Source organism: Solibacillus sp. FSL W8-0372 (genome assembly GCF_037969735.1).
Lineage (GTDB): Bacteria > Bacillota > Bacilli > Bacillales_A > Planococcaceae > Solibacillus > Solibacillus faecavium.
The window spans coordinates 962,228-1,019,898 of sequence record NZ_CP150204.1 but is presented as its reverse complement, the minus strand read 5'-3'; the positions used below and the strand labels follow the sequence as shown (position 1 = coordinate 1,019,898).

The window sequence follows — 57,671 nt, the reverse complement described above, 5'->3', positions numbered from 1 at the left end:
ACTGTTTCCTTCCTTAAGTTCTATACCTTTGTAACCATATGCAAGCGCCTCAGCTTTTTGATGGTCGGATCTTACTGCGATAATGACTTTCGCATTTAAACGAGTCAAAAACAATGCAAGCATTTTTGCTACGCGTCCAAATCCAGTGATAATGAATGTTTTATACTGCACATTCACTTTCCCTTGATATAAATGAGCTAAAAAGCTTTCTGCAGTAAGCGCTGCATTTTTCCAAATAAATGTTTCATCTGTTAAATAATAATGAATCCGCTTCTCCTGAAGAAGTTGCTTCCACTCGTCATTAAGTTTTCCTGCAAAGAACTGCGCTTGACGTATCCCTAATAGTTCATCTACCTGAATCGTTAAAGGATGAATAGGCAGCACAATTTCTGTCGGGTGTAACTCTAACGCTACTTTGTTTAACGCTTCATCCCATACAGCCGTGTTTTTGTAATAAACGGTACGATCATTTGTAGATAATTGCTTTGCTAAAAACCGCATTCGTTCATCGGTTCCAATTATGAGCCAACGTTCATTCATCATTTGCATGCTTTAAAGATGATGTTGTTTTTTGAAATAATACTCGATCTTCGCCAATCAAAATAATTTCTTCCCAAGGAATATACTTCACCATACCTGGCTTTTTCTTTTGAAATGGCATTTTCACCATTTGTGGCGGCATTTCAAAGCCTGTAATTTTCCCTGTCTTCGCATCGAAAATACATTCGGTCTCTGCTAAAAAGCCATATCGAACCCCGTTTTCCATTTCGATCAATTCTTTCTCAGCGAGCTCTGATAAAAGCATTGTATCCCTCCTCTTGTAAGAGCCTACCATTACTATATGCATCAAGTCAGTTAGAAGTGAAATGGTTCATCATATTAAGTTGAAATGCAGTAACGAAAGATTTTCTAGGTATTGCTTAGTAAAAATAAAGGTAAGAATTTCCCTTATTCGATAAATCTCATTAAAAACAACTGAAATAGCGGTAGAAATTTCCGTTATTGAGTGAATATCAATGAAAAAAATTAATTTTTCGAAGGATAACGGAAATTTGTTCCCTTATTTCCCCTAAAACACCCGTCATTTTGAAAATAAGCGAAAAATCTTCCCTTATTTCATCACATCCAAAATTTTCAAAACTTTAAGTAGACATTTACAGGACAACTGTATATACTGTACATATACAGTTTTATGTTAGGTGGTGATCACAGTGATAATCAAATTAAGTAATAATAGCGACAAACCTATTTATGAACAAATTACCGATCAATTAAAGCAAGCTATTTTAACAGGTGCGCTTGTTACAGGAGATGCTCTTCCATCAATAAGGGCCCTTGCGAAAGAGCTAAAAATTAGTGTCATGACGACAAAGCGGGCGTATGCGGATTTGGAGCGGGACGGCTTTATTGAAACAATTGCCGGCAAAGGAAGCTATGTATCCGAGCGAAATCAGGACTTTCTGCGGGAAGAGCTGATCCGTCACATTGAAATTCATTTTACAAAAGCAGTATCTATTGCAAGAACGGCAAATGTGCAAAAACAGGAGCTGCATGACTTACTCGATTTACTATTGGAGGAATGATGATGAATGCAATTGAAATAAAAAATGTATCGAAGCAATTCAAGAATTTCCGGTTAAATAATATTTCATTTACTGTTGAAAGCGGGACAATTGCAGGCTTTATCGGGCAAAATGGCGCGGGAAAATCAACGACAATAAAAATCATATTAAATTTACTGAAAAAAATCGAAGGCGATATTCTCTTGTTCGGAAAGGATCATGTTGCGCATGAAGTGGAGTTGAAGTCTCAAATCGGTGTTGTGTTTGATGAACTACATGTGCCCGAAAACTTTACCACAAAAGATCTCGATGTGCTTTACGGCCATGTATACCCTACTTGGGACCGTTCTTATTTTTATGATTTACTAGAGCAACTCGATGTACCAAAGTACGACAAAACTAAAACGATGTCTAAAGGAACGAAAATGAAGCTCGCCCTTGCGTTGGCATTGGCACATCGCCCGAAACTTTTGCTGTTGGATGAACCTACGAGCGGACTTGATCCGATTGTACGTGATGAAGTGCTGAGTATGCTGCAAAGTTTTATGGAACAGGAAGATCATGCGATACTGTTTTCTTCGCATATTACAACCGATTTAGAGAAAATTGCGGATACGATTACGTTTATTCATGAAGGCGAAATACTGTTTAGTGAAAACAAAGACGACTTGCTGTACGGCTACGGGATTTGGAAAGGATCACTTGAAGAAGCGAAAGTAATCCCAAATCATTCGATTGTCGGTAAACGGGATTATGTATTTGGAGTCGAGTATTTAGTCATGCGTGAATTTGTAAACCCTGTTATTGAACTGCAAAAACCGACGATTGATGACCTCATGCTGTTTTTCGTAAAGGGGCGAAAAAGATGAGACAAATGCTTTTTCGTTATTATCAACAGGAGCTGTCCGCTTGGATTTTGTTTACACCACTTGTGGCATCATTTTTTGCTCTTCCTTTACTTTTTGAACGTGCTGAGCTAGCTTCCTTATTTATACTATCCATCACTATATCCGTACTTTGTTCACTTTATTTGGATCTGCGTGAAAGACAGCTCATCATGACAAGTCTTTTTCCTATTTCCAAAAAGACATTTTTCTTTGTGGATATTTCTTTTATCGGCCGGTACACCTTGTACTATATCCTTTATACAATGGTAGTAACTACGATTTTTCAAACTTTACTAGAGCAGCAGCTTATACTTCCATCTGCCAAGCAAATTTTATTAAGTATTGTTATCAGTCTTTTAATAATTAGTATTTTCCTGCTGTTACGCCGTATCAAATATGGTTATTACGTTAACCTTTCCATGTTTTTTATCCCGATAGCTTTTACACAGTTAATTTCCTTGATTGTTAGGCTTTCTACATTTCACAGCATACTATTATTCTTTAGTTCACTCGTACTTATTATCATTGCAGCTAGGATTACTTATGTTCGCGAACAGAGGAGGGATATTACATGATTTCATTGCTGAAGATGCACTTTTATTTATCAAGAAAGCTATTCATTACTGCTTTGATATTCATTTTAGGACTTTTAGCCACTCAGTGGATAATTTTAAAAGAAATTAATTTAGGGTTTCTAACTTTATATTTTTTAACTTTGACACCGGTATTCGGTATTAGCTATTTACTCGAAAACCATTTTATAAAACAGATGAGGGTAATGCCAATCGCACCGAAAGACTTTGTGAAAAGTTTATTTATATTCAGTTTAATTCAGATACTTGTCATTTTAATCCCTATTGGAATTTATCAAACTGTTTTGTATATGGACAATGAAATAGGAGCCTTTGAATTATCATTTCTCGTCATCTTCTTTACTGCAGGGATTGCTTCTATTGGCTCACTGCTGAAAAACTATTTAAGCAATCCGTCAAAGGGTACGAGAAGTATTTCATTGTGGTCCATCTTCGGTTATTTTTTGCTATTTACCTTTATTCATCTCCTTATAATGCTCATACTTAGTATTATGGACATCAAACTATTAGGGGCAACTATCTTGCCGATTGTTGGATTAATTGTTTACTATAAGCACTATAAAACAGCCGTAACAAAATTTATGACAGCAGAATTTTAAAAGGACAGCGCTTGCTAAATGTTAGCCGCGCTGTCCTTTTGTTATTCGTTTTCCGGTCCAATAATAGCAATGGCAGGCTCGGTTAATAAAATTTGTGTAATGAGCTCATCAATTGTTTCCATTGAAATCGCATCAATTTTTGCCAACACTTCATCAACAGTACGATGGTTTTGATGAATAAGCTCATTAACCCCATTACGGTTCATAAAGTCTTCTGTTCCTTCAAGACCTAATACAAAACCGCCTTTTAGTTGCTCCTTTGCATTATCCAGTTCCACTTCCGTTATCCCGCCTGTTACGAGATCAAATAAAGTTTGGTCGATTTGCTGCTTGAGCGCATCCAAATTTTGTTTGGAAGCTGAAGCGTAAATTGTAAATGTTCCAACATCCTCATAACTCGACTGATAGCTGAATACGGAATATGCTAGTCCGCGTTCTTCCCGTACTTCCTGGAACAGGCGTGAACTCATATTGCCACCGATAATATTATTCAGTGCAATAAAGCTGTACATTTTCGGGTCTTTTACAGAAATCGCTGGGAATGAAATGGCGATATGTGCTTGTTCTGTATCTCTAAACTTTTCAATTTCACCTGGTATAAATGTTGGATAAGAAGGCTTAGAAACAATCGATTCCGCGCTAGCTTCATAGTTTCCAAACAAAGCTTCCACCTTTTCCAATAAATCTTTTTCGATATTACCAGCTATTGAAATGACAACATTTTGAGGACCGTAATGTTTCGCCATATAGTCACGAATCATCTTTTCATTAAAAGTCGCCAATGTTTCAGGTGTCCCTAAAATTGGTCTCCCTAAAGCATCCCCTGGGAACATGACACCCCATAATTTCTCATGTACATCATCAGCCGGATCATCTTCGCTCATATATATTTCTTCAAGCACTACTTGTCGTTCCCGCTCGATATCTTCCTGCGTAAATAATGAATTAAAAAACATATCCGCTAAAATATCAACCGCCAGCTCACCATGATGGTCCAGCACTTTTGCATAATAGCACGTATGCTCCTTTGACGTGAAGGCATTAATCTCCCCGCCAATCCGGTCAAATTCTTCTGCGATTTGACGAGCTGTTCGGTTTTTTGTTCCTTTAAATAGCATATGCTCAATAAAATGGGTAATCCCGTTTTCTTCTTTCGTTTCATAGCGTGAGCCTGCGTTGACCCAAATTCCGACAGATAATGAACGGACATGCGGCATTTGCTCTGTTACAATGCGCACGCCGTTTTTTGCTTTAATTACTTGTACCATAAATTTCTCCTTTAATTCGGCTCTTATTTCTTATTTAAAAAAGAGGCTGTACATAGTGTACAACCTCCCTTTTTATATTGTTGAAAATTACGCTTTTTCTGCGCGCTCTTTTTCTTCTTTGATAACGACTTTGCGTGATAAGTTTACGCGACCTTGCTTGTCGATTTCGATACACTTCACAAGTAATTCATCGCCAAGTTTTAATACGTCTTCTACATCTTTCGTACGTTCTTCTTGAATTTCCGAAATGTGCAGTAAGCCGTCTTTACCTGGGAAGATTTCACAGAATGCACCGAATTTTTCAATACGTTTTACTGTTGATAAGTAGTACTCGCCTACTTTAGCTTCACGTACGATTGATTCGATCATTTCTTTTGCACGGTTAATCATTGCTTCATCTGCTGAAGCGATGTAAATTGTACCATCTTGTTCTGTATCAATTTTAACGCCTGTTTCATCAATAATTTTATTGATTACTTTACCACCCGGTCCGATTACATCGCGGATTTTGTCAGGGTTAATTTTGATTGAAACAATTTTTGGTGCGTATTGTGATAATGAAGTACGAGAATCAGAAATCGTTGACATCATATGATCTAAAATGTGTAAACGACCAATTTTCGCTTGAGTTAATGCTTCTTCTAAAATATCACGAGACAGACCATCAATTTTAATGTCCATTTGAAGTGCTGTTACACCTTTAGCTGTACCTGCCACTTTAAAGTCCATATCGCCAAGGTGGTCTTCCATACCTTGGATATCTGATAATACTGTATAGTGCTCGCCTTTTTTAACAAGACCCATTGCAATACCTGCAACTGGTGCTTTAATTGGAACACCTGCAGCCATAAGTGCCATTGTAGAAGCACAAATTGATGCTTGAGAAGTAGAACCATTTGATTCTAATACTTCCGATACACAACGGATTGCATATGGGAATTCCTCTTCCGATGGCATTACTGCTAAAATCGCACGCTCACCTAATGCACCGTGACCGATTTCACGACGACCTGGGCTACCGTAACGACCAGTTTCCCCAACTGAGAATTGTGGGAAGTTGTAATGGTGCATCCAGCGTTTTGACTCTTCAATACCTAAACCATCAATAATTTGCACATCGCCTAAAGCACCTAATGTACAAATTGATAATGCCTGAGTTTGTCCACGAGTGAATAATGCAGAACCGTGTGCACGTGGCAATAAATCTACTTCAGAAGATAGTGGACGGATCTCATCTTGTTTACGACCATCCGGACGAACTTTGTCTTCTGTAATTAAACGACGCACTTCATCTTTTACCATTTTATCTAAAATAGCTTTCACTTGCTTCATCGTCTCATCATCAGCTTCTTGAGCTTCATATGATTCAATAATACGTGTTTTTACAGCTGTAATATTTTCTTCACGTAATTGCTTGTCTACTGTTTGGATTGCTGTATTCATATCAGCTTCACATTCAGCTTTGATCGCTGCTGTTAAGTCTGCATCTAATTCATATAATGTAACTTCTAATTTTTCTTTACCAACTTCAGCAATAATTTGCTCTTGGAAAGCGATTAATTTTTTGATTTCATCGTGACCGAACATAATTGCTTCAAGCATGATGTCTTCAGATACTTCTAAAGCACCTGCTTCTACCATGTTAATCGCATCTTTGTTACCTGCTACTGTTAAGTGAACAGTCGATTTTGCTGCTTGTTCTACTGTTGGATTCACAACGAATTCACCGTCGATATAGCCTACATGAACACCAGCGATCGGTCCATCGAAAGGAATATCCGAAATAGCTAATGATAATGAAGAACCGAACATTGCCGCTACATCTGCCGGGCAATCTGAATCATTTGACATAACCATTAAAATTGATTGTACTTCATTACGGAAACCATCTGGAAACATTGGACGGATTGGACGGTCGATTAAGCGAGAAGTTAATACTGCCGCTTCTGATGGACGTCCTTCACGTTTAATGAAACCACCTGGAATTTTTCCTGCTGCGTATAGACGTTCTTCAAAGTTAACTGTTAACGGGAAGAAATCTAATGGCTTTGGGTGTTTAGACATTGTTGCTGTAGCTAACACTGCTGTTTCGCCGTAGCGTACCATTGCCGCCCCATTTGCTTGTTTTGCTAACTGACCTACTTCTACTACGAGTGGACGACCTGCCCATTCATACGAAAAGACTTTTTTTTCGTTCATTAATTGAACCCCTTTCTTATTGAAACACTCTACGTATCATTTTATGTACCATAGTAAGTGTATCAAAAAAGCGTTTTCTATGCTAAATTTTTTGATTAAATTTATATAAATTTAATCATTATTTTAAACCTTCCAGCAATGGTTTAACTTCTTTCAACAGGCGTTTTTACACCTGCTCAAAGAAGTTAAACATCGCACCATTATTCTGGAAAGCTGACTGATTTCAAAACATAATAAAAAGCGGGAAAAATCCCGCTTTTTATATTGTCAGATTAGCGACGTAATCCAAGTTTAGTAATTAATTCACGGTAACGAGCTACATCGTTTTCACGTAAATATTTTAATAAATGACGACGTTTACCTACCATTTTAAGAAGACCACGTTGAGAGTGGAAATCTTTCTTGTGAGTAGCTAAGTGAGCGTTTAAAGCGTTGATTTCTGCAGTTAATACAGCTACTTGTACTTCTGGAGAACCAGTATCTGTTTCGTGCACGCGGTACTCAGCGATAATTTCGTTTTTACGTTGTTGTGTAATTGCCATTTTAAAATGACCTCCTAATAAATTAAATATCCCCAATAGCACAGCAATCGCTGGAGTTGCGTGAAAGCCGAGCTAAGGTTCATACGAGAGTTTCGTACTTATGAATAGTACCATAGTTCTTTATATGTGTGCAACTATTTAGCGCAGTTCTTCAAAATAGGCGATTGCTTGTTGTTTATCCATTTCGATTTGCTCAATTAAAGCTTCAATTCCGTTGAATTTACGCTCACTGCGAATTCGTTTATACCAGCCGACAATTACCTCTTCACCGTATATATTTTTATCAAAATCCAAAATATGCACTTCGATGGATAGTCGCTTTTCGTCCGGATTGTGGAAAGTCGGTTTATAGCCAACGTTGCATACACCATTATACCACTCGTTTTGCACTAAAATTTTTACTGCGTAAACACCTGTAGCTGGTATGTAACATCCTTCCATTGCCTGTACGTTTGCTGTCGGGAATCCCATCGTACGTCCTCGCTTGTCCCCATGAACAACAATACCAGGCACTTCAAATGCACGACCTAATAGATTACGAACTTGCTCCATCTCACCATCCTGTAAAGCTTTTCGGATACGTGTTGAACTGATTTTTTCTTCAATATCTGAAAGCTTATCAATCACTGTTACACCGTAATGGCCGTTAGACAATTGTGCCATTAGCTCCATATTCCCTTTGCCAAACGCACCAAATGAAAAATCAAAGCCTGCTGTCACATGCTGGACGTTCAAATCAATAATAAAATACTCGATAAATTGTTCAGGAGTTAACTTCGCAAAGTCTGATGTAAAATTCACAACAAATACAGTATCGACATTCAGTTTTTCCAGCGTATCTAATTTTTGTGAAAGTGGTGTAATATAAAACACTTTTTCATTGCGTCCACCTAATACGATTGATGGATGCGGATCAAATGTCATAACAGCACTTTTAATATTTAGTTCTTCTGCTTTTTGTATTGCAGATTCAATCACCGCTTTATGACCTTTATGTACCCCGTCAAAAAAACCAATTGCCAATGAATATGGCTGATCTTTAACTTTTTGTGCTAATTGATGGGGGTATTTTAAATGAATAACGTTCATCATATGCCTCCTAATTAATTTCGGGGAACATTTTATCCGGCTTCATTTGCCCTTGTTTAGTCGGGTGGGCGATGTAAACCGCAAATGCTCTTCCCTCTACACCATACACAATTTTATCATGTTCTTTTAATAATGCATGCATTGGAAGTACTTGTCCATTGAAAATTTGCTTCTCAATATCAGCCGTAACTTCAATATAAGGATAATCTGACAAGGCATATTCTACAGGCAGTAAAAATTTCTCCTGTTCCCCTGCTTCCATCATTTCTGCAATTTGTGCTAAGGTGAAGCAATTGTCTTTCGTAAATGTGCCGGAAGCTGTTCGGACAAGCTCATGCATATGTGCAGGATAGCCTAGCGCTTCCCCAATTTGTACAGCTAATGTACGGATATACGTGCCTTTTGAACACTTAATACGGATTGAAAATGTTACTTCTTCTCCCTCGAACTTTTGTGCATCATCTAATAATTCCAACTCATAAATCGTAATTTTACGTGTTGGGCGCTCTACCGTTTGACCTGCCCGAGCATATTCATAAAGTTTTTTCCCATTTACTTTTACAGCTGAGAACATTGGGGGTGTTTGTTCGATTACGCCTGTTAAAGATGTGAGTGCCTGTAAAATATCAGCACGTGAGAAGGATTTAATATCGCTGTTTTGTTCGACAGTTTCCCCTTCTGCATCTTCTGTTGTAGTCGTACGTCCGATTGAAACGACCGCTTCATATGTTTTGCCTGCATCAGTTAAATATTCTGCAATTCTTGTTGCCTGGCCTATGCAAATTGGTAAAACACCTTCAACACCTGGATCCAGTGTCCCGGTATGTCCTACCTTTTTTGTCTTCAATATTTTTCTTAGCTTGAACACACAGTCATGACTTGTCATACCGCGCTCTTTCCATAATGGCAAAATACCGTTCATTGTTTTGCTCCTTTGTTGGCAATCCACCTTGTACGTGCTTCATGCGGGTAATATTAATTGGTTCATTATTATAAATAAGTTTTGACGTATTTAATCAGTTTTAAAATAAGCGGAGAGTTTCCGTTTAATTTACTGACTACCCTTCATTTTAGGAAAAATAAAGGTATGTTTTCCGCTTATTCATTGAAAAATCATGTTTTTAGTTATTATTTTAATTAATAACCGGAATTTCTACCGCTATTTTGACCTTTTTTCACTCGATTTTCCAAATAAGCGAAATTTCTCCGTCTATTTCATCCAATATACTTTCGTATTACGAAAAAAGTCTGCCTGCATAGTTATGCAGTGCAGACTTCTTTGTATTATTTATCTTCGTGTAAGCCACGTAGTAATGCATCAATTTTATTGCCGTATTCGATTGCTGTATCGAATTCGAATGCTAGTTCAGGCGTACGGCGTAAACGAATACGTGAACCAACTTCCGAACGGATAAAACCAGATGCTTTTTCTAAAGCTTGCAATGTTTCCGCACGTTCGCGGTCATTACCTAACGATGTAATATAAACAGTTGCTTGCTGTAAGTCACCTGTTACGGCTACATCTGTAACTGTAACGAAACCTACGCGTGGGTCTTTGATTTTGCGTGCAATGATTTCAGTAATTTCCTTTTTCATTTGCTCGCCAACTCGATTAGAACGTAGAGACATAAATGTCACCTCATTTAACTTGCGTAATTGATGTTTTAGTTTCCACTAGATGTGGATTTTATAAATATTCACGATAAAAATCCAGCTGTTCCCATTGTGGATTTGACTGTAAAAAGTGTACTGCACGCATTAGCTCGCGTTCAGCCGCTTCTTTTGAAGAAGCCACTGAAACAAGTGCTAACCTCGTACGCTGCCATACATCTTGATGGTCAATTTCAGCAACGGAAACATTGAACTTTTGTTTCGTCCGCATTACCATTCGTTGTAGAACAGCACGCTTTTCTTTTAATGAGTGGGCAGTCTGAATGATGAATTCAATCTCTGCATACACAATCATTATTTACGAACAATCTCTTCCATTACGAAGGCTTCAATAATGTCGCCTTCTTTAATGTCGTTGTAGTTTTTAATTGTGATACCACACTCATAGCCTTTTGCTACTTCTTTTGCATCATCTTTAAAGCGTTTTAATGAATCTAATTCGCCTTCAAAAACAACAACGTTTTCACGGATTACACGTACACCCGCATCGCGTACCATTTTACCTTCAATAACGTATGAACCGGCAATTGTACCGACTTTAGAAACTTTAATAGTTTGACGAACTTCCGCTTGACCAACGATTTTTTCTTCGAATTCAGGATCAAGCATCCCTTTCATCGCATGTTCGATTTCTTCGATTACTTTATAGATGATACGGTGTTGACGAATATCTACACCTTCTTCATCCGCAGCACGCTTAGCATTCGTATCTGGACGTACGTTGAATCCGATAACGATAGCGTTTGATGCAGCAGCAAGTGAAATATCTGATTCTGTAATAGCACCCGCACCTGTGTGGATGATTTTTACGTTAACACCTTCAACATCAATTTTCATTAATGAAGAAGCCATTGCTTCCACTGTACCTTGTACGTCTGCTTTTACGATTAAGTTTAACTCTTTCATTTCGCCTTGGCTCATTTGTTCAAATAAGTTATCAAGTGTTACACGTTGCTTTTCAGAACGTTGTGCTTGAATCGCTGTCATTGAACGTGATTCCCCAACTTGACGAGCAGTTTTTTCGTCTTGGAATACTACGAAACGGTCACCTGCTTGTGGTACTTCATTTAGACCTGTAATTTCTACTGGTGTAGATGGACCAGCAGTTTTAATGCGACGGCCTAAATCGTTTACCATTGCACGTACACGACCATATGCATGACCAACTACGATTGGGTCACCAACACGTAATGTACCATCTTGAACTAATAAAGTTGCAACAGCACCGCGCCCTTTATCTAATTGTGCTTCGATTACTGAACCGATAGCAGCACGAGTTGGGTTTGCTTTTAATTCGCCAACCTCTGCAGTTAAAAGAATCATTTCTAATAATTCATCGATTCCTTCACCTTTAAGAGCTGAAAGTGGAACGAACACTGTGTCTCCACCCCATGCTTCAGGAACTAAACCGTGCTCAGTTAATTCTTGCTGAACGCGATCAGGATTTGCCGATGGTTTATCCATTTTGTTTACAGCTACGATAATTGGTACTTCAGCTGCTTTCGCATGGTTAATTGCTTCAACTGTTTGAGGCATTACACCGTCATCAGCTGCTACAACAATAATAGCGATATCTGTGATAGATGCTCCACGCGCACGCATAGTTGTGAAGGCTGCGTGTCCTGGTGTATCTAAGAACGTGATTTTTTTGCCGTTTTCAGTAACTTGGTAAGCACCGATATGTTGTGTGATACCACCTGCTTCGCCAGCAGTTACTTTTGTGTTACGAATTGAGTCAAGTAACGTTGTTTTACCGTGGTCAACGTGACCCATGATTGTTACAACTGGTGGACGCTCTTCTAGAGCATTTTCATCCACTTCTACGATTGTATCATCGAAGTACGTATCTAAATCTGTTTTGTCGATACGGATTTCTTCTTCTACTTCTACACCGTAGTCAGCACAAATAAGCTCAATCGCATCTTTGTCTAACTCTTGGTTAATTGTCGCCATTACACCAAGCATGAATAATTTTTTGATAATTTCCGATGGCTCACGGTGTAATTTTTTTGCAAGTTCTGCAACTGACAAGCTTTCGTAGAACGTAATTTTTTCCGGTAATTCTTTTTGTACCATTGGCTGCGGTGCTGGGCGATGCGTACGACGTTTACCACCATTAATTCCTGGCTTTCTACGTTGTTGGTAGCCACCCTTATTCTGCGTGTTACCGCCTTTATTATTACTATTATTTTGGTTTGTGCCGCCTTTGCGGTTGTTATTATTATTTTGAGTCATATTTCGATTTTGGTTACCTTTTTCATTTCTTTGTTTTTCGCCTTGTTGCGATGATGTTTGCCCTTGGGCATTTGTAGGTCTGTTTGATTGTTGCGGTCTTGATTGCCCTTGGGTATTTGTTGATTTGTTCGGTTGTTGCGATCTCGTTTGCCCTTGGGCGTTTCTTTGCTTGTTCGGTTGTTGGTTAGTTGAAGCAGATTGTGGACGATCCTGCTTTAGATTCTGTTGTGATTTTCTCTGTCCTTGCTCACCAGGTTTTGGCGATGCATTTACAGCTTTGACAGATGGTCTTGCAGGAGAATCTTTCGTTGGTTCTGCTGCTTGCTTAAAGACAGAATTTAGTTTTGATACCGCCTGGTCATCAATTACCGCCATGTGATTTTTCACCGGCAGATTGAAACTTGCAAGCTTCTCAATAACTTCCTTACTTGTTTTATTTACCTTTTTCGCATATTCATGAACTCTTACTTTGCTCATCTGCTCACCCCCGATTAATTTTCGTTGAGTAGACTAGACATTTTTTTAGCAAATCCGCTATCTGTAATAGCAATCGCTACACGGGCTTCCTTCCCGGTAGCATGTCCAAGATCATATCGATCTCCGAAAACATAATACTCAACGTTATAAAACGTACATTTATCTTGAATTTTTTTACTTGTATTCGCTGAAGCATCTGATGCTAAAAATACTAGTTTAGCTTTGCCATTACGAATTTCCCTTATGACAAGCTCTTCTCCAGAGATTGTTTTTCGAGCACGTGCCGCTAAGCCTAATAGCTGCAGCAATGCAGGGTTTGTCATAAAATCGACTCCCTGCGGATTAGTGTCAGCAATTCCTCATACACTTCAGCCGGCACTTTTGCATCAAGCTGGCGATCTAAAATATTCTTTTTACGTGCGATTTCCACCGCTTGCTCCGTTTTAGAAACATATGCTCCACGACCGGATTTTTTTCCTGTAATGTCAACTGTTACTTCGCCTTCTTTGGAACGAACGACACGAATCATTGACTTTTTTGGAAGCATCTCACCTGTTGCGACACATTTACGTAAAGGAATTTTTTTATTAACGACCATTTTGCTCACCCTCCTTGCAAAATCATTCCAACAGATGGTTACTCTTCATCGTCACCATATAAATCAAATTGTACATCTTCTTTATCTTCATGTGGTATAAATGTGCTCGTTTCAGAAGGATAGATTCCTAATTCACGGGCATCAGTTTCACTCTTAATGTCGATTTTCCAACCAGTTAACTTTGCAGCTAAACGTGCATTTTGACCGCGTTTACCGATTGCTAAAGATAGTTGATAATCCGGTACAACAACTGTTGTTGACTTTTCTTCTTCATTTACTTGAACGTCTAAAACTTTTGAAGGACTTAATGCATTTGCAACGAATACGACTGGATCTTCAGACCATTCAACGATATCAATTTTCTCACCGTTTAGTTCGTTTACAATTGTTTGCACACGTGCACCTTTTGCTCCAACACATGAGCCTACAGGATCTACTTCTTCATTATGTGCATATACAGAGATTTTTGAACGGTCTCCCGCTTCACGTGCAATTGATTTAATTTCAACTGTGCCATCATAAATTTCAGGAACTTCCATTTCAAATAGACGACGCAGTAATCCAGGATGAGTACGAGATACGATTACTTGTGGACCACGTGTAGTGCGCTCAACTTTTGTAATGTAAACACGGATGCGCGAAGTTGGCTTATACACTTCACCTTGAATTTGTTCGTTTACTGGTAATGCCGCTTCTACTTTACCGATGGATACGTAAATATTACGTGCATCTTGACGCTCAATTACGCCAGTTACGATATCATCTTCACGGTCTACATACTCTTCATAAATTAAACCGCGCTCTGCTTCACGTACACGTTGTGTTACAACTTGTTTTGCAGTCTGTGCTGCGATGCGCCCGAAGTTACGTGGTGTTACTTCTTCTTCTACGATGTCACCAATTTCATAAGCTGCATTAATAAACTTCGCATCTTCCAATGCGATTTCTAAGCGATCGTCTTCTACTTCTTCCACTACGTCTTTACGCGAATAAACGACCATTGAACCTGTTGCAAGGTTAAGGTCGACACGTACGTTTTGTGCTTGGTTGAAATTACGTTTATACGCAGTTACTAAAGCTGCCTCAATCGCTTCAATCAATACATCTCTTGAAATACCTTTCTGCTCTTCAAGGGCAGTTAGGGCATCTAGTAATTCACTACTCATTTTGTTTTCACTCCTAAATTTGCTTATCTGAAAAATCGATGGCAAGACGTGCCTGCGCAATTTTTTCTTTTTCAATTTGTACTGTAACTTTACGTGTTTTAATACGGAATTCAAGTTCTAAATATTCATCTGTATATGCGCGTAAATAACCATAGAATTCTTTTAAATCCTTAACTGGCTCATAAGTTTTTACATAAATGTATTTGCCGATTGCTTTTTCAAAGTCCTGTTGTTTTTTTAATGGACGTTCGGCTCCTGGTGAAGAAACTTCTAAATAATAGTTTTGCTCGATTGGATCGTTTTCATCCAGTTTCTCGCTTAAACGTTCACTCACTTGTGCGCATTGTAAAATATCAATGCCGCCCTCAGGTGTATCAACGTAAATACGAAGGAACCAGTCGCGTCCTTCTTTTAGGAACTCGATATCAACTAATTCTAATTCAAGCTCTTCCACGATCGGTGTCACTAGCTCTTCAATGATCGACGTAACTTTGCTCATCGTATCCTCCCTAGCGTCTTTGTCTCTTAAAAATCATGATGTTATTTGTTAAACAAAAGACGAGTATTCATTGAATTTTATCAATTGAAACCTGTGATATTCGCCAGTGGTTTATCTTCATTCAGCAAGTGTTTAAAACACTTGCTGAATGAAGATAAAATAGTTGTGTAAACAACAGAAAAGAGCGGGAAAACCCACTCTTTTGCTGGCGAACTATCAACAAATTATTGATTTTAGCATAGCATAAAGGCTTATTGAATGCAAATATTGCCTATTGCTGTAGGCTACAATAAAGTTTCTTCTTAAAATAGTGAAAGCTGATTTGCATCTGGCATACCTTCAAGGCAGCCTAATTCATCCATGTATTCAATTAAAGTTTTCGATACACGGCCTCGTTGCTGTAAATCCTCTTTTGATAGGAATTCACCGTTTTTACGTGCTTCTACGATTTGTTTTGCTACGTTTGTACCTAGTCCAGGTATAGCATCAAATGGTGGGATCAGTGAATTTCCTTCAATTATAAACTCACTCGCATGTGAACGGTATAAATCTACTTTCTTGAAGCTCATCCCGCGTTCACACATTTCAAGTGCAATCTCCATAACCGTTAATAAACTTTTTTCTTTCGGAGCTGCATCGAGACCCTTCATATTAATCTCATCAATTTTTTTGCGAATCATAACAGAACCTTGTGTCATCGCAATTAGATCGAAATCAGATGCACGCACTGTAAAGTAGGCTGCGTAGTAAAGGATTGGATGGTGAACTTTAAACCATGCGATACGTACCGCCATTAAAACGTAGGCTGCGGCATGGGCTTTCGGGAACATGTATTTTATCTTTTTACATGAATCGATATACCATTCCGGTACTTTTTTCGCGCGCATTTCAGCTTCCATTTCTTCTGTTAAGCCTTTTCCTTTACGTACAGATTCCATAATTTTAAAGGCAAATGATGGCTCTAAATCCTGATAGATTAAATACACCATAATATCGTCACGACAACCAATTACTTCTTTTAATACACAAGTACCGTCTTTTATAAGCTCGGCTGCATTTCCTAACCAAACGTCCGTACCGTGAGAAAGTCCGGAAATTTGAACAAGTTCACTAAATGTCGTTGGTTTTGTTTCTTCGAGCATTTGACGAACAAATTTTGTACCAAACTCAGGAATGCCTAGTGTACCTGTTTTGGCACCTATTTGTTTATCCGTCACACCAAGCGTCTCTGTCGAACTGAAAATTTTCATAACAATTGGATCGTCGGTTGGAATTGTTTTTGGATCAATTCCTGATAAGTCCTGCAGCATACGAATGACAGTCGGATCATCGTGACCGAGTATATCGAGTTTTAAAATATTATCATGAATTGAATGGAAGTCAAAGTGCGTCGTTTTCCATTCAGAATCCTGCGCATCTGCAGGGAACTGTACTGGAGAGAAATCATATATATCCATATAATCCGGTACTACAATGATTCCACCTGGATGTTGTCCTGTTGTTCGTTTTACACCCGTACATCCTTGAACTAATCGGTCCACCTCGGCGTTGCGGTACGTGATACCATTATCGCTTCCATAGCCTTTTACATAGCCATAAGCTGTCTTTTCCGCAACTGTTCCTATTGTTCCAGCACGGAATACATAATCTTCACCGAAAAGCACTTTCGTGTAGTTATGGGCTTGCGGCTGATATTCTCCGGAGAAGTTCAAATCGATATCGGGTACTTTGTCTCCCTTAAATCCTAAGAACGTTTCGAACGGAATATCCTGACCGTCTTTTTTATACTGTGCCCCACACTCCGGACATTCTTTGTTCGGTAAGTCATAACCGGATGCAACTGAACCATCTGCGATAAACTCCGAATGTTTACACTTAGGGCAAACATAATGCGGTGGCAACGGATTTACTTCGGTAATTTCCATAAATGTAGCGACGAGTGACGATCCAACCGAACCACGTGAACCTACTAAGTATCCGTCTGCCAACGATTTTTTTACAAGCTTTGCCGATATTAAATAAATAACGCCGAATCCATGTCCTAAAATGGATTTTAACTCCTTATCAATTCGGGCTTGTACAATTTCCGGTAAATTTTCACCATAAATCAAATGGGCCATTTCATATGTCAAGTTCGTTACTTCGTCATCGGATCCTTCAATTTTCGGTGTATACAAGTCATCTTTAATCGGCTTTACATCACCAATCATATTGGCAACAAGCTGTGTATTCTTTACAACAACCTCTTTCGCTAAATCCGGTCCTAAAAAGTCGAATTCCTTCAACATTTCATCCGTCGTACGGAAATGGACTTTTGGCAAAGGGTTACGATTTAGTGGGTTTGCTCCTCCCATTGAACCGACTAGAATTTGGCGGAACTTTGCATCTGTTTCATGCAAGTAATGAACGTTTCCTGTTGCAACAACAGGCAGGTTCAGCTTTTTGCCAAGTTTTACGATACGGCGAATAATATCTTCTAGCGCCCATTCATCATGTACCGTTCCCCCATCAACCAATGGAGAGTATACAGGTTTAGGCATGACTTCCAAGTAATCATAAAATTTCGCAATACGTTCGGCTTCTTCCTGTGTTTTATTCATCATTGTTTCAAACAGCTCACCATTCGAACAGCCCGAACCGACGATTAAACCTTGGCGTAACCGCTGCAAATCCGAACGGCGAATACGTGGTACTCGGTAAAATGTTTGCGTGTGCGATATCGAAATTAATTTAAATAGATTTTTCAAGCCTGCATCATCTACTGCAAGTATAGTGCAGTGACTTGGGCGAGCCTGCTTATATCCATCTTCTCCACCGACATGGTCATTCATTTCAATCAGGTTTTTAATACCTAAATCGGCAGACTGTTTGAGTAAATGAAGGAATAGTTCACCGGTTGCTTCAGTATCATAGATTGCCCTGTGATGCTGTGTTAATTCAATATTATATTTTTTCGTTAATGTTTTTAAGCTATGCGATTTTTGCCCCGGGTTTACTAGTCGGGAAAGCTCCACCGTATCGATACCTGGGTGCCTTACTTCAATACCAGCATTTTTATAGGCAACATATAGGAAACCTAAGTCAAACGCTGCATTGTGGGCAACGACAACCCCATCACCAATAAAGTCATGGAATTCGCGTATGACATCATTAAGCTCTGGTGCATTAACGAGCATATCATCGGTAATATGGGTAAGTTCAATGATTTTTGCTGTCAGTTTGCGGTGAGGATTTGAAAACCGTTCAAATGTATCTATCACTTGGCCGTTTTTTATTTTAACAGCTGCCAGCTCGATAATCGTATCGTATACGTTTGAAAAACCTGTAGTCTCTACGTCAAATACGACGTACGTAGCTTCTTCCAAATCAATATCAATCGGATCATACACAATTGGTTTCCCGTCATCCACTAAGTTTGCTTCCACACCGTAAATCACTTTTATGCCATTTTTCTTGCCTGCTGCATATGCGTCCGGGAATGCCTGCACGACTGCATGGTCGGTTACCGCAACAGCGGGATGCCCCCATTTTGCTGCTTGGGCTACTAATTTATCAACGGATGTCATGGCATCCATCTGGCTCATCGGTGTATGCAAATGAAGCTCTACTCGTTTTTCACCTTCTGGGGCATGATCTTTACGAGGTTCATGCTTGATTTCATTAATATCCTTCACCATCATTACTAGGTCACGGGCAAATGTATCAAGTTGAATAGATCCGCGTACACGAACCCACATACCTTTACTAATTTGCTTCATTTTAACTACATCTTCGTCACCGTTTGAGAACATTTTTACGAGTAGCGAATCGGTGTAGTCGGAAATTTTGAGTTCCAATAATGAACGGCCACTTCGCAGTTCCTTCACTTCACAGGCAAATATAAACCCTTCCAATACAATGGAGCGTTCCTCTTCCAATACTGTACGGATTTCAACTGGATCTGGATTTTTTATAAGTGCACCGATTTGGAATGGCGTATCTCCTTGCATCGCAGCACCTGGATTATTTGCCTTCTCTTTTTCACGTGCCGCAAAATCTGCCATTGCCTGTTTGGACAGACGCTCTTCCTCTTCTTTACGTTGCTCGTAGAATGCTTCCTGCTGTGCGATGAACTCATCCGATTCCTCAATAAGTTGGAATTCTAACGGAATATGTGGAAAACCAAATGTTTTATAGGATTCTGCAATTTTATCCGTATACTTTGATTTTAATGATAAGTATTCCACTTCCAGCATCGATGTCACAACAAGCTTATGACCTGTCCACCGAGGTGTTTGCTTCATAAGGTTTTCGCGTAATAAAGGCGACATTTCACCCATTTGTTCAATCGCCACTTGCCAGTAATCAAGTATATGCTGCTCATTCACTACAGGGTTGTGGGATTCTACTGTTAACAGGACATTGGCTATATGTGAAAACTTCTCTGCTAAACGCATGCGAAGTAACTGATACACTTGAAATGGTAATATATTTTCTATTTTAATTTTAAAATGCCAAATTCGTTTCTTTTTATGGACGGTTACTCGTTCGAGTGTACCATTTTCAAAAAAGGACATATAGACATCATCAGTCAACTCAAGTTGTTGGATTAATAGTAGGAATTTTTGTCTTCCTTCCTGTTTTGACAATTGTTTCAACCCTTTCTTTTTAATGCTTTTTTCAATATGAGATGGATTGGATGTACGTTTCGTTTAAAATAAGCGGAGTTTTAACCGTTATTTGCAAAATAAGTATCATATAGAGGTAAATAAGGGTAGTTTTTCCGGTTATCCATTGAAAAATCAGCGTCTTTCATGTTCTTCAGCTTAAATAAGGGGAATTTTTACCTCTATTTTGGCTAAATTTCAATTAATTTATCAAATAAGCGGAATTTTTACCCTTATTCAGTGATAACTTCATTCCCCCATAAACTACAGACCCTTCACATGAAAAAGAAAAGAAAGTACATGTAATTTGTACTTTCCCATTCTCTCTATCTTAACAAATTATTAGTTTTGACGGAAAAATTCGTTTAAACGGTCTACTACTTCTTCTTTAGCCCATTCTGCCGATTCACCAGTCGCACGGAACTTCACTTCTACTAAACCTTCAGAAGCTTTTTTACCTACTGTAATACGGACAGGCAAGCCAATTAAGTCTGCATCGGCAAATTTAACGCCTGCACGCTCTGCACGGTCATCATATAGCACGTCATAACGATACGATTTTAATACACCGTAAAGTTCGTCTGCTAATTGTACTTGCGCTTCGTCTTTTGTATTAATCGGTACTAATTGTAAATCATATGGAGCTAATTGTGCCGGCCATACAAATCCATTTTCATCTTGGAAATGTTCTGCAACAGCAGCTAATAAGCGTGAAACCCCAATACCGTAGCATCCCATAATGAACGGTTGTGCTTTCCCCTGCTCATCAAGGAACGTAGCATTTAATTTCGCTGAATAAGTTGTACCTAATTTAAAGATATGACCAACTTCAATTCCTTCAGCAAATTTAATAACTCCCTCACCATCTGGAGAAGGGTCTCCTACTTGGATAAAGCGAATATCTTCATAAGAACCAATCGCAAAGTCACGCTCAGGATTTACGTTTAATAAGTGGAAGCCATCTTCATTTGCCCCCGCTACACCGTTACGAATTGATTTAATTGCATTATCGGCAATAACTTTTACATTGACCGGTAATTTAACTGGACCAATTGAACCTGGTGCACAGCCAAGCAATTCTTTTATTGCAGCATCATCGGCTAACTCTACAGATGTAGCTCCTAATGCATTTTTAAGCTTAATATCGTTAATTTCATGGTCGCCACGAGCTAAAACAACAACCAGTTCCTCATCAATATTAAATACTAATGATTTAATAACATTCGATGCTTCTACATTTAAGAATGCCGAAACTTCTTCGATTGTTTTTTGATCAGGTGTTGCGATCTTTTCCATTTCTTTCATTGGCGTTGTTGGTGCTGTATATTCTACAACAACTTCCGCCATTTCAATATTGGCAGCATAATCAGAAGAATCCGAGTAAGCAATTGTATCTTCACCAATTTCAGATAGAACCATAAATTCATGAGTACCTTTACCGCCGATTGTACCAGCGTCGGCAATTACCGCACGGAAGTTTAAGCCAAGGCGTGAGAAAATATTCGAATAGGCACGGTACATATCATCGTAAGTCGCATCTAAAGATTCACGTGAAGAATGGAAAGAATAAGCATCTTTCATAATAAATTCACGACCGCGTAAAAGACCGAAACGAGGACGTTTTTCATCACGGAATTTACTTTGGATTTGATAAAGTGTTAACGGTAACTTTTTATATGATTTTATTTCATCACGTACTAAAGTTGTAATTACTTCTTCATGTGTTGCACCTAATGCGAAATCACGGTCATGACGGTCTTTTAAGCGCATAAGTTCTGGACCATATGCTTCCCAACGACCTGATTCCTGCCATAATTCAGCTGGTTGAAGTGCTGGCATTAATAACTCAATGGAATTGACTGCTTCCATTTCTTCACGGATGATTTGCTCGATTTTCGCTAATACTTTGCGAGCTAATGGTAAGTATGAATATACTCCTGATGCGTTTTGGCGGATAAAGCCTGCACGCATTAGCATGCGGTGTGATTTCACATCGGCATCAGCTGGATTCTCCCTTAAAGTAGGGATAAACGTTTTTGTTTGTTTCATAAGTAGTGCCACCTTTTTTTAATTTAAGAATGATCTATATTTCATTATTATCTGCGCTTTAGCCAATGATTGCTCTATATCCATTAACTAATATTAAATGCTACTTCTATAATACTAATCAAATTTAGCTTTGAACGCTAGTATTATTCATACAAACGCTCAAAGCCGTCATTTTTAAACCTATTTTGTTAAATTAAGATTACTCAACTGACATAGAGGTGCTTTCCATTACTGGAAGGCGCTTTTCATGAGGCACAGCTCGAGCCTGTAGTCCCTCCCTCGTGCTTATCCCCCAAGGAGTCGCCTCCCCTTCATTCCAATCACCTTGCTTGCCATTAAGTTAAATCATCTCAAATTGACTTTAGAAGAAGAATCGCTGGATATCGTTCCATGTTACGACGACCATTAAGATCATCAGGAGGAGGATACCGACGAAGTGAACCATACCTTCTTTTTGGCGATCGATTGGTTTGCCTCTTACCGCTTCTACTGCGAAGAATAATAAACGGCCACCATCAAGTGCTGGTAGTGGTAACAAGTTCATGATTCCTAAGTTTACGCTTAGCATTGCCGCAAAGTATAAAACGTTGTAAAGACCGAACGTTACGACGGTTTCAGTTGTTTTATATATCCCTACCGGACCTGATAAAGCATCAATTGAGAATTGACCTGTAACCAGTTTCCCAACAAGAGTACCAATTAACACAATCATATTGTAAGTTTCCTCCACACCATAAACAACTGCTTGGAGTGGATTTTTTTCCATCGTACGCATAACACCAATTTGTCCATAAGTTGTACCATCTTCCTGCACAACTTGCTTTGGTGTCAGTTCAATTATTTCATTCCCTGTTTCACGTTCTACTTCAAATGTTATTGCTTTATTTGGGTTGTCGTATATTTGTTCTGATAATTGCTCCCAGGTAGAAATGGCTTGACCATTCACTCTCACGACTTTATCGCCTTCCATTATACCTGCATTGCTCGCCACGTTATTATCAATTACTTCTGCAATAATCGGTTCCTCAGAAGGAATCCCTTGAATAAGCCCGATAATCAGGAAGATGAAGAACGCTAAAATAAAATTGAATAATGGACCAGCGAAAATCGCCATTGCACGAGCACCGACAGATTTTGAATTAAATTGGCGGTCAAGAGGCGCAATCATTTGCTCCATCCCATTCTCAACAACCAACGCTGTACGCGATACATTGTAGCGAACGAATTGGTCATCCTCATCATAGCCTTCTATCCAAAGTTCACGTTCTAAATCTGCACGTTCTACTTCCAAAAATATAACATTTTGATAATGTGTTTTTTGATTTAGAATAATTTTTTCTACAATATTGTCTTCGTTGGTTATTAAAGCTACCCGATAACCCGGTTGTAATTCTACGGTATCAGTATCCTCACCAGCCATTCTCACGTAGCCGCCAATTGGCAAAAGACGCAGCGTATAAATGGTTTCACCTTTCGTCATACCGAAAATTTTCGGTCCCATACCTATTGCAAATTCACGAACCATAATGCCCGCGCGCTTTGCAAGTAAGAAGTGACCTAGCTCATGGAAAAAAACGAGTGAGCCAAAAATTAAAATAAAGGCTATAACTGTTTGCATAATCTCCCACCTTCATTGGAACTGAGTCATAAAGTTAGTTCTCTTTTTTTCTAGTGTTAACTAATAAAAAAATATGCTTTTAAATGCATATGAATGTCCACTTATAGTTGACTGACACTCTTTTTTCTCGCACTTCACTATTTTACCATGCTTGCTACTGTTTTTCTTGTTTCACTATCTACATGTAAAATTGTTTCTAAATCTGGTAATGCGATATTGTTATGACTATTCATAATACGTTCAATACATTCATCAATTTCTAAAAATGTTATTTTTTCTTGTAAAAATAATTCGACAGCCGCTTCATTTGCCGCATTCATTGCCGTTAAAATTGTACCGCCCATTCGACCGGCGTCATAGGCAAGTTTTAGGGCGCGGAATCGATCAAAATCAACTTCCTTAAAGTGAAGTTGTCCAATTTGGGCTAAGTTTAAACGTTGACCATTTGAAAGGGGCAAGCGATCCGGATAGCTAAGCGCATACTGTATCGGCACACGCATGTCCGGTGTTCCAAGCTGCGCTATAACGCTAGTATCTTCATATTCCACCATAGAGTGAATAATACTTTCACGGTGCAGTAATACATCGATATTGTCATACGGCATATTGAATAATACATGTGCCTCAATAACTTCAAGTCCTTTATTCATCATCGTTGCGGAGTCGATTGTAATTTTAGCCCCCATTGACCAGTTCGGGTGATTCAGAGCATCTTTTACCGTTACACCGACTAATTCATCACGTGTTTTATCGCGGAATGAACCACCTGAAGCTGTTAAAATGATTCGTTCAATACGTTTTTTATTTTCACCGTTCATCGATTGGAAAACAGCAGAATGCTCACTATCTACAGGCAATATTGGTGCATTGTACTTTTGCGCTTCTGACATCACAAGGTGACCTGCCGTTACAAGTGTTTCTTTATTCGCAATGGCAATCGTTTTCCCCATACGTATTGCTGCAAGTGTCGATTCCAACCCAACACTCCCTAAAACTGCATTGACTAGAACCGTTGAATCAGGATGAGTCGCAACTTCCACTAACCCTTTTTCACCATATGTAAAGGAAACATGCGGAAATTCCTCCTGTAAAGTTTTAGCCGCTTCCTCTGTTTGCATTGAGACTAACTCTGGTTGTAACTTTTGGATGATTTCACGAGATTTTTCAATATTTTTTCCGGCAGAAAAAGCAACAAGCTGAAAAGCATTTGGATGTGCAAGTAAAACATCAAACGTTTGCCATCCAATGGAGCCCGTTGCACCTAATAAACTGATCTTTTTCACAATGATACTTCCTCCTAACAAATCAATTGCGTTACACTGCAATTATGTCTAATACAAACTATGTTTATCTATTCACTGAAAGAAATTAATTAAAAAAGTGCAAGAAATGAAGTAAAGGCACTACAAATAAGAGACTGTCAAAACGATCTAAAATGCCCCCATGCCCAGGTAAAATAGTTCCTGAATCTTTTACACCGTAATGGCGCTTAATTGCCGATTCGACAAGGTCACCCATTTGTCCGACAATCGATGCTACAATCGTTACAATAATTAATTGCATCCAACTTGAAGCTATCGGATAAAAAAGTTGCATCGCGATCGCAAAACATACAGCAATGACAATGCCACCGACAAAACCTTCTACTGTCTTTTTCGGGGATATTTCCGGCCATAATTTATTTTTCCCTAGCTTCCGCCCAACAAAATATGCGCCAGAATCCGTTGTCCAAACAATTAACAATACAAATACGACAAATTCCAGTCCGATAAACCGAGTTTCGATAAAATAATGGAAACCAAGTCCGACATAAAATGCGCCAATTAATATAAAACCAATTTCATCAAATGTCATTTTATTTTTTACAAGCACTATATAAATTAACAATAATATAACTAAACCGTATACAATCATTAATGTTGATTCATATTGCAGAAATTCTACTATGTTTTTGGACCAGTCACTTGGTACCACCAATAGTAATAGTGCAAGAGTTCCTAATATTCCTGGAACAGATGCAATTGAAATTCCTTTCATTTTTAATAATTCATAAAAGCCGACGACTGCGATAATACTCATTAGCACCGCAAACGGCCCGCCTCCATAAATTACAAATGGGATAAATAGTGCTGCAGCAATTACTCCAGTAATGATGCGCTGTTTCAATTTGTTTCTTCTCCTTTCAGCCCTCCATAACGGCGGTTACGGTTTTGATATACAGAAATCGCCTCTTTTAAACATGCTTCGTCAAAATCAGGCCAATGCGTATCAGTAAACCAAAACTCCGTATAAGCAAGCTGCCATAGCATAAAGTTACTTATGCGTACTTCTCCACTTGTCCGTATTAGTAAATCCGGTTCAGGTAAATGAGCTGTCATTACATATTGTGAAATATGTTGTTCATTTAATTCGTCAATTGTCAGTCTTCCTGCTTCAACATCATTCATCAGTTGCTGCATCGCCATAACAATTTCCGCGCGCCCACCGTAATTCATCGCAAAGTTTAAAACCAATCCGGTATTATCTTTCGTTTCATCCATCGCTTTTCTAAGAGCTGATTGAGTATATTCCGGCAAGGAATCCATTACACCAATCATTTCAACTTTAATATTACGCTCCATAAGCTCCGGTAAAAAGGAAGTTAAAAATTGCTCTGGTAAACGCATTAAAAATTCAACTTCTGATTTAGGACGCTTCCAATTTTCTGTCGAAAATGCATACAGCGTTAAAACTTTTACTCCTAAATCACAAGCGCAACGTGTTATTTTCCGGACATTTTTCATTCCTTCATGATGTCCTGCAACTCTTGGCATTGAACGCTTTTTCGCCCAACGTCCATTTCCGTCCATTATAATTGCAATATGGGTAGGGATATCCTCTCCCTTAACTAAGTCCATACTTCCATCGCTGAATGGTTGCTCTTTACTTGTATTTTTCCCAAAAAGTTTTTTAAACATAGTTAATTCCCCCAACTGCATAAATCGGACTACTTACTTCTCCATCATATCAAAAAAGGTATAGCCTGTCCTTCTTATATTCGCCATCTCTTTTTTAAAAAACAGAAAAAATGTCCTTTTATTTTCTATCCTATGTATCATTCTTCCAACTCATCCTTCAAATAACAGGAAAAAATGGGGGGTGACCTAGTATTTCTATACCGATATCAAAAATTCCCTCCAATGTTAACTTTTCAAAATGAAATTTTATCTCCATTATTAAAAAAACGTCCTTACTAACAGGACGTCTTAATCCATTTAAAGTTCATACAACTTCAGTAAAAGATTTCGCGCTATAGTTGTCCAATAGCGCGAAATAAAGTAATTATTAACAATAGTTGTCTTCACCGCGGAGAGTAAACTCCATTAAGGATTCTTTACCACCTTTAAGTGAAGGATCAAAATTAAACTGTTAAAATTTCTTTTTCTTTTTCTTTAACTAATTCCTCAATTTTTACGATTGAGTTGTCTGTTAATTTTTGGATATCTTCACCGAAGCCGCGTAATTCGTCTTCTGTGATTTCGCCATTTTTCTCTAATTTTTTCAAGTCATCATTAGCATCACGACGTACGTTACGTACAGCAATTTTTGCTTCTTCAGCTTCTTTTTTTACTTGTTTAACGAGTTCTTTACGACGCTCTTCTGTTAAAGCAGGAACTGCCAAACGAATAACATTCCCATCGTTTGTCGGTGTAATACCGATATCAGAACGCATAATTGCTTTTTCAATTTCACCTAAGATAGATTTATCATAAGGTTGAATTACTAAAAGGCGTGCTTCCGGTACTGCAATACCCGCCATTTGGTTGATCGGTGTTGGAGAACCATAGTAGTCCACCATAATACGATCTAATAATGAAGCATTTGCTACACCTGCACGAATTGATGCCAATTCACGTGAGAAGGCACCGATTGATTTTGTCATTTTTTCCTGTGCTTGATCTAATACTTGTTTAGTCATTACGCATCTCTCCTAACAACTGTTCCAATTTTTTCGCCCATTGCGGCACGTTTAATATTACCACGTTCTGACAAGTTGAAAACGACAAGCTTAATATCATTATCCATACATAATGTTGAAGCTGTTGAATCCATTACTTGTAAACCTTGCTGAATAACGTCTAAATACGTAAGTGTGTCATACTTAACTGCTTCAGAATCTAATTTTGGATCTGCAGAATATACACCATCCACATTGTTTTTCGCCATTAAAATTGCATCTGCATTAATCTCTGCGGCACGCAAAGCTGCTGTCGTGTCTGTTGAGAAATAAGGGTTACCTGTTCCCGCAGCGAAAATTACGACACGTGACTTTTCCAAATGACGAACTGCTTTACGTCGAATATATGGCTCTGCCACTTGCGTCATAACGATTGATGATTGAACACGTGTTGGAACGCCTAGATTTTCTAATGAGTCTTGTAGAGCAAGTGCATTCATCACTGTTCCCAACATACCCATATAATCTGCATTAGCACGCTCCATACCCATTTCAGCGCCAATTTTCCCGCGCCAAATGTTTCCGCCACCGACAACTAATGCAACCTCTACACCCAAGTCGATAACATCTTTAATTTCTGCAGCGATTGATTTAATTACATCTGGTGAGAAACCGAAGCCCAATTCCCCAGCTAATGCTTCCCCGCTTAGTTTAATTACTACTCGTTTGTATTGTGACACACTCATAGTAGACCTCCGTTACTCATTTATTTTAAAGGAAATACGACCCGATTTGCTATGTATCGCACTTCACTTAAATCAAAAATAGATTTCTTTAAAAATAGGGAACACGCAAATGGTGCTCCCTACTGTTTGCTTAAATTAAGGTTAATTTAAGTTGTAATTTAATTAGTTACCTTTAACTTGGCTCATTACTTCTTCAGCAAAGTTATCTTCACGTTTCTCGATACCTTCACCAACAGCATAACGAGTGAAGCTTGTTACAGTAGCATCTAAAGATTTTACGAAGTCACGAACTTTTTGATCTGAGTTTTTAACGAAAGCTTGGTCTAATAAACATACGTCTTCGAAATATTTACCAAGACGACCTTCTACCATTTTCGCTACGATGTTTTCTGGTTTACCTTCGTTTAACGCTTGCTCAGTTAATACTTTGCGCTCACGTTCAACTTCGTCAGCAGAAACTTCGTCACGAGAAATGTAAGTTGGGTTGATAGCAGCGATATGCATTGCGATATCTTTTGCTGCAGCAGCATCAGTAGAACCTTCAAGAACTACTAATACACCAATACGGCCGCCCATGTGTAAGTATGCACCGAATGCATCTGCATCAGTTTTTGTTTTGATTTCAAAACGACGTAATGAAATTTTCTCACCGATAGTAGCTGTAGCTGTAGAAATTTGATCAACGATTTTCACGCCGTCTTTTTCTAACTCCATAGCAGCTTCTACTGATTCTGGTTTAGCAGCTAATAATTGCTCTGCTAATGAAGAAACTAAGAATTGGAATTTATCGTTTTTCGCAACGAAATCTGTTTCAGCGTTTACTTCTAAAAGAATCGCTTCATTACCGTTTTCTAAAATATAAGTTGTACCTTCAGCAGCGATACGGTCAGCTTTCTTACCAGCAGCAGCTAAACCTTTTTCACGTAGGAAGTCGATTGCAGCATCGATGTCGCCTTCAGTTTGTACTAAAGCTTTTTTACAGTCCATCATACCTGCGCCTGTTTTTTCGCGTAATTCTTTTACTAATTGTGCAGTAACGTTTGCCATGTTGAGTTTCCTCCTAAATATATTGAAAAATTTATTTACACTATTTCATACTTTAAGCGATAAATCGTGAAGTTTCAACGATTCACACATTTTTACATTCATTTCTCAAAAAAAGGTGATAAGGGGTTCATCCACTTATCACCTTTTCTAAAAGTGAATTACTCAGCTGTAGCTTCTTCTACTGCTGGAGCTTCTTCTTCACCTTGTTTAGCTTCTAATAAAGCGTCAGCCATTTTAGCCGTTAATAATTTAACCGCGCGGATAGCATCGTCGTTTGCAGGGATTACGTAATCAATTTCATCTGGATCACAGTTAGTGTCTACGATACCAACTAGAGGGATGTTTAATTTGATTGCTTCTGCAACTGCGATACGCTCTTTACGAGGGTCTACTACGAACATTACGTCTGGAATAGCTTTCATATCACGGATACCGCCTAAGAATTTAACTAAGCGTTCGTGCTCTTTTTTAAGTTGGATTACTTCTTTTTTAGGAAGTACAGCAAAAGTACCGTCTTCTTCCATTTTCTCGATATCTTTCATACGTTTAACACGTTTTTGAATAGTACCGAAGTTTGTTAAAGTACCACCTAACCAACGTTGGTTGATGTAGTAGTTACCTGAACGTTCAGCTTCTTCTTTGATCGCTTCTTGTGCTTGTTTTTTCGTACCTACGAATAAAACTTTACCACCGTCTTGACCAACTTGACGCATGAAATCGTATGCTTCTTCTAATTTTTTAACCGTTTTTTGTAAATCGATAATGTAAATACCGTTACGTTCTACGAAGATATATTTCTTCATTTTTGGGTTCCAACGGCGAGTTTGGTGACCGAAATGTACACCAGCTTCTAGTAATTGTTTCATTGAAATTACTGACATGAGTGTTTCCTCCTAATATGTTTGGTTTTTTTCCTCCGCATTTTTCATCTGCAACAAGCTACCCGTAGACTTACGAGCACCACTTACTACATCAAAATACGTGTGTATTGTTAACACCGCTTGTAACTATATCACACTCGCCTTTCAAGTGCAACTCCTTTACGCGTGAAACTTTACGAGAAGCTCAATTTCAGTTTTGCCTCGTTGCATGATTTTAGCGATTTCTTCTATTGTCTTTCCATTTCGGTAAAGCTCGACTGCTCGCTGTTCAGTAGTTAACTGTTTTGGCGGTACATCTTCGGCTGCTGTGAACAACTCGGATTCTACTGATTGTTCCACTGCATCGAATTGTTTGTTCTTTTGTTTCTTGTATGCATTTGCTGCTTGCTTGACGGGAATGAATTTTCGCGGTTCTTGTTCTGTAACCGGACTTTTTTTAGTTATTCCAGTCGCAGCTTGTTCCTCATTCATCTTTATGTTTTTATCTCCGGAATGCTGTGTAAGCTGCTTATCTGTGTTTTCATGCACTGCCTTTTGAGGAACAGGCTGCTTTTTTAGTTCATTAATTAGTCGGTCATTCTCTTCTCTCATTTCCATTAAATACACACTGATGGCGTTGTCCATCTCATTTACCAGTTCATTTTGACGCTTTTCTAAATCATTAAATTTAGAAAGCTTACTGTTCAGAATGACAATGGCGAAAATCGTAATTAATTGGATGAGAAAGAGCATAACTATTAGTGCTGTCGTCATAACTTCTCCTAACCACTAAAATCAAAAAGATTCCCTTTAAAAGGGTGTTGTGCTTTTTGTTCCAATTGGTCTTTATTTTTCTTATCGTGCTGCGTTTGTGACTGATTGTTTTCAGAGTGTTCATCATCATCTTTTAGGGCATCCATTTTATCCGATTCATTTACCGAAAGTTGCTTGCGTTCTATTTCCCTTTTAAGTGCTTCATTTGCATGCATTTGCTGGAGAATAGTGTTTTGTTGATGCTGATCCGCCATTTTCCCTGCATCAAAGGTTTTTGGAATCGCAATTTGGAGCTCCAGCCCTTTTAAACTCATACAGACGCCTCCTTACGTATTAATCATTTCTGAAGACAATAATTTACGTAATTTAAACAATGCTTTAGAGTGTATTTGAGAAATGCGTGATGTAGATAACTCCAAGACTTCCCCAATTTCAGTCAATGTCATTTCTTCTGAGTAGAATAAGCTAATGACAAGCTGCTCTTTTTCGTTCAGCTTTTTTATATTGGCTGCCAAATCGCCTAAAAGCTCTAAATGTATTGTATGCTGTTCGGGTGTCTTTGTATGGTCATCACGAATGACAAAAGTTTTGCCTTCACTATCTTCTTGATCAAGTTGCTCATTTATTGAAAGTACATTTGAAAAAAAATGTTCCTGATAGGTTTGATAAACTTCTTCAACAGGTAAATTCATTTGTGCAGCAACTTCCTCAGGGGTTGCATGGCGCATTAGCTTTTGCTCAAGTGACTCAATTTGTGCTTCCAACTTTTTAGCCTTTTCACGTGCTGAACGCGGAAGCCAGTCTTCTTTCCGAAGTCCATCAATTATTGCGCCCCGTACACGAAAGGATGCGTACGTATCAAACTTTAAATCTCGATTTATATCAAATTTATTTAAAGCATCAAAAAGTCCCATCATTCCAAGACTCATTAAATCATTTCTCGAAACATTTTTAGGAAGTCCAACAGCTATACGCTGTACATGATACGTTACAAGTGGCTTATATTTTTTGATTAACATGTCTCCTGCTTCAGGATCTCGGTTCTTTGTCCAACGAACCCATAAGGCTTGTTCGTCTCCATGTCCTTGTTCAGTCAAACGTACCTCCCCCTTTTGTAGTTAAAGTGAGTATAATTACTATTCATTATACCAAAAAGCCCAAGAATAAACATGTAAGGAACTGTGAGACACAACATCTACACATTTTCAAAAAACAAAAAAAGAGCCGAAAGTACGACTCTTTTATCGGGAAAGTGCCTCATCTCCATGCAACATCGTTCGAACGACTTGAGCAATATCCTCCGTATTTTCTTCATCAAATTCCATTGTGGACTGATTACTACGAGTTGAAAATTGCTGATCACTCTCATCTAACATTGTTTGACCGATAATCTCATCTTCGGTTTCTGCAAAGACAGGCGTTTCCGGTGTATAGAAAACATAGCCTAGAAAATAACGCAGGAAATACATCCCAACGAATGCTATGAACGCGACTAAAAAAGATGTACTTATTATTTGGAGTGGCAAAGCATACGGATTTTGAATTGCCAAAATAAAATAACTAGCGAAGGATAGTAATGCTGCCCAACAGTTATAAAATATTGAACCAAACATCAAATTTCACTCACTCCTTTATTTACTGTTCGGACATTCAGTATATTTGTTTCCGGACTAAACTCGATTGTGCGACCACTATTTCCACCCGTATCCTCTGAAATAATCGGTATGTTCAGCTTTTTTAATTGCGCTTTTACCGCTTCGACATTTCTTGGACCGATACGCATCGAATCTTTATCCGATGTAAATTGGAACATTTGTGCACCACCGGCGATTTTAGCTTTCAACTTATAGCTTTGTGCCCCATCCCGCTTTAATCTGTCTACTAAAGCAAGAATACCTGTATCTGCGAATTTCGCTTCATTTAAAGTGTTAGTACGATTCAGGCTTGAATCAGGCAGCATTACATGAACCATGCCGCCTATTTTTTTGGATTCGTCATAAATAACAACTCCAACACATGAACCAAGACCTGAAGTACGGATTGTATGAGGGGCTTTAACAATATCCATTTGTGCAATCCCTACTTTAATCACTTCGTATAAATTGGTAACCATCATGTAGTAGGCACTCCTAATGCTTTAAAAATTGTTTCGAATGAATCAGGCTCCGGCATCAAAAGGAAATGCCCCTTCACTGCCTCATCATCGGAAATAGCTTCCTCATAAATGGATGTATTTATAACAATTACAGTGTCGCTTACTTGCGAGAGTTCAATAAGTCCGATACTAATAATGGCACCGAACATATCAATACTTAAACCTGGTACAGTCGGATAAATTTTAAGGCCTGTAAAATCCGATAAAGCAGATAAATAAGAGCCCGATAAAATGTTACCCATTTCCTGCATAGCAGATAAACCTAACTCAGAATATGGAGGCGTATTGAAGTCAAAAGAATCATCGCGTATTAAGCTACGAATAAATCGATTGGCCTGTTCAAGCGGCAGAATAAAAAACATACTTCCCTGGGCATCACCTTCAATACGTAGGTAAATACCTACAACAACATTTTCCGGCCCACCCGCCAATTCCATCATTTCATTAAATGAAACCATTCTCACATCTGGTACACGCATATCGATTTTCTTTTGCAGTAAAGTCGATAATGCCGTAGCAGCATGGGCAGCGCCGATATTTCCAATTTCCTTTAATACATCTAAATGGAGTGAAGTGATTTTTTCACTGAAGTTCATTAATAATCCCTACTTTAATAGATTCCAGGTAAGATGAACTTACCCGGAAAATTAATCATTTCTCATTTAGATTTAACACTTTATCTAAATGAAGTAAAATCAATAAGCGGTTTTCCAATTTAGCAACTCCTGCGATAAAATCCTCTTCCAAGGAGCCAACTACTTCCGGTTGCTGTTCAATTGAGGCTGCATCAATGTCCAATACGTCGTTTGCAGAATCCACTATAAAACCAACTTCCATTGTTTCAAGTGTTATGATAATAATTCGTGTTGTTTCTTCGTTTCCCGAGATAGGCAAATCAAAACGTTCTCGTAAATCGATAACTGGTGTTACGACGCCCCTAAGATTAATGACACCTTTAACGAAACGTTCAGTTTTCGGTACACGGGTGATGTGCATTAATTTTTCGATTCCCTTAACGTGAGAAACAGGAATTGCATATTCTTTATCAGCTAATTGAAATACAATTACTTTTAAGTTTTTTTGCTCTATTGCATTCGTCATCTTTCACACCTCTTATCCTTTTTACTTCATTAATGCATTACAATCCACAATTAACGCCACTTGACCATTCCCTAAAATTGTTGCACCAGAAATCGCAAAAATATTAGTTAAATAGTTTCCTAATGACTTCAGGACAATTTCTTGCTGTCCGATGAATGAATCCACTACTAATCCCGCTAACTTATCACCTTTACGGACAATGACCACAGAATGGAAACCATCATCATTTTTTTCGTCACGCGGCACTCCAAAAATCTCTTCAAGGAAGACAAGCGGCACAACTTTCCCACGGAAATCAATTACTTTTTGATTATGTGCATTTAAGATGTCTGAAGTCCGTATAATGGATGTTTCAATAATTGAAGATAACGGAATTGCATAAATTTCCTTCTCAATTTCCACTAACATAACAGAAATAATCGAAAGAGTTAACGGTAATTGAATAGAGAACACAGAGCCAACATTCAATGTCGATTCGATGGAAATATTCCCACCTAAAGATTCAATTGTCGTTTTAACAACATCCAGGCCTACACCTCGACCGGAAACATCAGAAATGACATCCGCCGTTGAGAATCCTGACGCTAAAATCAGCTCATTAATTTGCTTTTCTGTCATCGTCAATGATTGTTCATGTGATACGATTCCTTTGGAAAGTGCTTTTGCCAGCACTTTATCACGATTAATTCCTGCTCCGTCATCCTCTATTTCAATAAAGACATAATTGCCGCTATGGTAGGCGCGTAGTTCAACTGTTCCTTCTTCCGGTTTGCCTTTTGAACGTCGTACTTCCGGACTTTCAATGCCGTGGTCCACAGAGTTTCGGATTAAGTGTACAAGTGGGTCACCGATTTCATCGATTACTGTACGGTCTAGCTCTGTTTCAGCGCCAACTATATTAAGTTCGATTTTCTTATTTAAATCACGGGATAACTGACGCACCATTTTAGGGAAACGGTTAAACACTGTTTCCACCGGAACCATCCGCATAGTTAGGACGATATTCTGCAAATCACCCATTGTACGGCTCATACGTTCTACCGTTTCATTTAATTCTCCATGATTGACTTCAGAAGCAATTGACAATAAACGACCACGATCAATTGCAAGCTCTTCAAATAAATTCATTAAAATATCTAGACGCTCAATATTTACACGAATTGTTTTGCTAGACGTATGGGCAGAAGATTTACTGTTAGTATTTGGCGTTGATTTTTGTTTTTCAGTTGGAACTGAAACATCATTGGCTGAAGGCGCCACTACTTCCAAAATAGGTGCTACTTGCGTATCAATCGCAGTTGTCTTTGTAACAAATACTTCCTTATGAATTTCATTGACAATAACATAATCAATTTCTGAAACTTTCATTAGCATTTTATGTAGATCTTCAGATGACTCCCTTGAAATAAACGCAACATGGAATTCACTATCGAACTGTTCGTCTTCTAATCTATCTACTGTTGGCGATGATTTAATAACATCACCGTTTTTCTCCAAAATTTCAAATACCATAAAGACACGGGCAGCTTTTAATAAGCAATCTTCCCGTAAAGCTACCGTTATTTCATAAGCATTAAAATCTTGTTCAGACGATTGTTGAATAACAGTTTTTTCAAAGTCATCGTAGGATAGTTTTAATCCAGCTGCTGTAATTGTAATCTTCTCATTAGGGATATCAGCGGTTGTAGCTACTGTCTCCTGCTGGGACATCTTCTCTTCTGCTGCTACAGAAGGTTCCCCAGCTTCAATGCGCTTTAATTTTTCAACCGTTGCCTGGACATTGCGTTTGCCATCTCCGCCATCAGCGATATGAAATACCATCTCTTCAAGATGATCAACAGATTCAAAAACTACATCTAAAATTTCAGCATTAACTTTAATTTTTCCGTTACGGATGGCATCTAGTATATTTTCCATTTTATGCGTTAAATCTGCTAAATCCTCATAACCCATTGTTGCTGCCATTCCTTTTAATGTATGGGCAGACCGGAAAATTTCTCCGACAATTGTTAAATCGTCCGGATTTTTTTCCAATTCCAATAAGTGTTCGCTGCATGCTTGCAAATGTTCTTTGCTTTCTTCAATAAACATTTCTAAATATTGATTTAATTCCATTTAGAAGACACCCCTTTTTTAAGGCATATATTTCATAATTGTCTGTGCAATATTATCAACATCTGCCACTTCATCTACAAGCTGCGTTTCCACAGCAGCTTTTGGCATTCCATAAACGATACACGTTTCGGCTGACTCTGCAATAGCAATTACATTTCCTGTATTTTTAAGTGAAACTAATCCTTTTGAACCGTCATATCCCATTCCAGTCATAATTACAGCGATTTTATCAAAATCGGAATATTGACTTACATTTTCAAACATGACATCTACAGATGGACGATGACCTGATCGAGGAGGCTCATCTTGGTCCAGTACGACTGCGAAACTTGATCCGACCTTTTTTAATTTAAGATGATATCCGCCTGGTGCAAGGTAAGCAGTTCCTTTTTGTAATATATCGCCCTGCTCTGCTTCTTTCACATGAATTTCACTTAATTGATCAAGTCTTGTAGCCAATGATTTTGTAAATCCTGCAGGCATATGCTGTACAATCAAGATTGGAGCATTTACTGTTGCAGGTATTTTGGTAATTACTTCTTGTAAAGCTCTTGGACCTCCTGTAGAAGTACCAATTAATATAATTTTTTTGGACGTCTTTGCCCATGATTTTTGTGAAATTGTAGGAAATGACGTTTCCAATGGTTTTGTCTTTGTAGTGTCAATAGATTCTTCATTTGAAACTGTTACTCTCATTGGTTGATTAATGGCTAATTTTGTACGGAGCGGCTTATGCAACTTCGAAATAGAAATTTTCGAAGCACCTATCACTTTCCGAACTAATTCATCTTGAATTTTATGTAAATCTAACGAAATTGTCCCACTCGGCTTCGCTACAAAGTCAACTGCACCATACTCCATCGCCATTAAGGTATTATCGGCTCCACGCTGTGTGGTACTAGAAAGCATGACAACAGGCACAGGATGCTTTTGCATAATTTCCTTTAAAGCCTCCAACCCATTCATTTCAGGCATTTCTACATCCATAGTTACGACATCCGGCTTTAACTGTTCAATTTTTTTAAGTGCGTCTTTACCGTTGCGTGCTGCTCCTATTACTTCGATGTACGGATGGTCCAAAAAAAAATCACTTATTAACTTCCGCATAAAGGCGGAGTCGTCAACAACCAATAATTTACTTTTCTTTAAGATGCTCATTTAACCACGACCTCTCGAAAAGATGTTTTTTAATTTGGATAAAAACTTACTTGACTGACTTGAAGCGTGCACTTCTTTCATTTCCGTTTCTACTGTTAAAAACTGCTGAACGAGCTTGCCCATAGTTTTTGAAACAGGAGCATCCGGATAGATCGTCGTAAACAAGGATTGTTGACGCACGGCTTGGCGGACAACTGAATCTTCCGGAAGCGAACCAAGAATGTGGACATCCTTTCCCAAAAATTTCATCATGACTGTTTTTAATCGCTGAGTCGTTTCTAAACCTTCCTCTACTGTAAATGCTCGATTACATAATAAATAAAATTTCTTCTGAGGATCATTTAGGTGAATAAACTTCATCATCGAATAGGCATCCATAATTGAAGTCGGTTCAGCTGTTGAAATGACGATGATTTCTTCGATTGATGTTAATAAATCGAGCGACCAATTAACGACTCCTGCACCCATATCAAAGAATACAAAATCATATTCCTTCTGCAGTGTTTCAAAAGCAGTTATTAGACGATCAAAAACAGCCGGTGACCAATCCATTAATGACGACATGCCAGATCCTCCAGATATATAACTGACACCTTCTTCTGTTTTGAACGTGACATCCTCCAATGCTATTTGGCCATCCAAGTAATCTTTCAAACTATATTTTACAGAGTTGCCCACGAGAATATGGACATTTCCCATCCCGATATCCATATCAAGGATGATTACCTTTTTACCTGTTTTAGCCAATAGTGTTGCAAAGTTGGTTGTAAAATTGCTTTTTCCTACCCCGCCTTTACCGCTTACAACTGCAATTGATCTTCCTATCGTCTCTTCGCTTTCAAGCATTTTTTGACGTAGTTTATCAGCTTGATCCTTCATCTAAATTCTCCTTGAAAAAAAGCTCTAGTAGCTTATCACTACTTGGCTGTTCTATATCTTCTGGTACTTCTTGACCATTCGTATAGTAAGCGAGTCCTTTATTATATTTAATCATTAAATTAAACATAGTGCCAATAGAATTTGTTTCATCAAGCTTTGTAAAGATAAATTTTTCTATATTTATGTCCTTAAATTGTTCAATAATTGATTCCAAGTCTTTTTGCTTTGCCGTTAAAGATAATACTAGGTAAGACTCCAGTTGGTCATCAAATTGTATTAAAGATTTTAAATCATTTACGTATTTAGCTTCTTTATAGTTTCTTCCAGCAGTATCAATAAAGATCAAGTCTAAATGCGCTAATTTTTTTATCGCCTCTGCATAATCTGCAGCATTATAAACGACCTCTACAGGTGCCTGTAATAGGGCAGCATAAGTTTTTAATTGCTCTATGGCCGCAATTCGGTATGTATCGGTCGTAATAAATCCAATCTTCTTTTTCTTTTCCAAAACTGATCGTGCTGCTATTTTAGCAATCGTTGTTGTTTTTCCGACACCGGTTGGACCTAAAACATTAATATATTTTTTATCATATGACATCCCACTAATGGGAAGGTCATATAATTCTTTTCTTAAATAGTCTTTCGCTATTTCCTGCATTTCGTTCCATGTAAGTTGATTATTTTGACTGTAATGTTCAAAAAGCTCATCACTAATTGCTGTGATAAGCTCCTCTCCAAGTTCCTGCTGTTTTAAAAAATCGACAAAAGGTAAGAGCTCATTCGGATATTGAGATTGCGTCGACATGCGTTGCATTGACTGCATCATAGACTTTAATTCTGCAATGTCTTTCACTAAATTTCCTGATATTGCAGAACTATCCTCCTGTGATGCTTTTTTAGGCTTTTCCACAGGTGAAGATGACTGGTTCATAGGCATTGTTCTATCATCCTTGAAAGTAGGACGAGTTGGAATGTCTTGTGAAGAGAAGTAGGCTGGTATTTTCTCTACCTGGTCATAGCCAGCGACTACTTCATAGCTTTTATTTTTTACCAATCCAAAAAATCTTTTCGTTACGACAACTTTTGAATTTAAAATAACTGCATCCTCGCCTAAATCTGACCGGATTTGTTTCATCGCTTCGGCAATAGAAGGTGCATTATATTTTTTCATCTTCATTCAACATTCACCACCCCAACACTTTGAATTTCTACTGCTGCATCTAGCTCATTATAAGATAGAATTGGAACTTGTGGGAAATACCGCTCTGTCAACTGTCTTAAATACATACGCACACCTGGTGAGCAAAGCATGATTGGTGATTGCTCCATATAAGATACACGCTCCACTTCCTTTGCTATTGCTTCCAGAACAAATTGTGATTCTTGCGGATCCATTGCCAAATAGTTTCCATGGTCTGTTTGTTGAATGCTGTCTGCCAATAACTTTTCCACTTTTGCAGAAACAGTAATGACTTTCAGGGCTTGTTGACCACCAACAAACTGAGCCGTTATTTGTCTTGCCAATGCTTGTCTTACATACTCGGTTAATATATCCGTATCACTCGTAAGTTTTGCATAATCTGCAAGTGTTTCAAATATAATTGGTAAATTGCGTACGGAAACATTTTCACGTAGTAATTTCGCCAATACTTTTTGCACTTCACCAATTGAGAGTGGCGCTGGGATTAATTCGTCTACTAATATCGCATGTGTTTCACGTAAGTGGTCTATCAATTGCTTCGCTTCTTGACGTCCTAGTAAATCATGGGCATTTGCACGAATGATTTCCGTTAAATGTGTTGATACAACACTCGGTGGATCCACAACTGTATACCCAAACATTTCTGCATCTTCTTTTACTGCTTCTGTAATCCATTTTGCAGGAAGGCCGAATGAAGGCTCGATTGTATCAATACCATCAATTAAGTCGTCATCCCCGGGGCTCATTGCTAAATAATGGTCCAGCAATAATTCACCTCTTGCCATTTCATTTCCCTTAATCTTAATTCGATATTCATTCGGTTGTAGTTGTATATTATCACGGATACGAACAATTGGAATAACAATCCCAAGTTCTAATGCAAGCTGACGGCGAATCATGACAACTCTGTCCAGTAAATCCCCACCTTGCGCAGCATCTACCAATGGAATCAACCCATATCCAAATTCAAACTCTATTGGATCTACATTTAATAAGTTAATAACATTTTCGGGACTTTTCATCGTATCTGAAGCTACTTCTTCTTCAATTTCCATCATTTCTTCTGGAGTTTCATCCTTTTTACGATCCATTAGAAACGCACCAATTGCCAAAACTGCAGCGACAGGCATTGTTATCCAATCAGGAATTGGTGTAAACAATCCGAGCAATAAAATCGTACCTGCAGCAACATAAAGTAGTTTTGAATGTGCAAATAATTGATCGGTAATATCCGAACCAAGATTTCCTTTAGAGGCAGCACGTGTTACTACAATCCCTGTAGCGGTTGAAATTAATAACGCGGGAATTTGTGATACAAGTCCGTCACCGACTGTCAGCAGTGAATATTTTGCTGCAGCTTCGCCAAAACTTAGCTCCATTTGCACCATACCAATAATCATACCAAACAATAAGTTTATACCTACCATGATAATAGAAGCAATTGCATCACCTTTTACGAACTTTGTAGCACCATCCATCGCGCCATAAAAGTCCGCTTCTCCGGATACCTTTTCACGTCGTTCACGCGCTTCCTTCTCGGAAATCATTCCTGCATTTAAATCAGCATCAATACTCATTTGCTTACCCGGCATCGCATCCAACGTGAAACGTGCAGCTACTTCAGCAACACGCTCGGCACCTTTTGTAATAACGATGAATTGAATAATAACAAGTAATAGGAAAATTACTAAGCCGACTAAAATATTCCCGCCTGTAACGAAATTACCAAATGTCTCTACTACCTGTCCTGCATCACCTTCTGCTAAAATAGCACGTGTTGTTGAAACCGATAATGCCAGACGGAATAGGGTTAATAAAAGAATAACTGTCGGGAAAATCGAGAAATCAAGAGCTTCTTTCATATTCATGGCTGTTAATAATACAAGAATCGCCAATGTAATATTGACGATAATTAAAAAGCTTAATAACCAATGTGGAAGAGGGATAATGAGCATCGCTACAACCATAATAACTGCAGCTAAAACCCCTAAATCGCGTATTTGCATTGATTGATGTCCCTCCTGAAATCTATGTTAAATTTTGCGTTTAATACGGTATACATATGCAAGAACTTCAGCGACCGCTTTGAAAAATTCTTCAGGCACTGCTTGGCCGATCTCCACTTGATCATACATTGCACGGGCAAGTGGCCGGTTTTCGACCATGATGACATCATGTTCTTTTGCAATAAGCTTTATTTTTTGGGCAACAAAGTCAGTCCCTTTTGCCACCACTCTTGGCGCATCCATTTCGTCCTCATCATATTTTAACGCAATGGCATAATGGGTCGGGTTTGTAATAACCACGTCTGCGGCAGGAATTTCCTGCATCATTCTTCGCATCGCCATTTCCCGTTGACGCTGTTTAATTTTGGACTTGATTAAAGGATCACCTTCTGCATTTTTATGTTCATCTTTAATATCCTGTTTTGACATTTTCAATTGTTTTTCATATTCAAATCGTTCATAAATATAATCAATCAATGCGATGAATATGAGCATTATGGAAGCCGCTATCCCCATAATGGCAGATAAATAGGCAACAGTCGCCAATATTTCTGCGGGACTATGTAAAGCAAGTGATAATACATCTTCCAAGTAAATGATGATTACCACTGTCGTAACCGTACCGATCAACGTCACTTTCAATAATGATTTAATTAAATTGACGATTGCCCGGACAGATATAATTTTTTTTATCCCTTTAATAGGATCCATTTTCTTTAAATCAATTTTTAAAGTTTCTGTTGTAAATAATAAGCCAAACTGAAAAAAGTTAGCTCCAATACCTGCAATCATGGCGACAACCATAATAGGTAAAACTATAATCGCCATCTCTTTTATGGACTCGACATACATATACATAACTGTTTCGGCATTCAGCGTTTCGATTAACATATTGCGCTCAAGCCCTTGTAATAAAAATCCTTTTACCCCGTTATACATAAATGGTGCGAAAAAGAGTAAAAAGAAAAATGAAAGTAATAATAAAAAAGCTGCAGTAACATCTTGACTCTTTAATACTTGTCCCTTTTTACGTGCATCCTGTCGCTTTTTTGGAGTTGCCTTCTCAGTCTTTTCTCCTGCAAAAAATTGAAGATCTACTTTTATTAAGAGTTTTAACTCCATCTTAGCCACCACCTAAAATAACCATTAAATCACGCAATGAAACAATCATAAATTCAATCAGTTCTTTCATAACTCCAACTAATACACCCATTGTCACTATCATTACAAGAAAGCCTACCGCTATTTTAATAGGAAAGCCGATAACAAAAATATTCATTTGTGGCACGGTTTTCCCTGTAATCCCTAACGCTAATGTTACTAAAAATAGAGTTGCAACTATTGGAGCTGACATTTGAAATGCAATGGCAAAAACAGAAACAAACATTTTCATAATAAATAAGACAGTTCCTTCTTCCCCAAATTTCGGAAAGAATTGATCCATTGGTAAAAATTGATAACTATAAAATATACCATCCAAAAGTAGATGGTGACCGTTAATCGCCAACAATAAAAGCAACGTTAAAAAGTTTAGAAATTGCCCCATTAAAGGAGATTGTGCGCCTGTTTGAGGATCAATAATGTTTGCCATCGCAAAGCCCATCTGGAAATCAATGAACCCCCCTGCTATCTGAACAGCAGATATAATAATCATCGCAGCTAAACCTAACATGAGCCCGATAATGGCTTCTTTTAAAACGAGCAATAAATACACACCATTAATTTCAAATGGTTCCATATTAAACGTGTAATACATCATCCACGCTAAAACAACTGCCAAAGTAATACGTACTTGTGGGGGGATAGTACGGTAAGAAAATAAAGGTACAGTGACAAAAAATGCAGAAACGCGAACTAAAATTAATAGTAATATTGATAGATTCGGTATTATTTCCGTCATTTTCTCACCCAATATACCGGACTAAATTATTCAAAATATCATGAAAATAATCTGTCATTCTTGAAATCATAAAAGGACCAAAAAATATAATCGCAACTAATACAGCTACGATTTTTGGTACGAAAGCCAATGTCTGCTCTTGAATGGAAGTTGTTGCCTGAAAAATACTTACAACTAGACCGCTAGCTAAAGCGATTAAAAGTAATGGTCCCGAAACTATCAATATTGTAAAAACTGCATTTTCTGCAACTGCAATGACCATTTCCTGTGTCACTATGTATCATCCCCTAAAAACTTTGAAGTAAAGATTTCATCACTAAATACCAACCATCGACGAGTACAAACAGCAATATTTTAAATGGTAGTGAAATCATTACTGGAGGTAGCATCATCATCCCCATTGACATAAGTGTACTTGCGACAACCATATCAATAACTAAAAATGGAATAAAAATCATAAAACCCATTTGGAAAGCTGTTTTAATTTCACTTAAAGCAAATGCAGGTACTAACAGCGTCATCGGAATTTCTTCTATCGAATCCGGATACTCCGCTTGGTTATATTCTATAAATAATTCCAGATCTTTTTGCCTAGTATGCTGTGCCATAAATTGTTTAAATGGTATCGTTGCCCTGTCATACGCTTCTTCTAAATTGATTTCTTCATCAAAAAGCGGCTGCAATGCCTGCTCATTTACTTGCTGGAATGTCGGCGCCATGATAAAAAATGTTAAAAATAATGCCAAGCCGATAATGACTTGGTTCGGAGGCATTTGGTTTGTCGCAAGGGCCGTCCTAGTAAATGACAGTACGATGACAATACGAGCGAACGATGTCATTAATATTAAAAGACTTGGTGCTAATGAGAGAACCGTCAACAGGAATAATAGCGTAACCGATGTGGATACATTTCCCGGGTCGCTTTCAGAAAAGACGGAAAGAAGATCGTTCATCGTTCATCACGCTCCCGCTCTTTCCAACGCTCTAACTCATTACTACGCTGTTTTTTTATTTCCCCTATTTTTTCATTGAACATATCATTAAATTTAGGGCTATTCGATACATCTTCCGGTCGGTTCTTTTTTGAAAATTTTCTGAACAGCTCTGCAATATACGGTGAAGTATTCATCATAGTTTGGTTGCTTTCAGTTTGACTTAGCAATTGTTCAATTTCCTCTTCGGAATCGATTTCCTTGAGAAGCTGAATATTATCCCCTACACCTACTACATATACATTTTTACCGATTAACAGTAATTGTACGGACTTTTGCTGCCCTACAGACAAGCCGCCGATATTTTTAACTACGGCATTTTGTTGATAGTTTAAGTTACGTTTGTTTAAATACTTCAAAATAAACAATAATAGCCCTAGTACAAATACAAGTGCTATTAAAACTTTTATGTAATCCAAGAAACCGATGCTGTCAGATGCCGATTCAGTAGATTCTGCGTCGGCATCTGTAACATTATCTTCTGAAATATTTTCTTCCGAACATACTTCAGGATTTTCATTACAGTTCTCATATACGTTACTTACCATCGCAAAAGTTCCATTTGAGATTGGTGCAAACAATGCCGTCATCAATACTATTCCAACAGCAAGCCAAAATCGAAATGATTTTTTTGCTTTCATATCATTAACCTAATGCTTTTTGAATGGCTTCGATTACACGGTCAGCTTGGAATGGCTTAACTATAAAATCTTTTGCACCGGCTTGAATTGCATCAATTACCATAGCTTGTTGTCCCATTGCTGAGCACATAATGACCACAGCATTTGGATCTGTGCCTTTAATTGCTTTTAATGCCGCGATGCCATCCATCTCAGGCATTGTAATATCCATTGTCACTAAATCCGGACGTAGCTCATTGTACTTTTCAACTGCCTGGATACCATCAGCTGCTTCCCCAATTACTTCATAGCCATTTTTCGTTAGAATATCCTTAATCATCATGCGCATGAAAGCTGCATCGTCAACAATTAAAATTCTTTTAGACATACTCTGATTCCTCCAATTAGAAAACTATCTTAGATTGTTCAAGCGATCGGCTTGACTTAAAATATCTGTGATTCGAACACCAAAGTTCTCATCAATTACTACTACTTCACCTTTTGCGATTAACCGGCTATTTACTAAAATATCAACAGGCTCACCTGCAAGCTTATCAAGCTCAATTACAGAACCACTAGAAAGCTCCAATATTTCTTTTACTGAACGCTTTGTACGTCCCAACTCCACTGTTACCTGCAATGGAATGTCAAGCAGCATATTTAAATTGCGTGCTTCTGTCTGTGTTATATTTGCAGATTCGAAGCTAGCAAATTGAGCTTGCTGAACATTTGCTGTTGGTGCCGAATAAACCGGTTGTTGGTACATTTGCTGTTGTGCCGGTTGTTCGTACATTGGTTGCTGATTTGGCTGTTGTACCGGTTGTTCGTACATTGGTTGCTGATACATTGGCTGCTGGACCGGTTGCTCATGCATCGGCTGTTGAACTTGCTGTTGTTGTACATTTTGTTCCTGTTGCATCGTTTGTTGTGGTTCTGGTTGTGATACCGGTGCAGGCGGAGCTGCTGTAGTTGCAACAATAGGCTCTTCAGTTTCTCCCAATAATGACTTTACTATTTTTTTACTAAACTTTAAAGGCAGTAATTGCATTAAATTTGAATCTATTAATTCTCCTATGCGCAATCTAAATGAAATTTTCACTAATAAATCATCCGGCGGTATATTATCTGTACCTTCATTTTGCGAAAGGTTCATTAAATCAATGGACGGTGGTGAAATATCCACCTTTTGATTAAATACAGTCGACATCGATGTAGCAGCAGAACCCATCATTTGATTCATCGCTTCCTGTACTGCACTTAATTGTATTTCATTTAACTGGGGTTTCGGGTTTAACCCATCCCCACCAAGCATTAAGTCCGCTATAATTGCAGCATCTGATTGTTTAATTACAAGTAAATTCATACCTGATAAACCAACAGTATATTCTACTTGAACGGCAACGTAAGGATTTGGAAATTCCTCTTCTAAACGATTACGATTAATCATTGTGATACTTGGCGTTGTAATATCAACCTTTTGTCCTAATAATGCAGATAAAGCAGTGGCAGAACTTCCGAACGATATATTTCCTACCTCACCTAATGCATCAATTTCTATTGGAGTTAAGTAATCCTCAACTTTCACTTCTTCTTTTTGAGGTTCCAAATTGGCAGAGACATCATCTAGTGTCTCCCCTCTTAATAGGGCCTCTATCTCTTCTTGGGAGAGCATTTCATCACTCATCTTCGTCTCCTCCTTTCAAAGGTTCGATAATTTGAACAGCCATTTTTTTATTTAATTTTCCAGGCTGTACGGTGAATTTAGGTAAATCCCCTACTTTTAAAGTTAACGGATGATCAATTTTTTGATTTAGCGGAATGACATCGCCTATCGTCATCCCCAAGAAATCTTCAATTGTAATATCTGTCGTACCTAATTCGGCAATAACAGGTAATTTTGCTTGTTTCACTCGTGTTTCAAGCATCTTTGTTTGTTCAGGAGAAATCTCCTTCGTATTAGTCTGCATCCAGTAACGTACAGATAAATTCGGTACAATTGGCTCCAATACGACATGCGGTATACAAATATTAATCATCCCTGTTGTTTCACCAATAATAGTATTCAATGAAATGACAACAACGGTTTCATTTGGTGAAATCATTTGTAAGAACTGTGGGTTAACTTCTAATTCTACAAGCATCGGATCGATTTCAGCAATATTTTCCCATGCCTCCCGTAAATTATCAAATGAACGTTCAAATAGATTCGTCATAATTTTCGTTTCTATTTCGGTTAAATTATCGACATTGCTATGACTTGCACCCGTTCCGCCCATTAAGCGATCCAACATTGAATAGGCAATATTCGGGTTAATCTCCATTAGTATATTGCCATCTAATGGCGGCACCTCAAATACATTAATTAATGTCATATTCGGTATAGAACGAACAAATTCTTCAAATGGAATTTGGTCAACAGATGCAACTGTTATTTGTACATAACTTCTTAACTGAGCGGAAAAGAAGGTTGTTAACAGTCGCGCAAAATTTTCATGTATACGGGTCAAACTTCGGATTTGGTCTTTAGAGAAGCGTAATGCACGTTTAAAGTCATACACTTTAACTTTCCGTGTTTCGTCTTCTTTTTTCATGTCCGCTGCCGACATTTCTCCTGTTGAAATCGCTGACAAAAGCGCATCAATTTCGGATTGGGACATTATATCTCCTGCCATTTGCCCACCTCCATTTCAAGATATAAAATAATGTAAATTCATTTATTGAAGTACATATGAAGTAATATATACTTGTGTAATCTCTCCAACTTGCATTAACTCATTTACTTGAGATTTTATCGAATTCTGGAAAGCTATTTTACCTTGCTTACCTTCCAAAGCCTCTTCTTCCATTTCTGAAAGTTCCTGAATAACGATGTTTTTCACTTGGAAATCACGTTTCAGTAATTCTTCTCCAGCTTTTTTATCTGAAGCCTGAATTTTTAACGTTATTCGAACAAAGCTTCCATCAGCTAAATTCGTTGTAATTTCCGGGATATCGACTGATGACTCAACAATTTCATCAATTGACGGACCACTTGATTTTTGTTTATCAAGCTGAGTTATTAATACCACTACAATAATACCTAATAGTGTAATAGTCACTAAAATAATGAGCATTATCGTTAATAATTTATTATTCTTCATCTTCTTCACCTCTTAGATGCGGGTTAGATAAAACTTGTATATTTTGATAAAATACCTTCACCTTCTGCCGCACCTGTTCTTCAGTTTCTAAAACAATGAATTTACGCCCAGTCGTCAGCGTAATTTGGGTATCTGGAAAAGCTTCGACTGTTTCTATGTATAGAGCATTTAAAGTAAATGCTTTGCCATTCAGACGAGTTACTTCGATCATTGAAATAGGGCCGGAACTGCACTTGAGAGCCGGCCCGCCCCCCCTTTACAATGAATATATAATTTGTATTTTAGATTATCGTTTTAAGTTAACTAACTCTTGTAAAATCTCATCTGAAGTTGTGATAATTCGAGAATTTGCCTGGAAACCACGTTGTGCCACGATCATTTCAGTGAATTCTTCAGAAAGGTCTACGTTGGACATTTCCATGAATCCTGATTGAACAGAACCGATACCTTCAACAGTAGCTGTTTGACCATACGCAACTCCCGAGTTTGCAGTTTCTTGGAAATAGTTACCCCCATTTTTCTGTAACCCCGATGCATTTGGAAACTTCGCTAATATGAGTTGTCCCGCATATTGACGGTCTCCTTTATAGTCAACATAGTTAACTGTTCCATCTTGACCAATTGTCATTGACTGTGCTGTAGTAGGAATACGAATAGGATTACTAAATGTTGCTAAATCGATTTGCGGCGCACCACCACTCCCATCAATTAAGTTTCCAGGCAAAAGTAAACCATTTTCTTCTTTATCATTATCCGCTTCACTACCGTCAATTGTAGTTGTATCGTCAATCGATAAAGTATCATTAGCATGACCTACTAAATATTTACCTTCTCCATTTACTAAATAACCATTTCTATCCATATAGAAATTACCAGCTCGCGTATAAAGAATGTTTTCATAACCTGGGTCTGCAATATCACCAGTAATAGGATCTGGTTCACCCAACGAGTCGGCTACCATGAAGAAACCATCACCTGAAATTGCTAAGTCAAGAATACGTCCTGTTGTTTGCATTGATCCTGGATTATGAATAGTATCAATTGCTGCTAATTGTGAACCTAAACCTACTTGAGTTGCGTTTACTCCCCCACGAGTTGGAGTAGGAGCAGATGCACCTGCTTGTGTTTGTGATATTAAATCTTTAAAAATTGTGCGTTCCTTTTTAAATCCATAAGTATTAACATTTGCGATATTATTCCCAATCACGTCTAATTTCGTTTGGAAGTTTTTTAACCCTGAAATACCTGAATACATTGAACGTAACATATTATGCCGTTCTCCCTTCAATTTCCAATTTTATATTTTTGTTTAGTTGTCTCAATCAGTCAACAACTGTAGGCTTCCTTACTTCTGAAGGTCCAGCCTATAAGAGAATTGTTCCATCGATATTTGTAAATATTTGTTGTTTTGCTTCGGTACGGTCTAATGCTGTAATGACCGTTGCATTTTTAGCACTTACAATCAAAGCCGCCTGTTCTAAAAGAACTAATGGCTGTTTCACACCTTTATCTTTTGCCTCGGAAACCTTTTCAGTAATTTGCTGCCATTCTTTCGCTGAAATTGAAATATTACGTTCCTTCAGACGTTCTGATGCATGCTTACTTATTTTAAGGTCCTCTACCGTTGCTTGTTTTAAATGGTCTATAAACGACTGTTTAGATACCTCGGTATTTTGTTTAACTGCTGGCTGGATAGGTGGATGATACGGTATATGTTGTATATTTACTCGATTCATCATATTCCCCTCTTACTCTGGCGCCGTTTCAGTATTTTGTGTGATGACAGTAAATTGTTCCTTCGTTAAACGAGATCCATCATTTAAAATATACTCGATATTTACGTTATTCGTTTTAATGGCTTCAATAATGGCTTCAATTAACTGTTCTCCACTCGTATATTGAACTTTTTGTCCAATAAGTTGACTAGCTTCTGCTAATGGATTCCCAGCTGGGATACTCGGTTGTGCTGAACTATCACTACCTAAAATAGATGATATATTACCGGGTTTTATTTCTTTTCCATCTGCTAAGACGAATACTGCGTCACCGTCTACAAATTTCAATTCTTTAATAACGCTTGTACCTTCGTTATAAATCGGCTTATTATCTGCATCTACTTTATCTGTAAGCTCATGCCATTTCACTTCTTTACCGACGAAAGTTGAATAATTCATTAACTGCGTTTGCTCTTGAGATGCGAGTAAGTTCTCCATCGCTTTTGTCATATTCTGCATTTGCTCTAAAGAAGAAAACTGTGCCATTTGTGAAATAAATTCTTTATCGTCCATTGGGCTTGTTGGGTCCTGATTTTGAAGCTGAGTAATTAATATTTTTAAAAACGCATCTTTTCCAAGTGCTCCGTTATCTTGCTTATCTGTTACTTTGAAATTAGGATTATTTGCAGGTAAATAATAATCATTTGAAATTGGGTTTGTCATTGACTATACCTCCTCACTTAATAAATCTTTAAACGAAATAGTTTCTTCTTCAGGGTTATCTTCCTTTTCCTCTAATTCTTCTTCTTTTTGTTTACCGAAGAAGTTATTGAAGAAATTTTGATCACGAGTATTACGATCCGCATCCTGTAATGATTGTGCGACATCTATTCTATCCATTTGGATATTTTGCGCTACAAAGCCAGCTTTTAATTGGTTAATATTATTTTCTAATAGTTCTTTACCCATTGCAGTCGTTGCTAATAATCGAGCAGTAAGTACACCATCTTTTTGCACTAATTCAATACGGATTTGACCTAAGTTTTCTGGGAATAGTTTTAAAAACAATTTCATATTGCCTGGTTGACCAGAAAGTTGACTACGATTGATTAAGTTTTGAATTTCTTTTACTAGCGCCTCTGATTGTGCTGGTTTTTCAGCTGGTAATGTAATTGTAACGTTTTTTATTTGAGTCGATTGTTGCTGTAATTGAATAGCCGATTGTGTATCAGATTCAATTTTCACAGTAGTCTGTTGAGTCGATTGATTTTGTTGCGATTGATTTTGACTGTTTTGCTGAGACGATTGCTGTGTTACTTGTTGTACTATTTGTTGAAAAGTACTTGTTTTCGTCGTATTTTGCTCTAGATCAACTGTTTTTCGAGTTTCATTTGCCAATGCTAATAATGCTTCTTTTAATTGCCCTAATTGAACTTCCTGCTGATATACTGTGTCAACTTTATTTCCTAAAAGCTCTGTCAACTTTAAAAATTGAATGACTTGTTGTAATTCTTTTGGTTGAACATTTAAGGAATCATTTTGTTGTAACCCTTGAATTGTCGCTAATATTTCACTCAAAATTTGTGGTGCTTGCTCGATAATTGACCAAATATCTTTAATTTCATGATTTGTATTACCTAATAATTGCTCAATAGTTCGAGTAAGTTGCTCCTCAGTCATGCCTACAAGTTCTGCTAGGTTTTCAAGTGATAACATTTCATCAACTGAAATTGGTGTACATTCCTCGCCAATGAAAGCAAATAACTCCGAATCGTCCATTTCAATACCTAATTGCTGTAACAAACTTAGCAATGAATCATTTTCTAAGATATCTGTCACACTGTTAGCTAAAGAATCTTCAGTCGATTCTATTTGTTGATTAGTCTGCTTTGTTGTTGAGACGATAGATTGAAACACACTCCCAAAAGCCTTTTCATTGGGTACTGAAGATTGTACTGTATTTGATTGCAATACTTGCTTCGGCATTTTTGTTTGTAACATTCCTATATTCATCTGTTCCACCTCCCTTCAAAGTTACTTATTGTTGAGATAATAACTCGGTATAACGAGCCGCATCTGCAGGAGTCATTTTCGTAAAAATTGCTGATAATGTATCGGGTTTCATACTCGACATTATACGCAAGCTTTCCGTATCACTCATTTGAACTAGTATCGGTGCTGCCGTTTTAGCGGACATTTTTTCAAAAGTTGATAGGATTTCTTTAAATTCCTTTTGTGTCTCTTCCTGATTGCGTTTAAGTTTTTCTATTTCAAACAGTAGACGTTCCTGCTCAACCAACAGCTCTTCCTTTTCAATTACAGAAGAATCTATTTGTGATTGGAGCTGAGAAATTTGAGCTTCTTTCTCCTGAATCTCCGCTTGCAATTCTACAACTTTTTGTTCATTTACTAAACTGTTTTCTATAACTCCTTCGCCTTCTTCAGAGCTGATAAATGGAATTTTCTCAACGACACCATCCGCCATTTTAAATACGTTATATTCCGTCACAGATGTAATAATTAATAAAATTGCAATAAGGAACATAAATGGAATTAAAAACAAATAAAAAAACTTTTTAAAAAAACCGGGTTGAGATTCTACTTCATTTTCTTCCACCTGTTGTTCTATTTTATTTTTATTTCTTTTTGCCACGGAATCACCTAATTTCTTTCTTGAAAAACGCAATCGTTGAAAGCTCATCTAGTTGCATTGCTTCAATGCGTAACTGATCCTCTTTAAATCTTTCAAAATCGTTTTCACGCATTTTTTCGTATTTACGTACTTCCAAGTTTTTTTCTAATAATTTTTGCTCATGCCAATTCATTTTTGCCCGCGCCTGTACTACTTTTTGCTGGGCATCTTCAATTGTTTTTTCCATGCTATCGATGAATTTAGAATAATGGTTAATTTCATCTATAGAAGAGCCTTCTTTTAAGCGTTCCTGCTGATAGACAATTAAACCTTCCTTTTTCTTCAATAGTCCATATAGCTTTGTCGCAATTTCCTCAAATACATGGACTGATTCTTTAAAGGCAAGTTCAGATTCTGTTTTTTCCTGATCTTTTACAATAAGGATTTTTTCAAAACGATAATTGTAATTCATACTTAACGTGCACCACCATTCGATAACGCGATAATTTCATTTACAGTTTGATCGATTGAAACTTTATCTTTATACCCTTGCTTTAGAAACGCGGTAATAAGCGGTTCATATAAAATAGCTTCATCGATTTCTTTTGATGTACCACGTTTATAAGCACCTATATTGATTAAGTCCTCCGATTTCGAATATGCGTAATACAATTCCCGCAATCGGCTTGCTGCACTTACATGTTCCGGATCAGCGATATGATTCATCAAACGACTTACGCTCTTTAACACATTTATCGCAGGATATTGTCCTTTATTTGCAAGATTCCGATCCAATACGATATGTCCATCCAATATTCCGCGCACTGCATCGGCAATCGGTTCATTCATATCATCACCGTCTACTAACACCGTATAAAACGCGGTAATTGTGCCGTTCACATTCGTACCGGAACGCTCCAATAATGTTGGCAAAATAGCGAATACAGAAGGAGTATATCCTCTAGTTGCCGGTGGTTCTCCGATAGCCAGTCCAATTTCACGTTGGGCCATCGCTACACGGGTCACGGAATCCATCATCAACATAACGTTTTTTCCACGATCCCGGAAATATTCTGCAATCGCTGTTGCTGTAAACGCTGCTTTTATTCGCATAAGTGCCGGCTGATCACTAGTTGCTGCTACCACGACAGAACGCTTTAACCCTTCAGGACCTAAATCACGTTCAATAAATTCCCGAACTTCCCGTCCACGCTCACCGACAAGGGCGATTACATTAATATCTGCCTCTGTATTACGTGCAATCATACCGAGCAATGTACTTTTCCCGACTCCTGAGCCGGCAAATATACCGACACGTTGACCACTTCCCACAGTAAGCATCCCGTCTATAGCCTTTACCCCAACTTCCAATTGTTCATTTATCGGGGGACGACTTAATGGATTTGGGGGATCTTTTTCTGTCTGGACAGTTGTTAAACCTCTTGGCAACGCTTGCCCATCAAACGGGTTTCCCATCGCATCCAATACTTTCCCGATTAGTTCCGGACCTACTTTCACTTCTAACGGTGTTCCGGTTCCTTCTACGAGACAGCCAATTGATATTTCCTTTAAAGATGAATACGGCATTAAAATGACGATTTCATCTTTAAAGCCCACCACTTCAGCCAGCAAAACCTGATTACCGTTTTTGGATGTTTGAACATGGATTTTACATACATCCCCAATCGAACTCTCCGGACCTTGCGACTCTATCATCAAGCCAACAACCCGTGTAACTCTTCCATATTTTTTAAATGTATTTAAATTAGGAATTTGTTCAACTAATTGAGCCGCTTTCATCCGTATCATTCCTTACTTTCGATTAGTTCATATAATTGTCGGCGAAGCTCTTGCAATTGGTCATCTATCGATACGACAATTCGTCCATGATTCGTTTCTATATAACTTTCAGTAGACTCTAAATCTTCATTGACAAAAATCATAAAAGGTACATTTGCAGGAAACATTTCAGCCAATTCATTATGATGCTCTGTAATGAGCGCATGGTATTCAGGCGAAACATATAGTTTTATTTCTTTCATTTCACGTGCCTCTTTTAATCCACGTTCAATAATAGAGACAAAAAGCTGATCATCCCGGTCCAGCTGCGCATTAATAATACGCTCTGTAGCCGTTAAAGCTAGTTCCAGTAATACTGTTTCCTGTGATTCTATATAGGCGGCAGCATTTTTTTGTGCATCATTCATTGTATTATTGGCTATTTGCAATTGCTGTTGCATATTGGCATTTGCCTTTTGAATACCATCTTCGTATCCTTGGGCAAATCCGGCATCATACGCTTCTAGTTGAAGTAATGATTTTTCTTCTTCCCATGCTTGCTTTAGAGCATCAATTGTAGCGAGCTGTTCATTACGATATTGCTCGAACTGAAGTTTTTGCTGCTCTATTTCATTTGATGTCTCCTTTAACATTTGTTGACGTTCACGTTGAATGTCTTCAATCGTTAATTGAGGTGTATCGTCCATTTGTTCTTCTTCCGTTTTCGCATAATGAATAGGCTCGAAGAAGTTTTGAAGTTTAATCTCTACAGTAGACGCTTCTTCTGCTTTTTGTGCATTTGTTGAACGGATGATTCTAGACAATTACGTCATCTCCTCCACCACGTGCAATTATAATTTCCCCTGCATCTTCTAAGCGGCGTATTACTGCAACGATGCGGGATTGTGCTTCTTCTACATCACGCAGACGTACTGGCCCCATAATATCCATTTCTTCACGGAATGTCTCAGCCATACGTTGCGACATATTGCGGAAAATAATTTCCTTTACTTCATCTGAAGAAACTTTCATTGATAATAGTAGGTCTTCGTTTTCACAGTCTCGGATAACCCGTTGAATTGAACGGTTGTCCAATGTAACGATATCCTCGAACACAAACATACGTTTCTTAATTTCCTCCGCAAGTTCTGGGTCTTGAATTTCAAGCGCATCGAGAATTGTCTTTTCTGTTTGACGATCTACACCATTCAATACTTCCACCACTGCATCGACGCCACCTGTTTCTGTGTAATCCTGTGTAACTGTCGATGACAATTTACGTTCCAATACGGATTCAATTTCACTAATTACTTCTGGTGAAGTAGATTCCATAATGGCAATTCGCTTTGCAATATCTGCCTGTACTTCCTGTGGCAATGAAGAAAGAATTACCCCTGCTTGCCCCGGTTCCAAATAAGAAAGAATAAGGGCAATTGTTTGAGGGTGTTCATTTTGAATAAAATTAAAAATTTGTGACGGGTCTGCTTTTCTAGCAAAATCAAATGGTCTTACTTGCAACGAGGAAGTTAGACGATTTAAAATAGCCTGCGCTTGTTCAGCACCTAATGCTTTTTCAAGAACGGTCTTTGCATAACCAATACCACCTTGCGTAATATAATCTTGCGCAAGTGCAATTTGATGAAATTCTTCTATAATCTCTTCTTTAACATTCGATTCTACTTTTTTTACACCAGAAATTTCTAGTGTGAGGCGTTCAATTTCCTCTTCACTTAAATGCTTATATACAGAAGCCGAGACTTCCGGTCCTAGAGAAATCAGCAGTAAAGCAGCCTTTTGCTTTCCTGACAAGTCTTTATCTTTCTTGGACACAGCTGAACCTCCTATTAGTCTTCAGCAATCCAACTACGCAATAGCTTCGCAAAATCTTCTGGCTTTTCTTTTGCCATTTTTTCTAATTGCTTACGGCGTACAGTCGCTTCAGTTTCTTTTTCTTCAGAAATATCTTCTATTTCAATTAATTGTTGTTGCTGTTCTATTATTTCCAATTCTTCTTCTTCTTGTTTGCGTCTACGTACTCGAATGACGTAAATTATCAGTAAGACAATTGCTACTAGTAAAATACCGCCAATGACCCATACCCACCAAGGAATAACTGATTCCGGCTGTCCGTCGGATGAATTGTTACCTTGGAATTGCTGTACAGATACAACTATACGATTGGCAATCTCTTCATCTGTTAAATTACCTGCAGCTTCTTGATCAATTGAAGTACGGACAATTGTCGACAAAATTTCCTCGATATCTGTACGGACACCTTGATCAAACTCATCTACTGCGTTAGGTGGTGCTACCATTACTTGAATGCCTAAATTCCGAATTTTGTATGGACTTTCCTGGATTTCACGACGTATACGATTGACATCGTTATTAATTGTTTCCTCTACACGCTCATAATCGCCATCACCTGTAGCACCTTCCACATAATCAACAAAGTTATCCGTAACGCCTCCAGCTTCTGTGGAACCCTCTGCTCCGGCTCCAGCTGCACCTGAATACGTTTCCGTAATACGTTGGGCACTTATTTCTATACCCGTCATATTTTCTTCGTCAACAGGCTGTACTAAGTTTTCTTCACGATTTTCTTTTTTAAAGTCAATATCTGCCGATACATTTACTACGACATTCTCCGGTCCGATTAACGTAGCAAGCATTTGCTGAACTTGGCGCTGTAAATCGCGTTCAATCGTCTTCTTTACTTCCATCTGTCCCGTAACCGTATTGATCCCGTTACCCCCACTTTCTGCAGAAGCAAGGTCATAATATTCGGAATACTGGTTCATAATGGTAATATTTTCTTTCGGTAAATTCGGAATACTCATAGAGATTAAATTAAATAATCCTTTAATTTGATCATCCGAAAATTTATGTCCCGGAGCTGTATTTAATACAATCGCCGCTTGTGCCTCACCTTTCGCATCCTTAAGGAATACGCCTTCTTCCGGTAAACTTATCATGACACTCGCATCTTTAACACCTTCGAATTTACGGACTAAGTTAGCTAAATCAGTTTCGATTGTCGCTTGTTTTATAACATTAAATTCATTGTCCGTCATACCAAACCCGGCATTCGATGTGAAAAACGAAGTATCAATTTCACCAGAATCAGGATATCCTTGTGCCGCTAACGATACTTGTAGATCCTGCACTTTATTTTCCGGTACCAGTATTGTAGTACCACCATTTGTCACTTCATAT

Annotated in this window: 60 protein-coding genes (2 of these 60 running past the window's edge); 4 read left to right on the top strand and 56 right to left on the bottom strand. The window is 38.1% G+C overall.

Features of this window, described 5'->3' with window-relative positions:
- Positions 1 to 543 carry the 5' portion of a dipicolinate synthase subunit A gene (locus MKY13_RS04905; RefSeq protein WP_339215545.1) on the bottom strand. The gene continues 237 nt to the left of window position 1, outside the view, so 543 of the gene's 780 nt are visible here — the first part of the coding sequence; its start codon is at positions 541 to 543; its stop codon lies beyond the left edge, outside the window.
- On the bottom strand, positions 533 to 805 hold the full coding sequence (locus MKY13_RS04900) for a YlmC/YmxH family sporulation protein (protein WP_191698357.1): 273 nt from the start codon (positions 803 to 805) through the stop codon (positions 533 to 535). Before MKY13_RS04900 ends, MKY13_RS04905 begins: the two co-directional genes overlap by 11 nt.
- A 406-nt stretch (positions 806 to 1,211) precedes the next feature.
- Here MKY13_RS04900 and MKY13_RS04895 point away from each other — a divergent pair, with 406 nt between their 5' ends.
- The 4 genes from MKY13_RS04895 to MKY13_RS04880 are packed head-to-tail and all read left to right on the top strand — an operon-like array spanning position 1,212 to position 3,641.
- Positions 1,212 to 1,583 carry a GntR family transcriptional regulator gene (locus MKY13_RS04895; protein WP_339215542.1) on the top strand — a complete coding sequence of 124 codons (372 nt, stop codon included), beginning with the start codon at positions 1,212 to 1,214 and terminating at the stop codon, positions 1,581 to 1,583.
- 2 nt (positions 1,584 to 1,585) lie between these two features.
- Positions 1,586 to 2,431, top strand: coding sequence for an ABC transporter ATP-binding protein (locus MKY13_RS04890; RefSeq protein WP_339215539.1), 846 nt, complete (start codon positions 1,586 to 1,588; stop codon positions 2,429 to 2,431).
- A complete protein-coding gene (locus MKY13_RS04885) occupies positions 2,428 to 3,024 on the top strand; it encodes an ATPase (RefSeq protein ID WP_339215537.1) in 597 nt (198 codons plus the stop codon). The genes MKY13_RS04890 and MKY13_RS04885 overlap by 4 nt, the downstream gene beginning before the upstream one ends.
- Positions 3,021 to 3,641: a hypothetical protein gene (locus MKY13_RS04880; protein WP_191698361.1), complete on the top strand. Its 621-nt coding sequence runs from the start codon at positions 3,021 to 3,023 to the stop codon at positions 3,639 to 3,641. The genes MKY13_RS04885 and MKY13_RS04880 overlap by 4 nt, the downstream gene beginning before the upstream one ends.
- Before the next feature lie 41 nt (positions 3,642 to 3,682).
- Here MKY13_RS04880 and MKY13_RS04875 read toward each other — a convergent pair whose 3' ends face one another.
- From MKY13_RS04875 to fliF, 54 genes are all read right to left on the bottom strand, one after another.
- Positions 3,683 to 4,909 carry a pitrilysin family protein gene (locus MKY13_RS04875; RefSeq protein ID WP_339215535.1) on the bottom strand — a complete coding sequence of 409 codons (1,227 nt, stop codon included), beginning with the start codon at positions 4,907 to 4,909 and terminating at the stop codon, positions 3,683 to 3,685.
- A gap of 87 nt (positions 4,910 to 4,996) precedes the next feature.
- The gene (gene pnp / locus MKY13_RS04870) at positions 4,997 to 7,108 is read right to left on the bottom strand and encodes a polyribonucleotide nucleotidyltransferase (protein ID WP_191698363.1); all 2,112 of its coding nucleotides are present in this window, start codon (positions 7,106 to 7,108) and stop codon (positions 4,997 to 4,999) included.
- A 272-nt stretch (positions 7,109 to 7,380) separates the two neighbouring features.
- Positions 7,381 to 7,650 carry a 30S ribosomal protein S15 gene (rpsO, locus tag MKY13_RS04865; protein WP_191698364.1) on the bottom strand — a complete coding sequence of 90 codons (270 nt, stop codon included), beginning with the start codon at positions 7,648 to 7,650 and terminating at the stop codon, positions 7,381 to 7,383.
- A gap of 138 nt (positions 7,651 to 7,788) precedes the next feature.
- Positions 7,789 to 8,739, bottom strand: a complete 951-nt coding sequence (ribF, locus tag MKY13_RS04860; RefSeq protein WP_191698365.1) for a riboflavin biosynthesis protein RibF — start codon at positions 8,737 to 8,739, stop codon at positions 7,789 to 7,791.
- 10 nt (positions 8,740 to 8,749) lie between these two features.
- Positions 8,750 to 9,661, bottom strand: a complete 912-nt coding sequence (gene truB, locus MKY13_RS04855; RefSeq protein WP_339215533.1) for a tRNA pseudouridine(55) synthase TruB — start codon at positions 9,659 to 9,661, stop codon at positions 8,750 to 8,752.
- 362 nt (positions 9,662 to 10,023) lie between these two features.
- On the bottom strand, positions 10,024 to 10,368 hold the full coding sequence (gene rbfA / locus MKY13_RS04850) for a 30S ribosome-binding factor RbfA (RefSeq protein WP_191698367.1): 345 nt from the start codon (positions 10,366 to 10,368) through the stop codon (positions 10,024 to 10,026).
- A 58-nt stretch (positions 10,369 to 10,426) separates the two neighbouring features.
- Positions 10,427 to 10,705, bottom strand: a complete 279-nt coding sequence (locus MKY13_RS04845) for a DUF503 domain-containing protein (protein WP_191698368.1) — start codon at positions 10,703 to 10,705, stop codon at positions 10,427 to 10,429.
- A complete protein-coding gene (infB, locus tag MKY13_RS04840) occupies positions 10,705 to 13,122 on the bottom strand; it encodes a translation initiation factor IF-2 (protein ID WP_339215530.1) in 2,418 nt (805 codons plus the stop codon). The genes MKY13_RS04845 and infB overlap by 1 nt, the downstream gene beginning before the upstream one ends.
- 14 nt (positions 13,123 to 13,136) lie before the next feature.
- The gene (locus MKY13_RS04835; RefSeq protein ID WP_191698370.1) at positions 13,137 to 13,445 is read right to left on the bottom strand and encodes a YlxQ family RNA-binding protein; all 309 of its coding nucleotides are present in this window, start codon (positions 13,443 to 13,445) and stop codon (positions 13,137 to 13,139) included.
- Positions 13,442 to 13,720 (bottom strand): YlxR family protein, encoded by a 279-nt coding sequence (locus MKY13_RS04830; RefSeq protein ID WP_339215528.1) that lies wholly within the window; start codon positions 13,718 to 13,720, stop codon positions 13,442 to 13,444. Before MKY13_RS04830 ends, MKY13_RS04835 begins: the two co-directional genes overlap by 4 nt.
- Before the next feature lie 38 nt (positions 13,721 to 13,758).
- Entirely contained in the window at positions 13,759 to 14,886 is a 1,128-nt protein-coding gene (gene nusA, locus MKY13_RS04825; RefSeq protein ID WP_191698372.1) for a transcription termination factor NusA, read from the bottom strand.
- Positions 14,887 to 14,899: 13 nt separating this feature from the next.
- The gene (gene rimP, locus MKY13_RS04820) at positions 14,900 to 15,385 is read right to left on the bottom strand and encodes a ribosome maturation factor RimP (protein WP_191698373.1); all 486 of its coding nucleotides are present in this window, start codon (positions 15,383 to 15,385) and stop codon (positions 14,900 to 14,902) included.
- Between the two features lie 302 nt (positions 15,386 to 15,687).
- A complete protein-coding gene (locus MKY13_RS04815) occupies positions 15,688 to 20,013 on the bottom strand; it encodes a PolC-type DNA polymerase III (RefSeq protein WP_339215527.1) in 4,326 nt (1,441 codons plus the stop codon).
- A gap of 360 nt (positions 20,014 to 20,373) precedes the next feature.
- The gene (locus MKY13_RS04810) at positions 20,374 to 22,080 is read right to left on the bottom strand and encodes a proline--tRNA ligase (RefSeq protein ID WP_339215525.1); all 1,707 of its coding nucleotides are present in this window, start codon (positions 22,078 to 22,080) and stop codon (positions 20,374 to 20,376) included.
- A 361-nt stretch (positions 22,081 to 22,441) separates the two neighbouring features.
- Positions 22,442 to 23,698, bottom strand: coding sequence for an RIP metalloprotease RseP (rseP, locus tag MKY13_RS04805; RefSeq protein WP_339215523.1), 1,257 nt, complete (start codon positions 23,696 to 23,698; stop codon positions 22,442 to 22,444).
- A gap of 137 nt (positions 23,699 to 23,835) precedes the next feature.
- A complete protein-coding gene (dxr, locus tag MKY13_RS04800; RefSeq protein ID WP_339215521.1) occupies positions 23,836 to 24,981 on the bottom strand; it encodes a 1-deoxy-D-xylulose-5-phosphate reductoisomerase in 1,146 nt (381 codons plus the stop codon).
- 85 nt (positions 24,982 to 25,066) lie between these two features.
- Positions 25,067 to 25,864 (bottom strand): phosphatidate cytidylyltransferase, encoded by a 798-nt coding sequence (locus tag MKY13_RS04795; RefSeq protein WP_339215519.1) that lies wholly within the window; start codon positions 25,862 to 25,864, stop codon positions 25,067 to 25,069.
- Positions 25,861 to 26,655: an isoprenyl transferase gene (locus tag MKY13_RS04790; RefSeq protein WP_191698379.1), complete on the bottom strand. Its 795-nt coding sequence runs from the start codon at positions 26,653 to 26,655 to the stop codon at positions 25,861 to 25,863. The genes MKY13_RS04795 and MKY13_RS04790 overlap by 4 nt, the downstream gene beginning before the upstream one ends.
- A gap of 443 nt (positions 26,656 to 27,098) precedes the next feature.
- A complete protein-coding gene (gene frr, locus MKY13_RS04785) occupies positions 27,099 to 27,656 on the bottom strand; it encodes a ribosome recycling factor (RefSeq protein WP_191698380.1) in 558 nt (185 codons plus the stop codon).
- Positions 27,656 to 28,381 (bottom strand): UMP kinase, encoded by a 726-nt coding sequence (pyrH, locus tag MKY13_RS04780; protein ID WP_191698381.1) that lies wholly within the window; start codon positions 28,379 to 28,381, stop codon positions 27,656 to 27,658. Before pyrH ends, frr begins: the two co-directional genes overlap by 1 nt.
- Before the next feature lie 162 nt (positions 28,382 to 28,543).
- A complete protein-coding gene (gene tsf / locus MKY13_RS04775; RefSeq protein WP_191698382.1) occupies positions 28,544 to 29,428 on the bottom strand; it encodes a translation elongation factor Ts in 885 nt (294 codons plus the stop codon).
- A gap of 158 nt (positions 29,429 to 29,586) precedes the next feature.
- Complete coding sequence (gene rpsB, locus MKY13_RS04770; protein ID WP_008403254.1) at positions 29,587 to 30,309, bottom strand: 30S ribosomal protein S2; 723 nt, start codon at positions 30,307 to 30,309, stop codon at positions 29,587 to 29,589.
- 159 nt (positions 30,310 to 30,468) lie between these two features.
- The gene (locus MKY13_RS04765) at positions 30,469 to 31,062 is read right to left on the bottom strand and encodes a hypothetical protein (protein ID WP_339215514.1); all 594 of its coding nucleotides are present in this window, start codon (positions 31,060 to 31,062) and stop codon (positions 30,469 to 30,471) included.
- Positions 31,063 to 31,070: 8 nt separating this feature from the next.
- Positions 31,071 to 31,376, bottom strand: a complete 306-nt coding sequence (locus MKY13_RS04760; protein ID WP_191698384.1) for an RNA polymerase subunit sigma — start codon at positions 31,374 to 31,376, stop codon at positions 31,071 to 31,073.
- 12 nt (positions 31,377 to 31,388) lie between these two features.
- Positions 31,389 to 32,159 carry a FliA/WhiG family RNA polymerase sigma factor gene (locus MKY13_RS04755; protein ID WP_191698385.1) on the bottom strand — a complete coding sequence of 257 codons (771 nt, stop codon included), beginning with the start codon at positions 32,157 to 32,159 and terminating at the stop codon, positions 31,389 to 31,391.
- Positions 32,160 to 32,303: 144 nt separating this feature from the next.
- Positions 32,304 to 32,675 carry a multidrug transporter gene (locus MKY13_RS04750; RefSeq protein ID WP_191698386.1) on the bottom strand — a complete coding sequence of 124 codons (372 nt, stop codon included), beginning with the start codon at positions 32,673 to 32,675 and terminating at the stop codon, positions 32,304 to 32,306.
- Positions 32,675 to 33,178 (bottom strand): chemotaxis protein CheD, encoded by a 504-nt coding sequence (locus MKY13_RS04745; protein WP_191698387.1) that lies wholly within the window; start codon positions 33,176 to 33,178, stop codon positions 32,675 to 32,677. The genes MKY13_RS04750 and MKY13_RS04745 overlap by 1 nt, the downstream gene beginning before the upstream one ends.
- Entirely contained in the window at positions 33,175 to 33,813 is a 639-nt protein-coding gene (locus tag MKY13_RS04740; RefSeq protein ID WP_191698388.1) for a chemotaxis protein CheC, read from the bottom strand. Before MKY13_RS04740 ends, MKY13_RS04745 begins: the two co-directional genes overlap by 4 nt.
- Before the next feature lie 55 nt (positions 33,814 to 33,868).
- Positions 33,869 to 34,318, bottom strand: a complete 450-nt coding sequence (locus MKY13_RS04735; RefSeq protein ID WP_191698389.1) for a chemotaxis protein CheW — start codon at positions 34,316 to 34,318, stop codon at positions 33,869 to 33,871.
- Positions 34,319 to 34,339: 21 nt separating this feature from the next.
- On the bottom strand, positions 34,340 to 36,433 hold the full coding sequence (locus MKY13_RS04730) for a chemotaxis protein CheA (protein WP_191698390.1): 2,094 nt from the start codon (positions 36,431 to 36,433) through the stop codon (positions 34,340 to 34,342).
- Positions 36,434 to 36,451: 18 nt separating this feature from the next.
- Complete coding sequence (locus MKY13_RS04725; protein ID WP_191698391.1) at positions 36,452 to 37,591, bottom strand: chemotaxis response regulator protein-glutamate methylesterase; 1,140 nt, start codon at positions 37,589 to 37,591, stop codon at positions 36,452 to 36,454.
- Positions 37,592 to 38,470: a MinD/ParA family protein gene (locus MKY13_RS04720; protein ID WP_191698392.1), complete on the bottom strand. Its 879-nt coding sequence runs from the start codon at positions 38,468 to 38,470 to the stop codon at positions 37,592 to 37,594.
- Positions 38,454 to 39,647 (bottom strand): flagellar biosynthesis protein FlhF, encoded by a 1,194-nt coding sequence (gene flhF, locus MKY13_RS04715; protein ID WP_191698393.1) that lies wholly within the window; start codon positions 39,645 to 39,647, stop codon positions 38,454 to 38,456. The genes MKY13_RS04720 and flhF overlap by 17 nt, the downstream gene beginning before the upstream one ends.
- Positions 39,644 to 41,677, bottom strand: coding sequence for a flagellar biosynthesis protein FlhA (gene flhA, locus MKY13_RS04710; protein ID WP_339215508.1), 2,034 nt, complete (start codon positions 41,675 to 41,677; stop codon positions 39,644 to 39,646). The genes flhF and flhA overlap by 4 nt, the downstream gene beginning before the upstream one ends.
- Before the next feature lie 27 nt (positions 41,678 to 41,704).
- Positions 41,705 to 42,799, bottom strand: a complete 1,095-nt coding sequence (flhB, locus tag MKY13_RS04705) for a flagellar biosynthesis protein FlhB (RefSeq protein WP_191698395.1) — start codon at positions 42,797 to 42,799, stop codon at positions 41,705 to 41,707.
- A gap of 1 nt (position 42,800) precedes the next feature.
- Positions 42,801 to 43,577 (bottom strand): flagellar biosynthetic protein FliR, encoded by a 777-nt coding sequence (fliR, locus tag MKY13_RS04700; RefSeq protein WP_191698396.1) that lies wholly within the window; start codon positions 43,575 to 43,577, stop codon positions 42,801 to 42,803.
- 4 nt (positions 43,578 to 43,581) lie between these two features.
- Positions 43,582 to 43,851 (bottom strand): flagellar biosynthesis protein FliQ, encoded by a 270-nt coding sequence (fliQ, locus tag MKY13_RS04695; RefSeq protein WP_191698397.1) that lies wholly within the window; start codon positions 43,849 to 43,851, stop codon positions 43,582 to 43,584.
- Between the two features lie 13 nt (positions 43,852 to 43,864).
- Complete coding sequence (fliP, locus tag MKY13_RS04690) at positions 43,865 to 44,530, bottom strand: flagellar type III secretion system pore protein FliP (protein ID WP_008403271.1); 666 nt, start codon at positions 44,528 to 44,530, stop codon at positions 43,865 to 43,867.
- Positions 44,527 to 45,210 carry a flagellar biosynthetic protein FliO gene (locus MKY13_RS04685; RefSeq protein ID WP_191698398.1) on the bottom strand — a complete coding sequence of 228 codons (684 nt, stop codon included), beginning with the start codon at positions 45,208 to 45,210 and terminating at the stop codon, positions 44,527 to 44,529. The genes fliP and MKY13_RS04685 overlap by 4 nt, the downstream gene beginning before the upstream one ends.
- Before the next feature lie 4 nt (positions 45,211 to 45,214).
- A complete protein-coding gene (locus tag MKY13_RS04680) occupies positions 45,215 to 45,577 on the bottom strand; it encodes a response regulator (RefSeq protein ID WP_191698399.1) in 363 nt (120 codons plus the stop codon).
- Between the two features lie 24 nt (positions 45,578 to 45,601).
- Positions 45,602 to 46,873, bottom strand: coding sequence for a flagellar motor switch phosphatase FliY (gene fliY / locus MKY13_RS04675; RefSeq protein WP_339215503.1), 1,272 nt, complete (start codon positions 46,871 to 46,873; stop codon positions 45,602 to 45,604).
- Positions 46,866 to 47,861, bottom strand: coding sequence for a flagellar motor switch protein FliM (gene fliM / locus MKY13_RS04670; RefSeq protein ID WP_191698401.1), 996 nt, complete (start codon positions 47,859 to 47,861; stop codon positions 46,866 to 46,868). Before fliM ends, fliY begins: the two co-directional genes overlap by 8 nt.
- Positions 47,862 to 47,903: 42 nt before the next feature.
- Positions 47,904 to 48,329: a flagellar basal body-associated protein FliL gene (gene fliL, locus MKY13_RS04665; protein WP_191698402.1), complete on the bottom strand. Its 426-nt coding sequence runs from the start codon at positions 48,327 to 48,329 to the stop codon at positions 47,904 to 47,906.
- Entirely contained in the window at positions 48,319 to 48,540 is a 222-nt protein-coding gene (locus MKY13_RS04660) for a flagellar FlbD family protein (RefSeq protein WP_191698403.1), read from the bottom strand. Before MKY13_RS04660 ends, fliL begins: the two co-directional genes overlap by 11 nt.
- 75 nt (positions 48,541 to 48,615) lie before the next feature.
- Positions 48,616 to 49,596 carry a flagellar hook-basal body complex protein gene (locus MKY13_RS04655; protein ID WP_191698404.1) on the bottom strand — a complete coding sequence of 327 codons (981 nt, stop codon included), beginning with the start codon at positions 49,594 to 49,596 and terminating at the stop codon, positions 48,616 to 48,618.
- A gap of 97 nt (positions 49,597 to 49,693) precedes the next feature.
- Positions 49,694 to 50,065, bottom strand: coding sequence for a TIGR02530 family flagellar biosynthesis protein (locus MKY13_RS04650; RefSeq protein ID WP_191698741.1), 372 nt, complete (start codon positions 50,063 to 50,065; stop codon positions 49,694 to 49,696).
- A gap of 12 nt (positions 50,066 to 50,077) precedes the next feature.
- Entirely contained in the window at positions 50,078 to 50,767 is a 690-nt protein-coding gene (flgD, locus tag MKY13_RS04645; RefSeq protein ID WP_339215500.1) for a flagellar hook assembly protein FlgD, read from the bottom strand.
- Between the two features lie 3 nt (positions 50,768 to 50,770).
- The gene (locus MKY13_RS04640) at positions 50,771 to 52,057 is read right to left on the bottom strand and encodes a flagellar hook-length control protein FliK (protein WP_339215498.1); all 1,287 of its coding nucleotides are present in this window, start codon (positions 52,055 to 52,057) and stop codon (positions 50,771 to 50,773) included.
- Positions 52,058 to 52,082: 25 nt separating this feature from the next.
- On the bottom strand, positions 52,083 to 52,745 hold the full coding sequence (locus tag MKY13_RS04635) for a hypothetical protein (protein WP_191698407.1): 663 nt from the start codon (positions 52,743 to 52,745) through the stop codon (positions 52,083 to 52,085).
- Positions 52,702 to 53,148, bottom strand: a complete 447-nt coding sequence (gene fliJ / locus MKY13_RS04630; RefSeq protein ID WP_339215496.1) for a flagellar export protein FliJ — start codon at positions 53,146 to 53,148, stop codon at positions 52,702 to 52,704. Before fliJ ends, MKY13_RS04635 begins: the two co-directional genes overlap by 44 nt.
- Positions 53,149 to 53,150: 2 nt before the next feature.
- Positions 53,151 to 54,476, bottom strand: a complete 1,326-nt coding sequence (gene fliI / locus MKY13_RS04625; RefSeq protein ID WP_191698409.1) for a flagellar protein export ATPase FliI — start codon at positions 54,474 to 54,476, stop codon at positions 53,151 to 53,153.
- A 5-nt stretch (positions 54,477 to 54,481) separates the two neighbouring features.
- The gene (locus MKY13_RS04620) at positions 54,482 to 55,279 is read right to left on the bottom strand and encodes a FliH/SctL family protein (protein WP_191698410.1); all 798 of its coding nucleotides are present in this window, start codon (positions 55,277 to 55,279) and stop codon (positions 54,482 to 54,484) included.
- The gene (fliG, locus tag MKY13_RS04615) at positions 55,272 to 56,285 is read right to left on the bottom strand and encodes a flagellar motor switch protein FliG (RefSeq protein WP_191698411.1); all 1,014 of its coding nucleotides are present in this window, start codon (positions 56,283 to 56,285) and stop codon (positions 55,272 to 55,274) included. The genes MKY13_RS04620 and fliG overlap by 8 nt, the downstream gene beginning before the upstream one ends.
- Before the next feature lie 14 nt (positions 56,286 to 56,299).
- Positions 56,300 to 57,671, bottom strand: partial view of a flagellar basal-body MS-ring/collar protein FliF gene (gene fliF, locus MKY13_RS04610; RefSeq protein WP_191698412.1) — the 3' portion only. 224 nt of this gene lie beyond the right edge of the window; only the last 1,372 of its 1,596 coding nucleotides appear in the window; the start codon falls outside the window, past its right edge — the gene reads right to left on this strand; it ends in the stop codon at positions 56,300 to 56,302.

What these genes read in the sequence shown, in the direction of transcription:
- flhF (WP_191698393.1), bottom strand. Translation starts at nt 39,647, where the DNA reads ATGAAGATGAAAAAATATAATGCACCTTCTATTGCCGAAGCGATGAAA.
- flhA (WP_339215508.1), bottom strand. Translation starts at nt 41,677, where the DNA reads ATGCAAATACGCGATTTAGGGGTTTTAGCTGCAGTTATTATGGTTGTA.
- ribF (WP_191698365.1), bottom strand. Translation starts at nt 8,739, where the DNA reads ATGAACGTTATTCATTTAAAATACCCCCATCAATTAGCACAAAAAGTT.
- MKY13_RS04890 (WP_339215539.1), top strand. Translation starts at nt 1,586, where the DNA reads ATGAATGCAATTGAAATAAAAAATGTATCGAAGCAATTCAAGAATTTC.
- fliJ (WP_339215496.1), bottom strand. Translation starts at nt 53,148, where the DNA reads ATGAATTACAATTATCGTTTTGAAAAAATCCTTATTGTAAAAGATCAG.
- pyrH (WP_191698381.1), bottom strand. Translation starts at nt 28,381, where the DNA reads ATGAGTGTGTCACAATACAAACGAGTAGTAATTAAACTAAGCGGGGAA.
- MKY13_RS04750 (WP_191698386.1), bottom strand. Translation starts at nt 32,675, where the DNA reads ATGTTTGGTTCAATATTTTATAACTGTTGGGCAGCATTACTATCCTTC.
- MKY13_RS04730 (WP_191698390.1), bottom strand. Translation starts at nt 36,433, where the DNA reads ATGGAATTAAATCAATATTTAGAAATGTTTATTGAAGAAAGCAAAGAA.
- MKY13_RS04810 (WP_339215525.1), bottom strand. Translation starts at nt 22,080, where the DNA reads ATGAAACAAACAAAAACGTTTATCCCTACTTTAAGGGAGAATCCAGCT.
- pnp (WP_191698363.1), bottom strand. Translation starts at nt 7,108, where the DNA reads ATGAACGAAAAAAAAGTCTTTTCGTATGAATGGGCAGGTCGTCCACTC.
- rbfA (WP_191698367.1), bottom strand. Translation starts at nt 10,368, where the DNA reads ATGTCTCTACGTTCTAATCGAGTTGGCGAGCAAATGAAAAAGGAAATT.
- truB (WP_339215533.1), bottom strand. Translation starts at nt 9,661, where the DNA reads ATGAACGGTATTTTGCCATTATGGAAAGAGCGCGGTATGACAAGTCAT.
- tsf (WP_191698382.1), bottom strand. Translation starts at nt 29,428, where the DNA reads ATGGCAAACGTTACTGCACAATTAGTAAAAGAATTACGCGAAAAAACA.
- MKY13_RS04725 (WP_191698391.1), bottom strand. Translation starts at nt 37,591, where the DNA reads ATGAGCATCTTAAAGAAAAGTAAATTATTGGTTGTTGACGACTCCGCC.
- rimP (WP_191698373.1), bottom strand. Translation starts at nt 15,385, where the DNA reads ATGAGCAAAGTTACGTCGATCATTGAAGAGCTAGTGACACCGATCGTG.
- MKY13_RS04740 (WP_191698388.1), bottom strand. Translation starts at nt 33,813, where the DNA reads ATGAACTTCAGTGAAAAAATCACTTCACTCCATTTAGATGTATTAAAG.
- nusA (WP_191698372.1), bottom strand. Translation starts at nt 14,886, where the DNA reads ATGAGTAGTGAATTACTAGATGCCCTAACTGCCCTTGAAGAGCAGAAA.
- MKY13_RS04735 (WP_191698389.1), bottom strand. Translation starts at nt 34,318, where the DNA reads ATGACGAATGCAATAGAGCAAAAAAACTTAAAAGTAATTGTATTTCAA.
- MKY13_RS04875 (WP_339215535.1), bottom strand. Translation starts at nt 4,909, where the DNA reads ATGGTACAAGTAATTAAAGCAAAAAACGGCGTGCGCATTGTAACAGAG.
- flgD (WP_339215500.1), bottom strand. Translation starts at nt 50,767, where the DNA reads ATGACAAACCCAATTTCAAATGATTATTATTTACCTGCAAATAATCCT.
- MKY13_RS04765 (WP_339215514.1), bottom strand. Translation starts at nt 31,062, where the DNA reads ATGACGACAGCACTAATAGTTATGCTCTTTCTCATCCAATTAATTACG.
- MKY13_RS04650 (WP_191698741.1), bottom strand. Translation starts at nt 50,065, where the DNA reads ATGAATCGAGTAAATATACAACATATACCGTATCATCCACCTATCCAG.
- MKY13_RS04680 (WP_191698399.1), bottom strand. Translation starts at nt 45,577, where the DNA reads ATGTCTAAAAGAATTTTAATTGTTGACGATGCAGCTTTCATGCGCATG.
- infB (WP_339215530.1), bottom strand. Translation starts at nt 13,122, where the DNA reads ATGAGCAAAGTAAGAGTTCATGAATATGCGAAAAAGGTAAATAAAACA.
- MKY13_RS04830 (WP_339215528.1), bottom strand. Translation starts at nt 13,720, where the DNA reads ATGGTCGTTAATAAAAAAATTCCTTTACGTAAATGTGTCGCAACAGGT.
- fliL (WP_191698402.1), bottom strand. Translation starts at nt 48,329, where the DNA reads ATGAAGAATAATAAATTATTAACGATAATGCTCATTATTTTAGTGACT.
- MKY13_RS04655 (WP_191698404.1), bottom strand. Translation starts at nt 49,596, where the DNA reads ATGTTACGTTCAATGTATTCAGGTATTTCAGGGTTAAAAAACTTCCAA.
- MKY13_RS04880 (WP_191698361.1), top strand. Translation starts at nt 3,021, where the DNA reads ATGATTTCATTGCTGAAGATGCACTTTTATTTATCAAGAAAGCTATTC.
- MKY13_RS04760 (WP_191698384.1), bottom strand. Translation starts at nt 31,376, where the DNA reads ATGAGTTTAAAAGGGCTGGAGCTCCAAATTGCGATTCCAAAAACCTTT.
- fliP (WP_008403271.1), bottom strand. Translation starts at nt 44,530, where the DNA reads ATGAACGATCTTCTTTCCGTCTTTTCTGAAAGCGACCCGGGAAATGTA.
- MKY13_RS04790 (WP_191698379.1), bottom strand. Translation starts at nt 26,655, where the DNA reads ATGTTTAAAAAACTTTTTGGGAAAAATACAAGTAAAGAGCAACCATTC.
- MKY13_RS04835 (WP_191698370.1), bottom strand. Translation starts at nt 13,445, where the DNA reads ATGACAAACCCTGCATTGCTGCAGCTATTAGGCTTAGCGGCACGTGCT.
- MKY13_RS04635 (WP_191698407.1), bottom strand. Translation starts at nt 52,745, where the DNA reads ATGAGCTTTCAACGATTGCGTTTTTCAAGAAAGAAATTAGGTGATTCC.
- MKY13_RS04900 (WP_191698357.1), bottom strand. Translation starts at nt 805, where the DNA reads ATGCTTTTATCAGAGCTCGCTGAGAAAGAATTGATCGAAATGGAAAAC.
- flhB (WP_191698395.1), bottom strand. Translation starts at nt 42,799, where the DNA reads ATGGAGTTAAAACTCTTAATAAAAGTAGATCTTCAATTTTTTGCAGGA.
- MKY13_RS04885 (WP_339215537.1), top strand. Translation starts at nt 2,428, where the DNA reads ATGAGACAAATGCTTTTTCGTTATTATCAACAGGAGCTGTCCGCTTGG.
- rpsO (WP_191698364.1), bottom strand. Translation starts at nt 7,650, where the DNA reads ATGGCAATTACACAACAACGTAAAAACGAAATTATCGCTGAGTACCGC.
- rpsB (WP_008403254.1), bottom strand. Translation starts at nt 30,309, where the DNA reads ATGTCAGTAATTTCAATGAAACAATTACTAGAAGCTGGTGTACATTTC.
- MKY13_RS04720 (WP_191698392.1), bottom strand. Translation starts at nt 38,470, where the DNA reads ATGAAGGATCAAGCTGATAAACTACGTCAAAAAATGCTTGAAAGCGAA.
- MKY13_RS04745 (WP_191698387.1), bottom strand. Translation starts at nt 33,178, where the DNA reads ATGATGGTTACCAATTTATACGAAGTGATTAAAGTAGGGATTGCACAA.
- MKY13_RS04685 (WP_191698398.1), bottom strand. Translation starts at nt 45,210, where the DNA reads ATGAAAGCAAAAAAATCATTTCGATTTTGGCTTGCTGTTGGAATAGTA.
- fliY (WP_339215503.1), bottom strand. Translation starts at nt 46,873, where the DNA reads ATGAGTGATGAAATGCTCTCCCAAGAAGAGATAGAGGCCCTATTAAGA.
- MKY13_RS04640 (WP_339215498.1), bottom strand. Translation starts at nt 52,057, where the DNA reads ATGAATATAGGAATGTTACAAACAAAAATGCCGAAGCAAGTATTGCAA.
- fliM (WP_191698401.1), bottom strand. Translation starts at nt 47,861, where the DNA reads ATGGCAGGAGATATAATGTCCCAATCCGAAATTGATGCGCTTTTGTCA.
- rseP (WP_339215523.1), bottom strand. Translation starts at nt 23,698, where the DNA reads ATGCAAACAGTTATAGCCTTTATTTTAATTTTTGGCTCACTCGTTTTT.
- MKY13_RS04660 (WP_191698403.1), bottom strand. Translation starts at nt 48,540, where the DNA reads ATGATCGAAGTAACTCGTCTGAATGGCAAAGCATTTACTTTAAATGCT.
- fliI (WP_191698409.1), bottom strand. Translation starts at nt 54,476, where the DNA reads ATGAAAGCGGCTCAATTAGTTGAACAAATTCCTAATTTAAATACATTT.
- fliR (WP_191698396.1), bottom strand. Translation starts at nt 43,577, where the DNA reads ATGACGGAAATAATACCGAATCTATCAATATTACTATTAATTTTAGTT.
- frr (WP_191698380.1), bottom strand. Translation starts at nt 27,656, where the DNA reads ATGACTAAACAAGTATTAGATCAAGCACAGGAAAAAATGACAAAATCA.
- MKY13_RS04845 (WP_191698368.1), bottom strand. Translation starts at nt 10,705, where the DNA reads ATGATTGTGTATGCAGAGATTGAATTCATCATTCAGACTGCCCACTCA.